A 42,610-nucleotide genomic window follows, 5' to 3' on the forward strand; every position below is an offset into this window, starting at 1 on the left:
TCAGCCATGTCCCCGGGCTGAACACTTCGCTCGCAATGACGATGTCCAGACATGCGCCGTCGTTCCCGCGGCATGAAACGCCCGAGGTCTGCATCTCGTTGTCACCCTCTTTCAAAGCGAGGGCGCAGGGAATGCCGGGCTGCTGGCCGCAACCCATGGCCCGCCTGCAGCAAAAAAAGCAGGCGGCAGTCACCACAGGTCCAGCCGTCAACCGGCATTCCCTGCGCGATGGATTGACGTCTTATNCAGCCGTCAACCGGCATTCCCTGCGCGATGGATTGACGTCTTATGCGTACTCTCCCCGGGGATCGGCTGTCTTGCCCCCGTGACCGGCGGATCATCGTCACCGCCGGCGTCGCATCAGCGTCGAGATGCCAGGACCATACGTTTTCGACGTGCGCCCCAAGCCGTTCGTCCGCACGGACAAGCCATGCTACGACCCCAGGCGCCCACCGCATCCCACCCCGCGTGTCATGACGATCGCGATACGCCCCTCGTGCCGAGGCGGGACCACGACATACAATCATGATTTTCGGAAAATCGAAAGCCGATTATTTTTGGCAGGAGGACTGGACAGGGTGAGTCGCGTTGAGATTGCAGGAGAATTTCGCCTGATCGAGCGACCATAGCCAGCCATCTCGCCGGACCAATCCCAGATGGGCACGGTTGTCCAGTTGACCGACCGTCCACCTTAGAAACCACAGAACCGTCTCATTGACGAAGCTCGGATTGGCGCAACGAGCGGACGTCGCCATCGAACGGAAGCTCAACATCCTCTTGCAGCGCACCCATGCTAACCTACTGCTTAGATTAGCTGAGTGTTGATATTGACGCCCAACTGGGCAGCCGTCATTTTTCGATTATATCCGAAGTTCGCTTTGCTTTAGGTGACAACAATGCGCAGGTTTCACAGCGCGTCGATCATTGGCTTTTTAACAATCATTGGATGTGGACCCATTGCAAGCGCGTCGTTCGCCCAGAGTTCGCGAGACCTGATGAACATGTTTGGCGCCATCATGCAGTCGGCGATGGTTCAAGCGACTCAAACTGAATGGCGTAAGCTTCCTCCGATCACATTGACCTGCGTCGACGAGACACTCCGTCAGCGCGGCATCAGCGTCCAGGTTCTGGTGAATAACGGTATTGGCCCAACAGACACGCGAGTCTCCGACGTCATCGCAAACTGCCGCGCCCAGGGCGAGCTACGACAGGCGAACACCCGATCCCAACCGGCGCCGGAGCCTGGTCGGATCAGTCCCGCAGTTCCTCAACTGTCTCAGCCCAACGGCGGTCCTTTCAAATATAGAGTGGACAAGGTCCCGCTGGGCAGCACCATTTCGTTCGAAACGGCCAACTATAAAGAGTACCAATGCCGACCAAGCGACCAGTTTTCCGGCTTCACATGGTGTCAAAAGCAGCGAACTGAGCGCACCTCACGAGGAGAGTACCTTTCTTCGTACAGCCTGTTGCACACCGACGAAGGGCGCGTTTACTACCTGAATCGCTCCCTGGACCCCGCTTTCTTCGACCCTGGAGAAGCAAACGAGGATATCGATCGTCTGTCGCGGACCTACGGCGAGCAGCCTCGCATCATTTCCAGACCCCAGCGTGCGGCCGGAATGAGCGGCGTTATCGCCTATTGGGGCGATGTCGTTCTGGAGCAGCTGGATGCAACTGCCATCGCGACGATCGCTTCGGGCCGCGCCCCTGGAGGCTTACTCGTCGATTTCGCAGGAAACTACCAAGAGTCCATACGTCAGAACCTTCCCATATACCGAGTCTCCGGCGGTCCCGGCTTCGTGTGGGCAGAAAGCCATGATACCAGTGGGGTTGGGCGACTGCGCTTCTTCGCTATCGATGCATCGACTCTGGCCACACGACCGACAGTGGGTCCACAGGCGAATGCCAATCTGTCGCCGCAGGTGCCACCTGACCCCTGGAAAGATTGCCAGTCTTCTGACACTGAAGCGAGGCTCGCCGGCTGTACTAAAGTGATCGACGCGAAAGGCGCCGACCGAGTACGCCTTGCGGATGCCTTCGATGGCCGCTGCTCCGCCTACAATCAGAAACAAGCATATCAATCCGCGCTGTCGGATTGTAAGACTGCCATCGATCTGAACCCAAAATACTCCTACGCCTACGCCAATCTCGGCGCGACGTATTTGGGCCTGAACGACGCGGCGAACGCCGTATCAGTACTGAATAAGGCCATAGCCCTAAAGACGAACTTTATCTGGTCTCGCCTCTCTCGCGCCAAAGCACTCGAAGCCTACGGCTCAAACATGGATGGCGCGCTAAAAGACTATCAATATGCTCTGCTGATCGACCCGAGCAATCAGGTAGCCAAAGATGGCGCTGTAAGACTGACAATGACATTGTCGCCATCGCCGGAAGCTGCAGCTTCGTGCTTGGGCGACACAAACAAGCAGACCGCGCATATCGCGGAAGGCACAACTGCAGCGCCTGGGGCAGCCATGGAAATCGCTGTTGCCGCCATTTCCTCCAGTGCTCAGACCTACCGTGCCAAGCTGGACGCTCAACTCGCGCAGGTCAACCAGTTGAACCGGGACATGGAGGTTGCCGAGAAGCAACAATCGGCTGTCACACAGCCAGCCGACGAGCGCCGAAAGCTCTTGATGGACGTGCAGAAACTGAGCGATGGTGTCACCGAAAGTCAGGCTCGGCTGGATGCCATCTCTGAAAAGGTCACTGAGCGCGAGCGCGAACTCAAAGCAGAATCAACCAAAGCTCGGCAGCGGGAGATAAAGCAGGAGCTAGAGCGACTGCGGCCGGCGTTGACTGCCGCCGAGCAGGACCTCAATCGACGCTCTCTGGAGCGCGACGAGGCATATTCAAGAGCTCAACAACGAGGCACGGATATCGCGAAGGCGCTGGCACGATCCGAGTCCATCCGCGCTGCCAAAGAAGGCGCTGAGAGCTGCGCAAGGCAAATCCGAGCGGGCATCGATGCACTTGAGCAAAAGGTAGACGAAATCCGGCAGCAGCAAAGGGAAGAAGCTGCAAACGCTGTGCGCGTCAACGCCGAGAACACACTGAGCGACTTGTCTGAGTTCGCGCAAAAGAACGCCAGCCTGGTGCCCCTTGAAGTGGGACCGCTTGTCGCCGCTTTAAAGGCGACGCTAAGCGCCAAAGATCCAAGCAAGACGTCAGACGCGCTCTCCGCCTTACAACGTCGTCTCGAAGAAATTCCGGAGTTCAAGCGCTTTCGAACTTCTCGGGAAGAAGCGCGCCAGGAATCCGCGAGGGCCGAGCTGGATCAACTCTCTGATACGGCGCGAACAATTTCTGACTTTTCTGAAAGTTACGCAAAGCGGAACATTACCTCCGATAACGTGCAGCCTCTCATCAAACTGAAAGCACGCCTGTCTGAAGTGCTCGTCCGTCCGGAAACAAATGCTCTCAAGCAAGCCATTTCCGAATCCGAGCGAGAATTGGCCCAATTGCACCTCGAACAGGCCTACCACGACTATCGGGCCAAACATCCGATACAAAGTCGGAATTCTCTGCCAGCGGCAACCGACCGTAACCGTCTGCTCGTGGACGGCCCCCTGGATGAAACCTTGATCCTCGTGAACGAAAGCGGCCAAGCGAGCGTGGTGAGAAATATCCGCGGTGACCTCGTATTCGACCGCGGCAGCGCAACATTGTGCTTTCTGCATGACGCCAACCTCGACGCCTTCGGCATGTCCGAGCTCAAAGCCAAAATCTCCGAGAAAGGTGTCCGTACGTTCGAGATATCAGCATCGCCATGCGCGGCAGATCGGCTGGAGCGCTACGATCTCGTTGCCGTCAACAGAGGTCTGTTTGCGACACTCCCGGCCAATCTTGCGAGCTCCATTCTGAAGGCGGTCGACCGAGGTCTTTTCACGCTGCTTGGGAGCCTGAGCGACCGCGAGTTGCAAGCCGCGAGGAATGCCGACAGCATCAAGAGTCTTCAACTCGAGAACGATCTACAAAAACGAGTCATCGACGGATTCGGTCTCGTCTCGATTGCAAACGGAACTTCCGTCGTGTGTCAAACGGTCTCCGATCACCAGAAGACCCATGAGAGCCTTGTCACTCGCGCCGCTGATCGACTGCAGATTGAGCTTGGCTCCGCGCCGAAGGTCATTTCCACTTCGATCGAGACCGCCTTTGTATCGACCAAGCGCGGTCAGTGCGGGGCGATTTATAGCTCTTCCAAGGACTTGCGCGATTTGATTACGGGCTTGCAGCGCGACAAACTCAACTATCATGTCCTGCCGATTTGGTTCACTGCCGTCGACGTTGAGGCGGAGACGAAGAATGTCGCTGAAGCCGAAGCGAGATCGTTGCGCGAAGAACAGCAATTGGATCAGAGGAGAAAGGATGATCAATTGCGCGCCGAACTCCAACGGCGGCAATCCGGTGAGGAGAAGCGCGATCGGCAAGATAAACTGCAGAAGGAGAACGGCGCGTTAGCGCGAGGGCTACAGGAGCTCATAACGGATCGCATTAAGGAATTTGCGGAGAAGAGCGATCGCGCCGACAGGACCTATGTGAGGCAGTGGTGGCCGACAATGGCGACATGGTACCTGGAGCAGATTGCCAACGACTGGGAACTTGAAAGCGTGGCCAGCGAATTGCGCGACTATGGAACGGTGAAATGGAAGAATCGGATTCTTGAAGCTGGTTTCGTCGCGCTCACATTCAAGGTGAAGAACAGAGCACTGGGTGAGCACCAGCAGAAGTGCTTCACCGTCGGGTACATCGCAGACCGCGAATTTGAGGTTGCCCGAGATCCGATCGCAGTGCCCTGCGAAGATGAAGTCGCAATCAACCGGTATAGGACCGCGCGCGACTTCTCAAGTAAGTGGCTAGCCAACTGAGTAAAAACTCATTCAAGGCGCGTTAACGAAGCACGCAAGGGAACTTGCCTTGCCGCTGCCTCATGACAGGGCAGCGGCGGGACCAACTCATCATTACTGCCCAAGTCCTATTTTGCAGGCTCGATATCCCCAGGTGCGACCGGTGGCGCATAGGAGCTGGCGGCAGCGAGCTCGTCGAAGCTTCTTATTTCTCTGTCCGCTGCGGAGAAGTCGTGCCGGATGTTGAAGCTGTGGCGGATGGCCACGCAGCGGCAGCCGGCCGCTTTCGCCGCCTTCAGCCCGGCCAGCGAGTCCTCGAACACCAGCGTCGTTGTCGCATCCACACCCAATCCCGACAGGGCGAGCCAATAGGCTTCGGGGTCCGGCTTGTGTCTGACGACGTCCTCCTGGGTGATGACGACATCGAACGCATGCTTCAAATCGAGCCTGGCCAGGACCTTTTCCACCATCCAGGAGGCTGCGGAACTCACGAGGCCGACCTTGATGCCGCGCTCGCGTGTCGAAAGCACGAACGGCACGGCCCCCGCGGTCGCGGAGACCTCGGTCTCGAGCAGATCGAGGTAGATGCCGCGAAAGCGATCGTTGAAGACATCACGCGGCGGATCGATGTTGCAGCTCGTGAAGAAATGACCGGTCACCGTCGTCCAGTCCTCTCCCATCACATCGGCATAGATCAGCGGATCGGCTTCGACGCCGTATAACGCGCAGGTCTGCGCCAGCGCGCGCGCCTTCAAGGACTCGCTGGTCGCGAGCGTGCCGTCGAGGTCGAACAGGTAGGCTTTCATGGGTGATCCATCGTAGGCGCCGGCCGGACGCGGTCTCATGGGGCCGCTCTGCCACGTGGATCCGTCGCGAGCAGCGCATACATCATGTCGTCGCGCCATTCGCCGCCGACGCGCAGATGGTCGCGCAGCTGGCCCTCGCAGCGGAAGCCGAGCTTCTCGACCAGCCGGCGCGAGGCGAGATTGTCGGGGTGGATGAAGGCTTGCAGACGGTGCAGGCCGAGCTCGTCGAAGCAGTAGTCGAGCATCGCCGCGACCGCCTCGGCCGCGATCCCCTGACGGTGTCGCGCGGGATCGACGATGTAGCCGATCGTGACGCGCCGTTGGCGCATGTGACCGTCGTGATAGTTGACCATACCGATGCAGCGGTCGGTTCCGGCCTCGGCGACCGCCCAGAACCGATAATAGGACGGGGTGCAATCGATGAAGCGGCGAACGGCGCGCTCGCTCTCGCTCGGCTTGGTATGCACCTGATGATCCCAGAACCGCATCGCGTCCCTGTCGCTGAAGCAGCGGTGCATGGCGGCGGTGTCGTCCTCACGAAACTGCCGCAGCCGCAGGCGGGGCGTCGAGACGATCGGATGCGGGATCTGCGGTTTGGCCATGCCGGGGCTCTGCGACGCGGGTCGACAGAAGCTAACAGCAAACTTGCCCGGAGCACCACCTCGGTCGGCCCGCAAGCACGCGATTTTGCCGCGCGGTGTCTCTTGTCCGCATGACGCGATGTCAAACCGTGGCTCAAAGCGCGCGCAAGACCGCGCGTCACCACTTACAGCTGCCGCATCTCCACGCCCAGCGCGCGCAGCGCATCCCAATAGCCGGGATAGGTCTTGCCGACGCAGGCCGGATCGAGAATGACGATGCCGCCGATCCGGAGGGCGGCGAGCGCGAAGCTCATCGCGATGCGGTGGTCCTCATAGGTCTCGATGCGCGCCGGCAGCGTCTGTCCAGCGAGGCCGGGATCGGCTGCGACGATCAGATCGTCGCCGTCCTCGCGGCCGAGGCCGGGGCGGATGCGCGACAGTTCCGTCGCCAGCGCACGGATGCGGTCGCATTCCTTGACCCGCAGATTGGCGATGCCCGTGAAACGGACGGGCGTGGCGTTGAACGCGGCCAGCACCGCCAGCGTCGGGACCGCGTCCTGCATCTGCGATCCGTCGATGACGGTGGGCAGATGCGGGAACATCCTGATCAGCTGAGCTGCCTTTGCATCCGGTTGCGTGAAGGCCTCGATCGGGACACCGAGGTCGATGCGGCCCTGGGTGAGCGCCTCCGCGGCCCACAGATAGGTCGAGGCGGACGCATCGGGCTCGACGACGAAATCGGTGGCGGTGTAGCCGGTCGGCGCGACGCGCCAAGTGGTGCGGTCGACGAGTTCGACCTTGGCGCCGAACGCCGTCATGGCCGCGACCGTGAGGTCGACATAGCCGCGCGCGTCGAGGTCCTTGCCGGCCAGCACGACCTCGATCGGGCCCTGGCCATCAGCGGCGGCCATCAGCAGCGCCGAGACATATTGGCTTGACAAGGACCCGTCGATCTCGACCCGGCCGGAGCCGAAATGTCCGCGCCCCTGGACGGTGACCGGCGGGCAGCCGGTCGGCGCGGCGGCCGCGATGCCGAGCGACTGCATCGCCGTCAGCAGCGGCCCGATCGGGCGCTTGCGCATCGCGTCGTCGCCGTCGAGGATCACCGTGCCGTCGCAGAGCGCCGCCGCCGCGGTGAGAAAGCGCATCGCGGTGCCGGCATTGCCGAGCATCAGCGGCTGATCCGGCCTGCTCAGCCTGCCCGGGCTGGTCACGACGAAGCTGGTGTCGTCCGGCTCGTCGACCACAACGCCCATCTGCCGCAGCGCGGCCGCCATCAAGGTCGTATCCCGCGACTTCAGCGCACCGGTGAGACGGCTGGTGCCGCGCGCGAGCGCCGCCAGCAGCAGAGCGCGATTGGTGATCGACTTGCTGCCGGGCGGCGTGACCCGGCCGACGAGCGGGTGCGCGGGCGGGATGATGGCGAGTGGAGGCGAGGACATGTCCACGCCAGTGACATAGGCCGGGCGCCGGCGCAAGCGGGCACGGACCGGATGATCCTTGCCGCCTCCCCGGCCAGCTTGATCGCGCTGTCGCGACCCTCGCATATGCGGAAGGACATCGAACCGTCACCCCGCCGTCATCTCGATTTCGTCGCGGATTGCTCTGTGCTCGCGACGCCCTGGGAGAGCCTGCCATGACCCCGACCGACACGATGACATCGAGCCGCCGTTCGATTCTCGCCGGCCTCGCCGCGACCGCGGTGCTGCCGCTGGCCAGGACGGCGACGGCCGCCGAGGGGGCGCTGTCGGGCCTGCCGACACCGCCGGCCGGATCGGCCACGGCGGTCGCGACCGACCAGGCCTATTGGTCCGCCGTGCGTGGGCTCTATGCGGTGACGCCGGACGTGGTCAATCTGGAGAACGGCTATTGGGGCGTGATGCCGGAGCCTGTCAGGCGCGAGTTCATCCGTCAGACCGACATGGTCAATCAGCAGAACTCCTATTATGCGCGGCAGCGTTTCGGCGCCGATTTCGAGGCGGTGCGGATCAAGGTGGCGGAGGCGGTCGGAGCCGCGCCGCAGGAGATCGCGCTGACGCGCGGCGCGACCGAGGCGCTGCAGCTCCTGATCAGCGGCTACAACCGGTTGAAGCCCGGCGACAGCGTGCTCTATGCCGATCTCGACTACGACTCGATGCAATATGCCATGAACGCGCTCAAGGCGCGGCGCGGCGTCGAGGTCGTCAAGTTCAACATCCCCGAGCCGGCGACGCGGCAGGCCGTGCTCGACGCCTATGCCAGTGCGCTCGACGCCAATCCGAAGACGCGGCTGCTGCTGCTCACCCATGTCAGCCACCGCACCGGGCTGGTGATGCCAGTGGCCGAGATCGTGCGCATGGCCAAAGCGCGCGGGATCGACTGCATCGTCGACGCCGCGCATTCCTGGGGCCAGCTCGACATCAAGGTCGGCGATCTCGAAGCCGACTTCGTCGGTTTCAATTTGCACAAATGGATCGGCGCGCCGCTCGGCATCGGCTTCCTCTACATCAAGAAGGATCGGCTCGACAGCATCGATCGCGACATGGGCGATGAAGACTTTCCCGAGAGCGACATCCGCTCGCGCGTGCATACCGGCACGGTCAATTTCGCCACCGTGCTGACGGTGCCGACCGCCATCGCCCTGCACCAGGAGATCGGCGCCGCAGCCAAGCAGGCGCGGCTGCGCTATTTGCGCGACAGCTGGGTCCGCCGCGCCCGCGCACTCAAAGGGCTGGAGATCCTGACGCCGGACGAGCCCGGCCTTTACGGCGCCATCACCTCGTTCCGGCTGGCCGGCAAGACCAGCAAAGCGGACAACGAGGCCATCGTCGCGCAGCTGCGCGACGAACATCAAGTGCTCACCGTCCGGCGCGCGGGCGTCGCCAATGGACAATGCATCCGCGTGACGCCGGCGCTCTACACGACCGAGGCGGATCTCGACCGCTTGGTGGAGGCGCTGGCGATCATCACCGGCAGCAAGGCCGGCTAAGGCGCCGCCGGCTGTCCGGCTCAGGCGCTGAACACGAAATTGTTGCAGTAGTCCTTGCTCTTCCAGAACCATTCGCCATCGGTGCGCTGGTGGAGCTCGGGATCGAAATTCGCCAACGGGAGCAGCTGGCCGCGGCGCACGAAACTGCCGGAATAGCCAAGGCCGCGCAGCAGCGCGAAGGTCTCTCGCATCCGCTCGAGCGTGGCGAGGCGGCGGTCGCATTCCAGCACGAGCAACGGCCGGCAGCGGCGCAAGGTGCTCACGGCGCCGCGCAGGACATCGAGCTCCGCACCCTCGACGTCGATCTTCATCGCAGAGACCATGTCGCCGCCGGACACGTAGTCATCCAGGCAAATTGTCTGCACCTCGATCGGCCGGGAGGCCTCGACCGGCTGCAGCAGCGACGCCCCCGGCTGATGCCCGTCCGGGATGAACAGCGTTCGCGCCCCCGATGACGAATACACCGCGCGCTGCTCGATGGTCACATTGCTCAACGCGAAGCTCGCGCACAGCCGCGACAGGCCATCGGCCAGGTCCGGCTGCGGCTCGAACGCAATCGCGCGTCCGGGCGCCGACCAGCGCGCCAGCCAATAGAGGAAGCTGCCTTTGTTCGCACCGATGTCGCAGACGATGTCGCCGCGTCCGATCCGCTGCCGCAGCGCGTGAAGTTCCGTCCGGTGATCGCGATACCGCGATCGGATCACCCGTACCAGCGCCCGCGCCGCCTCTCGTCCGATCATTCGCCCCCCAATACCCGCGTGGAGCGGCCAGCTTGATCAGGAGCATGGTCACTTCTTGGCGGGGCGCAGGTAGCAATCAGGCGGGCCCACGACCGTTCCTTGGCCGGCGGCCCCTATTCCTTCTTGGCGTCGTCGAGCACTTTCTTGCAGGCCTCGGAGAGCTGGGCATATTGCTTGGTGAGGCAGGCGACGATGCGCCCGCCGCCGGGCAGCGTATCCGGGCAGAACCTGATGTAATCGGCCAGGCAGGCGGCGCGCTGCTCGTCGGTCGGCAGCTGCTGGGCGGACGCGGCGCCGATGAGACCGATGAACAAAATGGCGCCTGCGAGCTTGGACATCCGGTCTCCCCTCCTGATGCAGGCATCATGAAGATTGCAACCTTCAACATCAACAATGTCAGGCGGCGCCTCCCCAATTTGCTCTCCTGGCTGCGCAGCGCCAGGCCCGACATCGTCTGCCTGCAGGAGCTGAAATGCGCCCAGGCCGAATTCCCGGCCGACGCCATCGCAAAGGCTGGCTACGGCGCGGTGTGGCAGGGTCAGAAGACCCGGAACGGGGTTGCGATCCTCGCGCGCAAAGCAGAGCCGGTACTGATCCGCACTGCCCTGCCCGGCGCGCCCGCGGACAAGGAAGCGCGTTACATCGAGGCCGCCGTGCGCGGCATCGTGATCGGCTGTCTGTATCTGCCGAACGGCAATCCGCAGCCGGGTCCGAAATTCGACTACAAGCTCGCCTGGTTCAAGCGGCTGAACAGGCACGCGGCTGATTTCATCGAGCATGACCTGCCGGTCGTGCTCGCCGGCGACTACAACGTCGCGCCGACGCCGCTGGATATCTATCCGACGCGGTCATGGAACAAGGATGCGTTGATCCAGCCGAGCAGCCGCGCGGCCCTCAAGGCGCTGCTCGACCAGGGTTGGTGCGACGCGATCCGCACGCTGCATCCGGACCAGCCGATGTTCACCTTCTGGGACTACAAGCGCAACCGCTGGCCGCGCGATGCGGGGCTCAGGCTCGATCACCTGCTGCTGAGCCCGCAGCTCGCGCCGCGCCTGACCAAGGCCGGCATCGACCGCGCCATCCGTGGCGAGGACGGCGCGAGCGATCACGCGCCGGCCTGGATCGTGCTGACATAGCCTCTCAGTCGCGCCCCGCATCCATGATCGCCTGCGCCAGCCGCGCCGGATCGGAGAAGCACAGCTCATGGCTGCCGGACACCTGCACCAGCCGGAACAGGCCGAGCTTGCTCGACAGCCGCGGATGCCAAGGCAAACCGTGCGGCAGCGCGGTGTCCTCGGTGCAGTTGATGTAGGATTTGGCGATGGTCATCTCGGCCGGATTGGTGCGCAGCTTGATCGCATCGGTGAAGGTCTTGTTCGGATGCGGATTGAGCACCTCATAGGCGCGGGTCGCGGTGGCGAGATCGGCATCGTTGATGAAAGCCTCGCGCCAGATCGGAAACGGCAGCACCACCGAGCCGTCGCCGCGCTCGGCGGCCACCGCGTCGAACAGCGCGACATATTGCGGCGGCACCATGTCGTTGAGGCACTCACCATTGTTCGGCACGAACGCATTCCAGTAGATCAGGCGGCGGATGCGCGTCGGGATGCGGTCGGCGACGCCGGTGATCACCATGCCGCCATAGGAGTGTCCCATCAAGACGGCATCGGTGATGTCCTGCTCGGTGAAATAGTCGCAGATCGATTGGATCGCCTCGTCGAGACCGGTGGTCTTGGGGTCGCCCGGGCGGTTGCCGCGGATGGTCGGCAGATGCACGATATGCCCGGCAGAGCGGATATGCGCCGCGACTGGCTCGAGCTCGGCGCCGGTATGCCAGGCGCCGTGGACCAGGACGTAGGTTGACATGATCAGGTTCCTTTGCACTGTTGATGGCGGTGCAAGCAAACATGGCCGCGCGGCAGCCGCCGCGCTTGGCTGCAACTGAACCCGAATGGTCTCGGAGTGAACCGATGCCTGGCGCGGAGCCGCAACGGCTGCGGAGCTGGAATACCGCCGCGGTACGGCCGGCCGAGCAATTCTCCTATTACCGCGAGGCGATCTGCCAGGCCTTCATGAACCTGACGCCTGAACCGGCCCGCGGCATCGGCTTTGCGGCCGAGGTCCAGAGCATCGGCATCGGCCGAGACGGGAAAAACACGACCGGCGCGATCAACCGCGTGACCTTTCCCGAGCATGTGGTGCGCCGCTCGCGCGCCGACATCGCCGCCTCCGCCCAACGCTGCTTCTACCTCAATCTCAAGCTCGCCGGTCGCTGCACCATCGTGCAGGACGATTGCGAAGTCAGCCTGTCGGCGGGCCAGGTCGGCATCTTCGACAGCGACCGCACCTTCGCGCTGCAGCATGATCGCGGACCGTCACTCGGCGTCATCTCATTCCGCGTTCCCGCCGAAGCGCTGTTCAGCCGGCTGCCAAACGCGCCCGACATCGCGCCGATGCGGCTGTCCGACGATCCCTGCGTGGGCGCGCTGATCGTCGAGACGGCGCGCTCGCTCAACGCCAACGCGCTGCGGCTCGCAGCGGACGACACGGCTGCGCTGTTCGACGTGCTGCTCGATCTCGCCGCGCTCGGCGTGTCGCGCAGCTTCCGTCGCGAGGCGCATGCCACCACCTCATTCGCCGACGCGACCACGCTGGCCTTGCGCCGTGCCATTCACGAGCGGCTGCGCGAGCCGGGCCTGACGGTCGCGACCGTCGCCCGCATGGTGGGGATCAGCGAGCGCTATGTGCACAAGCTGCTGGCCCGCGCCGGCACCAGCTTCTCCGAGCTGGTGATGGAGCGCCGGCTGGATGGCGCCGCGCGCGACCTGCGCGATCCCTGTTGCGCCGCGCGTGACATCGGCAGCATCGCCTTCGACTGGGGCTTTTCGGATCTGTCGCATTTCACGCGCCGCTTCAAGCAGCGTTTCGGCATGCGCCCGCGCGACTGGCGGGCCCAGCTCACGGCGCCGTCCCGTTGACGGCCGCCGGCATCAGCGCGGCTTCGGTTCACGTGCGACGCCCCACGGCCAGATCTCATGCGCCTTTGACTCGCACGCATTTCGTTGTCATCGCCTGAGCTCTGACGACTGATGAGTTCGCCACCCATTCGCAAGCCGCACATGGTTTGCGCAGGCAACTGAGCGGCACCGGACTTGCCGGCACCAGCGTGCATAAGCCCTTTCTGGGTCGGGACAGGACTCGCCGGCTTGCGCTGACCCCTTCTGGTCATTTGCCGAGGCGAGCCATCGCGAGCGCGCCAGCCCGCCGACGCTCGAACGATTCGTTTACTACAACGCTTCATGTGGCACGCGACAGCGCATCATCCGGCATCGAGCGTGTTTGACGCTAATTGTCACGACATCAATCACCGCTCATGCAAACTGTTTGCGAACAACGCCACGAACTACGTAATTATCCTGAATACAGACATCGCGCGGAATCGGAAAGACTGCGCCTCCCGCTGAGCGGGCAAGATGACGGCCTGTACATCAGGACGGCATCACCACTCAGACGACGCTCAGACGGATCCCCGATACAGAGGCGATGATGATTGACAGACGAACGCTCATCAAAGGCGCAGGCGCGGCGCTCACCGCCGCTGCGGCACTCGGACCTCACGGCGCCCGCGCCCAGGCCGCCGATCCGCTCTGCTACGCATCCGTCCGCGAGCTCATCGCCATGTTCCGGGCGCGCAAGGCGTCCCCGGTCGATCTCTTGAAGGCGCAGATCAAGCGGGTCGAGGCCTATAATCCGAAAGTCAACTGCATCACCTACGAGCATTTCGATCAGGCGCTCAAGGAAGCCAAGGCCTCCGAAGACCGCTATCGTCGCGGCACCGCAAGGCCACTGGACGGGATCACGGTCGCCATCAAGGATGAATTCAGCAGGCCGGGCTGGCGGACGACGCAGGGCTCGCTCATCTACAAGGACTCGCCGCCGGCCACGGAAAGCTCCGCGATCGCCGACGCGCTCGAGGCGGCCGGAGCCGTCATGCCGTTCCAGACGACGGTCCCCGAATTCTACCTCTTCCTCGGCGCATCGACCCGCGCCTGGGGCACGACACGCAATCCGTGGAATCTCGAATACTCCCCGGGCGGATCGTCCGCCGGATCGGGAGCGGCGCTGGCTGCCGGCTTCGCCACGCTCGCGATGGGCTCCGACATGGGCGGCTCGATCCGGATTCCCGCCTCGCAATGCGGCCTCTATGGTTTCAAGCCGCCATTCGGGCGCGTCGCAGGTGGCGAAATCCCCTACTCGACATCCGGCCCGATGGCGCGGCGCTTCGACGACCTGGTGCGCTTCCAGAACGCGATCGTTGGCCCGTCCGACAGGATCATGGCCGCGATGCGTCCTCGCCTCGATTATCCCATGCGCTACCCTCGGATTGCGGGATGGCGGATCGCTGTTGACTGGGGCGCCGGCATCGCCGACGTCATTCCCTCGGTGAAGGCCGCGATGCTGAAGGGCATCGACGCGCTGCGCGCCGAGAGCTGCGTCGTGGACGAGGTCGACTGCGGGCTCACCAAGGCGCACAAATTCGTCTATATCCGGGGACTGATGGCGACATCGATCGGCACCGCGATCGAGATCTCGAACGCCCATCGCGATCGGCTCTCGCCCTATATGACCGACCTGCTCGACCAGGTCGGGCCCGTCGGCCCCCGCCAGGCCGAAGAGGCCGAGGAGTTGCTGGAACGGCTGCACCGCCAGGTCCAGCAGCGCGTGTTCGACAAAGGCTACAGCGTGCTGCTGATGCCGACGATGGCCACGCCTCTCATCGGCGCCGACATGTTCAAGAGCAAGGAGAACAACGTCGATCCCTGGGTCGGCACCGGCCTCGGGTTGGCTCTGACATGGCACTGGAATCTGCTCAACCGCTATCCGGTCCTCGACGTCCCGCTCGGCGTGGTCGAGCAGCGGATGCCCTCGGGCATGCAGGTGATCGGACAGACCTACACCGATCTCGACGTGTTCCAGTTCGCGTCGAGCTGGTCTCGCCTGCGACCGTCGCTGTTCGCCGGCGAGCGCTTCCCGACCTTCACCTGACGCGGCGGGCCCGCATGGTGCAGGTCCAAGGCAAGGGCTGCAAGCGGTGCGGCTCGACAGCGAGGTCAGGCATGACGCCGAGATGTCTTCGACGCGGGGTTCTGCTGGTCCTGATCTCAGCGCTCTACCGCGAGTCCGGCGCCTTGGCCCAGCAGGCCAGGACGCCGTCGCTCGAAGATCTGGCCAAGGCGGCGCAGAATCCGATCGCGGACACGATCAGCGTCGGCCTCGAGACGATCGTGATGCCAAATACGGGTCCGTACCGGCAGACGGCCAACGTCGTCAAGATCGAGCCGGTCATCCCGTTCCAGCTCAATGCAGACTGGAATCTGGTGACACGCACCACCATTCCCGGCATCGCCCAGGTTCGCTTCTCGGCCGAGCAGGGCCGGATCGGCGGCGTCGGCGACGTCAACCAGATCCTCGCGCTCACGCCGTCGCATTCGGGTCCCCTGATCTGGGGTGTCGGCCCGACCTTCTCCTATCCGTCAGCGACCGACCCCGCCCTCGGTTCAGGAAAATGGAGCGCGGGTCCGACCCTGGTCGCGCTGACCATGCCGGGTCCGTGGGTACTCGGCGTGCTCGCCAACAACATCTGGTCGTTTGCAGGTCCGAGCGACCGTGCGCCGGTGAACCAGATGATGCTGCAGTACTTCGTCACCTATAATTTCTCCGACGGCTCCTATATCAGTGCCAGCCCCGTCATCACGGCGAACTGGCTGGCAAAGGGCCGCGATCGCTGGGTTATTCCCATCGGAGCCGGCGTCGGCAAGATGTTCATGGTCGATCAGCAGCCGATCAATGCTGAAATCGGCGTGTATTACAACCTGCTGAAGCCTGACCACGCATCGCATTGGCAGTTTCGGGCGAGCCTGGCTTTCCTGTTCCCGAAATGATGCTGCTCGGGATGAAAGCCGAGGCGATCCTGGAGGAACGCACATGACGCCGATGTCGAAACGCAGCCGCTGGCTCATCCTTCTAACCGTCTCCAGCGCGCTCGCGCTCGTCGTGATCGACATGACGGTGCTCTATACGGCGCTGCCCAGCCTGACCTATGAGCTCGGCGCAACAGCGTCGGAGAAATTGTGGATCGTCATGGCCTATGGCCTCGTCGTCGCCGGTCTCCTTCCAGGCTTCGGCTCGCTCGGCGATCGCGTCGGCCACAAGAAGACATTCGTCGCCGGGCTCATCGTGTTCGGACTGGCCTCTCTCGTCGCCGCCTATTCGCCGACCGCCATGGTCCTGATCGGCGGCCGCGTCCTGCTCGCCATCGGCGCGGCACTGATGATGCCGGCGACGCTGTCGATCATTCGCATCACCTTTTCCGATGACCACGAACGAGCGCTCGCCATCGCCATCTGGGGTGCCGTCGCATCCAGCGGCGCGGCGGTCGGGCCCCTGGTCGGCGGCGTTCTGCTGGAATATTTCTGGTGGGGCTCGGTGTTCCTGATCAACGTGCCGCTGGTCGCCCTGGCGCTGGTCGCCGGCCTGCTGCTGATTCCGGCCCCGGCCGCTCGCGGCGAGCGCGACTGGGACCTGCTGGGTTCAATCCAGGTGATGGCCGGGCTGATCGGGTTTGCCTATGTCGTCGAGGAGCTCGGCAGCCGCCAGTCTTCCGTCGTCATTCTCGCCGGCGCGGCGATCGCGACCGCCATCATGTTGACGGTGTTCGTGCGCCGCCAATTGCGGCTCAAGGATCCCTTGCTCGACTTCACCTTGTTCAGAAACCTCGAGTTCACGCTCGGCGTGATCACCGCGATCGTGGCGTCGCTTGCCATCGCGGGCACCGAGCTGGCGATCAGCCAGCGCCTGCAGCTCGTCCTTGGCTATTCGCCGCTGCAGGCGGCCTTGTACATCCTGCCGGCGCCGCTCGGGGCGTTCATCGGCGGGCCGCTCGCGAGCCTGATGCTCCGTCGCGTCGGAGCCGCCACCACGATGTCCGGCGCGCTCGCGATCTCAAGCATCGGCGCGGCCGGCTACCTGCTCTGCTACAACGCCGATATGGTGCTGCAATTGATCTGCATCGCAATCAACGGTCTCGGGCTCGGAGCGTCCATGGCGGCCGCCTCCAACGCCGTGATGACTCACGCGCCCGAAGGCCGCGCAGGCATGGCCGCCTCGATCGAGGAGGTGTCGTTCGAGCTCGGTGGCACCATCGGCATCAGCATCTTCGGAAGCATCCTGTCCGGGGTCTACACGGCCGTCATGGTGCTGCCCGACGGAGCGGGCGTTGCCAGCGCCGCGCGCGACAGCATCGATGCGGCGCTGATCGCGGCCGAGCGCCTGCCGACCGACATCGCCGCGGTCGTCACGTCACACGCGCATCGCGCCTTCGATCAGGCGTTTCTGACCGTCATCGTCGCGGCGACGCTCGTCCTGCTCGGCACTGCTTTGCTGGTGTGGCTCGGAACGAGCCGGCTTCGTCTTCGCGCGGCCCTGTAAGCGGCGCGCCGCGGAGGGCCGCGTCGGCCGTATCAGCCTCCGCGGAGTCGCCGCCAGCGACTGCGTGCCGGCGCGGTCTCCGCGCACGGCGTTCGCGTCACGCGGAAAGCCGCCTGGCGTTCGCCGCCACGTAGTCGCGATAGAGATCGACGATCGCCGCCGGGCTCGCCCCCGCCATCAGCTTCGCAGTTGCCTCCAGCGCTGCAACGATCTTTTCGTTGACCATCAGCTCCGCCTCTTCGCCCGCATCGGCTTCGCCGCGCGCGAACTTCTCCAACCGCAAGCGGATCACTTCGCCGGCTTCCATGGCCAGCATCGCGGCTGCGAACCAGGGACACTCGGCTTCGGCGGTTGCCGTCTTGGACGGCGGTGTCGGCAAGGACATTGGTTGTTTGCTCATCGTCAGCGTCCGAAATCACCAACGGACATGCGACGAATACGCTTCAACTTTTAAAGATGCAGACGCACAATCATCGGCGTTTTTGATTCCCGTCGAACCAGTTGTTAACCACGCAGCCCTCTCAGCATCGCGAGCTGAGCTCGCCATGACTTGGTGAGGCGACAACGAGCGAGACGCCGCCAACGAGCGGCTGCTCACTTCAGGATGCGATCCTCAAGCCGCCGACACTGTCGTTGCGCTGGGCGAGCGGCGGAGGCCGATGTAGCCGAGGCAGAGGAAGCCAAGGATCATCATCGCCCAGGTGGACGGTTCCGGCACTGCATCGGTGATCGGCGTCATGGTGCCGGTGAAATTTCCCGGTCCCTCGAATGTCACCGCGGTGATGAAGGCCAGCGGGTTCTCGGGATCGACACCGGGATTGATGCCGAGTACCTCGAACTGATTGACGCCGGAGCCGGCAAAACTGAACAATTGCCCGCCGGCGAGCTTGGTTTCCGAGATCCATTGGGTTCCGTTCCACAGCAGCAGGTCGAACAGACCCGAATTTCCGGTCGGCAGGGTGACGCTGGCGAAATTGGGATCGCCGGCACCGGTCCTGTAGATGTATCCGATCGCGCTTGCGGGATCGATATTGTAGGTCACCCCCGGCGCGACGGTGAGGTTGAAGCCGTAGGTAACCTGACCGTTCTGGACGGTCGTGGTCGGCAGATTGATTGGCCCAGGTGAATTCGGCAGTATCTGGAAATTGGAATAGACGCGCGACATCGCGCTGACATTGCCGTTGTTCAGCACCACCGTCGAGCCGTCCCGGGTCTGCAGCGCACTGATCTCGATCGTGTATTGCGTGTTGGTGGCGAGCGCGACCCCGTGGGTGAAATCCGCGGGCGTGACCGTGTAGGAGGTCACACCAGGACCGACATTCTTCGTGGTCACCTGGCCGGAATCGATCACCTGATGGTTGGAATTGAACGTCTCCAGATTGTTCTGATAGATGTTGATGCGATAGCCGTTGACCGTCGTCCCCGGCGGCGGTGACCAGCTGAAGGTCGGCGCCTGTGCTGTGCCGGACAGCGTGATGCTACGGACGAACGGGATCTCCGCCGTCCCCGCCAGGCTCTTTTGAACCGTCGCAGTATCCGCGCCATTGGTGTAGTGGAAGGTAAAAGGGTTGGTGAGATTGGCCGGATTGTTGTTAGCGCTCGCGCTGCACGGCGAGCAGATCCGCGTCAGCCCAGTGAAGAAATTGGGCGTGGCCGGGCTGCTCTGGCCGATCATGCCGAACGTAATCATGTTGCCCGTGGCGGCATTGACCGTGGTGGCATATCCGGTCGTCCCACCAGTCGGACCATTGGGGACGACGCTGGTAGCGCCATAGCGGATGAACTGGCCGGATTGAAAGTCGAGATTGTTGGGTCCGACATTATACCACTGCACATAAGGATCGCTGACCGTGATCGCACTGGCAACGGCCGGACCGCACCACGAACCGGCTGTCAACGCGACCAAGAAAACGTTGGATAATACGCTCGACGGCGAGACGGCAAAACCTTCCTTCATCTGTCCACCCCCTGTGATCAGATTCATATTCGGAAAGCGATCGAGCGGCGCTTGGCGCGCGGCCCTATGCGAAATTTTCTGACTTGTTAGTTGGATTATTGTTAGTTTTAAGAGCGTTAGCTTAATTGTTGTTCGCTTGACGCCTGATCGTTGGCGGCTTGACAGCAGCGCGCCTCATGATCTGGCGCTAATGAGCCAGGTCAATTGTAGTTCAGACGATTTTGACAAAATGCATAATCAAGTATGACGCCGCCTCTTAAGCGTGTCAACGTGTCGCGGCACGGCGCGCGATGACTTTGCGTGCGGCAAGCCGTCGGAGACGCTTCACCCTGTGTGAGGACAATAGTCGTCCATTTGCACGCCACCGGGTAGTATTACCAGCGTGACCAGCACCACGTCGTCGCACCGTCGGCTGCTCACTTTCTCCAAAGGCTGACGAGCAGCAGCGAGTTCGGGGCTTTATTTCCGCACATCAGATCGCAGACATCGATTTGTGGACGCCTGAAGAAGTCAACTATGTCTCCGAAGGGGAATAAGCTACGCATCCACACTGAACACTGCACTCGCAACGACGTGGGGAGAGATCCCGTCCCGATCGCGGAGGAGAACACTCTTGGGCTTCCTGTTCGTCCTCGCCGTCGGCCTCATCGCCGGCACCTTGTCGGGCATCGTCGGCACCGGCTCGTCGATCATGCTGATGCCGGTTCTCGCTTATGAATACGGACCGAAGGAGGCGGTGCCGATCATGGCGGTTGCCGCGGTGATGGCGAACCTGTCGCGCATCCTGGCGTGGTGGCGCGAGGTCGACTGGCGCGCCTGCGCGGCCTATTCAGTGACGGGCATTCCGGCGGCGGCGCTTGGCGCGCGCACGCTCCTGATCCTGCCCTCGCAAGCTGTGGACATCACGATCGGGCTGTTCCTGATGGCCATGGTGCCGGTACGGCATTGGCTGACGCGCCATGAGATCAAGGCCAATCTCTGGCATCTTGCGCTGGGCGGTGCGATCATCGGATTTCTGACCGGTATCGTGGTCTCGACCGGGCCGCTCAGCGTACCGCTGTTCCTGTTCTATGGCCTGTCGAAGGGCGCCTTCCTCGCCACGGAAGCCGCGAGCTCGCTCGGGCTCTATCTGTCGAAATCCGTCACCTTCCAGCGATTCGGCGCGCTGACGCCGGATATCCTGCTCAAGGGCCTGATCGCCGGCGGCTCGCTGATGGCCGGCGCCTTCGTCGCCAAGCGCTTCGTCCTGCACATGAAGCCGGATGTGTTCCGCCTGGTCATGGATGGCATCATGCTGGCCGCGGGCCTAAGTATGTTATGGAACGCCACCCACTCCTGACCGCATCGATTCTCCGCTCATGGCCAAGAATGCCCTCTCCTTCGTCTGCCAGAATTGCGGCGCGGCCTATTCGCGCTGGCAGGGCAAATGCGAGGCCTGCGGCGAGTGGAACACGCTGGCGGAAGAGGACACCACGGGCGCGACCTCGGCGCCGGTGTCGCTGCGTTCCAAGCGCAAGGGCCGCACCTTCCAGCTGGAATCCCTGACCGGCAAGAGCATCGACGCGCCGCGGCTGTCGTCGGGCATGACCGAACTCGACCGCGTCACCGGCGGCGGCTTCGTCCGCGGCTCGGTGCTGTTGGTCGGCGGCGATCCCGGCATCGGCAAATCGACCTTGCTGACGCAGGCCACCTCGATGCTGGCGCGCGCCGGCCATCGCGCGGTCTACATCTCCGGCGAGGAGGCGGTGGCCCAGGTGCGGTTGCGCGCCGAGCGGCTGGGGCTCGCCGACGCCCCGGTGCAACTCGCGTCCGAGACCTCGGTCGAAGACATCATCTCGACGCTGTCCGAGGGCGGCGTGCCCCGGCTGATCGTGATCGATTCGATCCAGACGATGTGGACCGACACGGTCGAATCAGCACCGGGCACGGTCACCCAGGTCCGCGCCTCGGCGCAGATGCTGATTCGCTTCGCCAAGAAATCCGGCGCCGCCATCATCCTGGTGGGCCATGTCACCAAGGACGGCCAGATCGCCGGCCCCCGCGTCGTCGAACACATGGTCGACGCGGTGCTGTCGTTCGAGGGCGAAGGCTCGCAGCAGTTCCGCATCCTGCGCGCGGTCAAGAACCGGTTTGGCCCGACCGACGAGATCGGCGTGTTCGAGATGACCGGGCTCGGCCTGCGCGAGGTCACCAATCCCTCCGAGCTGTTCTTGTCTGAGCGCGATCTCGGCAGCCCCGGCACCGCCGTGTTCGCCGGGATCGAGGGCACGCGGCCAGTGCTGGTCGAAATCCAGGCGCTGGTGGCGCCGACCTCGCTGGGCACGCCACGCCGCGCCGTGGTCGGCTGGGATCCGAGCCGGCTGTCGATGGTGCTGGCGGTGCTGGAAGCGCATTGCGGCGTCAAACTGTCGGGCTACGACGTGTATCTGAATGTTGCCGGCGGCCTGCGCATCCACGAGCCGGCGGCGGATCTGGCCGCCGCCGCGGCGCTGGTGTCGTCGCTGGTCAACGCGCCGCTGCCGCCGGATGCAGTCTATTTCGGCGAAATCTCGCTGTCCGGCGCGGTTCGACCGGTGGCGCAGACCTCGGCGCGGCTGAAGGAAGCCGCCAAGCTCGGCTTCGGCCGCGTCGTGCTGCCGGAGCGCGCGCGCGGCGAGGCCGGAGGCGATGCCGGCCTCGTCTTGAATACCGTCGGCGGATTGACCAGCCTGGTGGCCGACATTGCCGCGCGCGGAACCCCTCGCGGCCGCCAGGACGCGGCTCGCGACGATGGCGATATGCGGGATCAGGGCCGCCGCGCCCCGAGCCATGCCGAAAAAAATGCCACACCAGCGAGATTCCGCCGTCAGGACGGCTAGGCGGACCGTGACGTTCCCATGACTCGCCGCTATACAACCCCGCATCCGGGCTGGCACGGGAGCGTGCGGCATCCGGATTTGCCGGGGACCCCTGCTCTCCTCCGCCTGGAGGGCGGTCCTCGTCGTCGCGACGCGAACCTTGGACCTGTGAAGCGGACCTGATCAGCCGATGCCGATAACGATCCTCGATCTCATCCTGCTCGGCGTCATGCTGATCTCGGGGCTGCTCGCGATGGTTCGCGGCTTCATGCGCGAGGTCCTGTCGATTGCGGCCTGGGGCGCGGCGGCTCTGGTAACGCTTTATTCATTCTCCAAGCTGCTGCCGACCGCCAAGACCTATTTCAACAACGACACGGTCGCGAGCGTGGTGGTCGTCGCCGGTACTTTTGTCGGCACCTTGCTGATCGTCTCGGTGATCACGGTGAAGATCTCCGACATGATCCTCGATTCGCGCATCGGCGCGCTCGATCGGACCCTCGGCTTCCTGTTTGGACTGGGCCGTGGCCTCCTGATCGTCGTGGTCGCCTTCCTGTTCTTCAGCTGGCTGGTTCCGGATAAGCAGCGTCCCGACTGGGTCACCGCGGCGAAATCGCGGGTGGTGCTGCAGGGAACCGGGGATTGGCTGATGTCGCTCTTGCCTGATGATCCCGAGAACACCATTTTAAAGAAATTCAAGAAGAACAAGCCGGACGACGACCAGACTGACACCGAGTCGCCCGGAGTGGGCGGCGATGGGTACAGCAAGCCTGCCCGCGACAGCTTGAAGAAGCTGATCGAAAAACCCGCGGCCAAGTAAGCCAAGCCCAGAAGAGAGGCGCGATGGACCTGCACCACGATTCTTCCGGCGAAGCCCAAACGGACTCCCACGCGGATCTGGACTTCGGACCTCAAGCTGACCTCAGAGACCCTGACCTGGACGGAGACACGCTGCGCGAAGAGTGCGGCGTGTTCGGCATTTATGGGCACAGCGATGCCGCCGCGATCACCGCACTCGGCCTGCATGCGCTCCAGCATCGCGGCCAGGAGGCCGCCGGCATCGTGTCCTATGACGGCACGCGCTTTCACAGCGAGCGCCGGCTCGGCCTGGTCGGCGACACCTTCTCCCGCCGCGAGGTGATCGAACGGCTGCCCGGCAATGCCGCGATCGGCCATGTCCGCTACGCCACGACCGGCGCGACCATCCTGCGCAACGTGCAGCCGCTGTTTGCCGAGCTCGGCGCCGGCGGCTTCGCCGTCGGCCACAATGGCAACCTCACCAACGGCCTCACTCTGCGCCGCGAGCTGGTACGCGCCGGCGCAATCATGCAGTCGACCACCGACACCGAGGTGATCCTGCACCTCGTCGCGCACTCCCGGCGCACCAATTTCATCGACCGCTTCATCGAGGCGCTGCGCGCGCTCGAAGGCGCCTATTCGCTGGTCTGCATGACCAACAAGAAGCTGATCGGCGCCCGCGATCCCCTGGGCATCCGCCCGCTGGTCTATGGCGAGCTCGACGGCTGCCCGATCCTGGCGTCCGAGACCTGCGCGCTCGACATGATCGGCGCGCGCTACATCCGCGACATCGAGCCCGGCGAAGTCGTGATCTTCGATGAAACCGGCGCGCACAGCCACAAGCCGTTCCCGCCCAAGCCGGCGCGGCCTTGCGTGTTCGAATATATCTACTTCGCCCGCCCCGATTCCATCGTTGGCGGCCGCTCGGTCTACGAGGTGCGCAAGGCGTTCGGCGCGCAGCTCGCGCGCGAGAGCCATCCCGATGTCGATGTCGTCGTTCCGGTGCCGGACTCCGGCGTGCCGGCGGCGATCGGCTACAGCCAGCATTCCGGCGTGCCGTTCGAGCTCGGCATCATCCGCAATCACTATGTCGGCCGCACCTTCATCCAGCCGACGCAAGCGATCCGCGAATCCGGCGTGCGCATGAAGCACTCGGCCAACCGTGCCGCGATCGAAGGCAAGCGCATCATCCTGATCGATGACTCGCTGGTGCGCGGCACCACCTCGCGCAAGATCGTGCGCATGATGCGCGATGCCGGCGCCACCGAGGTGCATTTCCGCCTGGCGTCACCGCCGATCCTCTACCCCGACTATTACGGCATCGATCTGCCGGATCGCGGTGGTCTCCTGGCGGCAACGCATTCGCTCGAGGAGATGCGCGAGCTGATCGGCGCCGATTCGCTGGCCTTCCTGTCGATCGACGGCATGTACCGGGCGATGGGCGAGCCGGCCCGCGACCCCGCAGCGCCGAAATATGCCGACCACTGCTTCACCGGCAATTATCCGACCCATCTGACCGACCAATCGCTGGTCGAGCCGACGCAGCATCAGCTGTCGTTGCTGGCGGAAGCGAGCTGAGGCTCCCGCCCGGCGCTACCACAGAGGGATCCGGGACGATGCGAGGCATCGGACCCGGACGCTCCCGGTGTCTGATGCGGTCATCCGGAGCTTCCGGATTCGCCGCCTCGCTGTGCCGCCGCGTGACTGCAACGCGCCGTCCCTGAAGCCGGTGCCGGAAACCAAAACGAGCTGTTCCCGGTTATCCTGTGACACTAGCCACGGGCCTCCAACTCCATCATAAGGCCCGGAGGATTGGTCCTGGCGGTTCGCGCGCTCAGCGCATAATGCGACGCGCATGAGGCCAGGACGACGATGGACGCTGCATGATGACCCTACCCCTCGCCAATCGGATTGCCCTGGTCACCGGCGCCTCGCGCGGCATCGGCTACGCGACCGCGCGGGCGCTTGCCCGCGCCGGCGCGCATGTCGTGGCTGTTGCACGCACGCAAGGCGGGCTCGAGGAACTCGATGACGAGATCCGCAAAGAGACCGGCAACGGCGCCACGCTGGTGCCGCTCAGCATGGCCGATACCGACGGCATCGCGCGGCTCGGCGCCGCGCTGCACGAGCGCCATGGCCGGCTCGACATCCTCGTCGGCAACGCCGCTGTGCCCGGCCCCTCCTCGCCGCTCGGCCATATCGACCTGAAGGCGTGGAACGATGTGCTCACGGTCAATCTCACCGCCAACGTCCAGCTGATCCGCTGCATGGAGCCGCTGCTGAAGGCCTCCGACGCCGGTCGCGCCGTGTTCCTGACCTCCGGCGCCGCCCATAAGGCGCAGGCCTATCTGGGCCCCTATGCGGTGACCAAAGCGGCGGTGGAAACGCTGGCGCGGGTCTGGGCCCATGAGACCGAGCGCACGCCCCTGCGCGTGAACCTGTTCAGCCCGGGGCCGATCCGCACCCGCATGCGCGCCACCGTGTTTCCCGGCGAAGACCCGATGACCCTGGAGACGCCCGAGCAGGTCGCCGAGTTCATCGTGCCGATGTGCCTGCCGTCCTGGACGGAAACTGGAAAGCTCTACGAGTACAAGAGCCGCGCGCTGAAGAGCTTCCAGCCACCGGCCTAACGCGGCGAACTGGCGCGTTCGGCAAGCGCGATGCCGATCGTCGCGAGGCCATGCTGACGTCATGCGGCCTCGCCGTGCCGCCGCGTTCAGCGCGATAGCGGATGGTCCTCGCGTGCAGCGGCCGCGACGAGATCGATCGCGCGCTCGGGACAGGCGACAACACACAGGCCGCAGGCGAGGCACAGCTGGCTGTTCGGCGTATACGCCGTCTTCATGCCGTGAAAGCGGACGCGCATCCTGCCGAGGAAGGACAGCGTGCGGAAGTCTGCATCGCGGATCGGGGCGACGTCGAACACGTCGTAGGGACACACCTCGACACAATCGCCCTTCGCCTCGCATCTGTTGTGATCCACGACCGGAACGAAGGCGCCCGGCTCCGCCTTGCAGCCCGCGCCTGGACGCTTCGGATGTTGCGCCGCCTTGCGCGCCTTGGCGGCATTGGTTCGCTTCGATGGCGTCGGCTCGGTATGGTCGGTCACGCGTTCTACTCCCATTCGAAACCTGTCAGCCGGCGCATCTCGCGCGTGGTCGTCGACGCGCCGGCGCAAACCTGCTGCGAAACATCGAACGTCGCTTGCCGCTATTTCGCGGCAGCAGTGGTCGCGCCGGGCTTGGCGGCGGGCGCCTTGCCCGCAGCCGGGACCTGGCGATCGCGCACCGCCGCGAGCTCCTTGCGCAGCTTCTCCTGCTGCTCCGGAGACAGCACGGGGCGCTGGTCGTCCTGGGGCAGGTCGTTGACTGGGAGATAATTGTACGTGGTGCCGAACTGCGTCGCCGTGGCGGACGGGCTGGTGGCCGACGGGGTCGTGCCCGACGTGGTGCAGCCGCCGACCAGCGACACGACACACAGCGCCGTTGCGGCCAAGGCGCATCGCGCAGCCGTCCGCATCGCTCCGGGGTTGATGCGACGACGGTTCATCGCGCCGCCGCCATGGTGTGTGCGGGCAACTGGGCCGTGATGCCATGATCGTTGGACTCGAGCCCCGGCAGGCTCTTCACCCAGGGATAGCCGCGCCGGCCCATGTCGTGGCCGCGGTCGAACAGCGCCGTCATGTAGCTGCGATCGAACGGACCGTCAGCCTTGACCTGGAAGTCTCCGGGCACGCTCGCGAGATTGAAATCAATGCCGTTGAATTTCGCCACCGAATAGATCCGATAGATATCGCCGATGCCCTGGTTCTTGATCAGCGTCGAGAGCGAGCGCTGGGTGACCGACAGCACGTCGGCGCCGACGCTCTCCCATTGCGGATCGATGCGGGCATTGCGGATGACATAAAGATGCGCGCCGTTGACGGTCCTGCGTGGCCCGCGGCCGGCGACCAGACGCAGCACCGAGGGGCCGATGAAAACCTGCCTTGTGACGCCGCCATCGACGTGGAGCTCGTCATAGTCCTTGTCGCCGATCTTCACCTTGATGCGCACGGGCGCGAAGGCGCCGGGGACGGTGGCGGAGGCGAGCAGCACCTTGCGGAACAGATCGACGGCCTCCGACGTGTCGGCCGCGGCGATGCGGCCCATGTCCCACAGCACCGGCCGCTGCGCATCGAGATTGGTGGTGCCGATCAAGAGCACCCTGCCCTTGCGCCTCTCGCGGGCAATGTCGCGCAAGAAGTCGCGGTCGACATATTTCTCGATCAGCCGCGACAGCGGCGTGTTGTCAGCAAGCGCCGAGCCCTGCAGCAGGCCGGGGACATTGACCGTGAAGATGTCCTTGCGCTCATAGGCGGTGAAGACCTCCTGCAGCCGATCGTCGTGTTCGCGGCCGAGAAAGACGAATGGGGCCATCAGCGCGCCCGAGCTCACGCCGGTCACCATGTCGAACGACGGCCGGTTGCCGGCCTCGCTCCAGCCGACCAGGAGCCCGGCGCCGAACGCGCCGTTCTCCGCGCCACCGGAGATCGCCAGGAAATTCAGCGGACGCGAGCTGGCGATCTCGGCCGACGCGCGCTGCATCGCGGCCTCGGCGAAATGCGGCGCCGGTTCATCGCCCCAATAACGCACGTCGCGGAAGCCGACCGGCTCGGCCGCGACGGCGGCCACCTCGGGCAGTGCATTGCGCGGCATCACGGCGGCACATGCCGCCAGCAGCAGCGACGCTGCGAAAGCGAGCGCGACGCGCGGGGCCAAAGCGCGGAAAGAGACGGCAGACTTCATCGCGACGCTTGCTGCTCCACGCTGGCGACCGCAGGCTGCGGCGTGCCGGGCCTGGCTTCGTCGGCGCCCTTGTCGGTCCAGTCGGGCGGCAGGCCAAGGCCGGCCCCGACGAAGCCCTTCAGGCCGGGAAAGCGTCCGTACTGCTCACATGCGGCATATTTGGGAGCGCCACCCAGCTTGGCCGGCAGGGTCGAGGCCGCTGGCAGCGACGGCAGACCGCCAAAGGGGGACTCCCCGGTCGATACCAGTTTGGCGAAATCGGCGCCGAATTCGGACGCGAGGTCGTAGGCGTCGCCGTCCTTGGCCATGCGTGCCGTGGACACCGAATTGGCGCTGCGGGCCCACACCATGGCCGCCTTCTGGAACCCGGCGAAGTTGCGCGCCTCGGCCTCGACTGACAGCGTGCCGAGCCCGACCGGAAGCCGCGGCACCGGCACCGGAACCCCCGGCAGCGCCACGGTCTTGGCGATGGAGGCCGCCTGCGATGCCGCCGACGCGGTCGCATTCGTCGCCGTGGCATGCGTGACCGTGGCCCTGACGATCAGATCGGCCTCTTCACCGGGCAGGACGATCTGGAACCTCTCGCTCAATCTCAGGCACATTTCGCGGCTGATCGCGTTGGCCACCAGCTTCCGCTCATCGTCGTTCAGGGCGACATCGGGGCGCGCCGGGAACGCCGTCGGTTCGAGCCGGATCGTCTTGGCTTCCAGCAGCTCCTTCTTGTCCGCCTTGATCTGCGCCCGCGTCACCAGCCCGTTGGCGTCGGCGAGACTGTCGTAGCTGCGCAGCGAGCCGGCCCGCTCCAGCGGCGCCGTGGCACAGCCGGCCGTGGTCAGAGCCAGAGACGCAAGCGCCGTCCACTTCAGCGGGACGAGACGCGATATGCCGGGGAGACCCATTGATAGATAGCTCACTCTAATTAAGTCTCACAAGCTTCACCGCTTGTCCAATTAAACTAGATCAAATTCTCTAGAATAGAGCGGCCGGAAATATTATTTTATATTACAAAGAGTTGACGGAGCCGGACAAAGTGAGGCGAGAGTTGGGCAAGCAGGATCTGGGGCGATGAGGAAGGTCGATCCGGTCAGGCATGAGCAGAAGCGGCAGGAGATACTCCAGGCCGCCCTGTCCTGCTTCGTCAGGGACGGATTTCACGGCGCCAGCACCACGGACATCTGCGCCGCGGCCAAGATCAGCCCCGGTCACCTCTATCACTACTTCGGCAGCAAGGAAGCCATCATCGAGGCCCTCGTTCAGCACAGCCTCGCGCATGCGGCATCGCGATTCGAAGCGATCCTGGCCTCCCCCGACGTCATCGAGGCGTTCCTGACGGAGCTCGAGACGACGAGCATCCGCCGTCGCGAAGCCCAGGTTCTGAGCGCCGAGGCGCTGGCCGAGGCCTGCCGCAATCCGAGCTTCGCCCGCATCGTCCAGGACCAGGGCCGCGGCATCCGGCGGCTGCTGGTGGATTTCCTTGCGAAGGCCCAGCAGCGCGGCGACGTCGATCCCGGCCTCGATCCCGAAGCAACCGCGAACATCCTGGTTGCGATCGTCGACGGCGCGCGCGCACTGCCGATCCGCAATCCCGCGGCTGACATCAAGCAGAGCACGGACCATCTTCGTATCATGATCACGCGCTTCCTCAGGCCGCCCGCAAGGCGGGAGCCTGCTCCTGCAGACGCGCAGCGCCCAGAGGGCGGCGGCAATTGACACCGCTCCCGGCGCGCGATTGACTGCAGCAATAAGCGGTCAACCGCAGCATGACAGGGAGGATGGCATGACGCGCGCATCGCGCGGGCCGGCGATCGGCTTCGCCCGGGCTCTTTCGCTGATCATCGCCACCGTGAGCCTGCTGCTCCCGCACATGGTCAGCGCCGCTGACATCCCGACCTTCGCCGTCGAGCCGTCCTGGCCGAAGCAGCTGCCGAACAATTGGATCCTGGGCCAGGTCGGCGGCATCACCGTCGATGCCAACGGGCACATCTGGGTGATTCACCGGCCGCGCTCGCTGACCGACGACGAGAAGGGCGCAGCGCTCAATCCGCCACGCTCGAAATGCTGCATCCCGGCACCGCCGGTGCTGGAATTCGACACCGACGGCAATCTGTTGCGCGCCTGGGGTGGCCCGGGCCCCGGCTATGAATGGGTCGGCCGCGAGCATGGCATCGAGGTCGATGATCGCGGCTTCGTGTGGATCGGCGGCAATGCCGACAATGACAATGCGATCCTGAAATTCACGCTCGACGGAACATTCGTCGCGCAGATCGGATCGATCGCGCCGAGCAAGGGATCGAACGACACCACCCAGCTCGGCAAGCCGGCGGAGACGGCGATCGACAAGGATGCCAACGAGATCTATGTCGCCGACGGCTATGGCAACCGGCGCGTCATCGTGTTCGATGCGACGACGCTGGCCTACAAGCGCCACTGGGGCGCCTATGGCCATGTCCCCGACGACACCAGGCAGCCGCCTTATGATCCCAAGGCGCCCGTCGCCCAGCAATTCGGCAATCCCGTGCACTGCGTGAAAATTGCCGATGACGGCCTCGTCTATGTCTGCGACCGCATCAACGACCGCATCCAGGTATTCAAGAAGGACGGCACCTTCGTCACCGAGTGGTTCTTCGAGAAGACCACGCTCGGCAATGGCGCGGTGTGGGACATCGCGATCTGGCCCGATCCGAAGCAGACCTATCTGCTCTCGGCGGACGGCGAGAACAACGAGATCCGGATCATCAGGCGGGACGACGGCAGCGTAGTCGGCAGCTTCGGCCATAATGGCCGCAATGCCGGTCAGTTTCACTGGGTGCATGCGATGGCCGTCGACAAGTCCGGCAACGTCTATACCGCCGAGGTCGACACCGGTAAGCGCATTCAGAAGTTCAGGCTGACCTCGGACGCGCTGCGTTAACGCTCGAGCGAGACGCCCAAAGCTTGGGCGCGCCTCCCCCCTTTGGCGCATTGCCGCAACTCGGAAGACCAGCTAATCAGGACGGCAGCCGGCAAAGGGCGCCCAAGAAGCCCCCGCCGCGACACGACACCAGGGAGGACTGAATGACCACGTCTCATGCGCGGCGGATGGCCGCGTTGCTTGCCGCCACCACGCTCAGCTTTGCCGGCTCCGCCTTCGCCGACGACAAGGTCGTCAAGATCGGCGTGCTCAACGACATGTCGAGCCTCTATGCCGATATCGGCGGTCCCAACTCGGTGGCCGCGATCAACATGGCGGTCGAAGATTCCGGCATGAAGGCAAAAGGCTGGACCATCGAGGTCATCAGCGGCGATCACCAGAACAAGCCCGACATCGGCGTCAATATCGGCCGGCAGTGGATCGACACCCAGAAGGTCGACGTGATCATGGATACGCCGAACTCCGGCGTCGCGCTCGCGGTCTCCAATCTGGTCAAGGAAAAGAACTCGATCCTGATCAATTCCGGCGGTGCGAGCGCTGACCTCACCGGCAAGGCCTGCAACGCCAACACCATCTCCTACACCTATGACACCTACATGCTGGCGAACGGCACCGGCAAGGCGCTGACCAAGGCCGGCGGCGACAGCTGGTTCTTCCTGACCGCGGACTACGCGTTCGGCCATGCGCTGGAGCGCGACACTTCGGCGGTCGTCACCGCCAATGGCGGCAAGGTGCTCGGCTCGGTCAAGCATCCGCTCAACACCGCCGATTTCTCCTCGTTTCTGCTGCAGGCGCAATCGTCGAAGGCCAAGGTCATCGGCCTCGCTAATGCCGGCGGCGACACCACCAACGCGATCAAGCAGGCATCGGAATTCGGCATTGTCCAGGGCGGCCAGAAGCTCGCCGCGCTGCTGTTGTTCGTCAACGACGTGCATGCACTCGGACTCAAGGTGGCGCAGGGCCTGACCTTCACCGAGTCGTTCTACTGGGATCTGAACGACAAGACCCGCGAATGGTCCAAGCGCTTCCAGAAGCTGTCCCCCAAGGGCACGATGCCGTCGATGACGGTGGCCGGTGTCTACGCCGGCATGCTGCATTACCTGAAGACGCTGGACGCGCTGGGCGGCAATCCGCACGACGGTGCCAAGGTCGTGGCCAAGATGAAAGAGATCCCGACCGACGATCCGCTGTTCGGCAAGGGCCCGCTGCGCGCCGACGGCCGCCGCCTGATCCCGGCCTATCTGTTCGAGGTCAAGAAGCCCGAAGAGTCCAAATATCCGTGGGACTATTACAAGCTGATCGCGACCATCGCGCCGGAGGACGCCGCGAAGCCGCTGGAAGCCAGCGAGTGCCCGCTGGTCAAGAAGTAATCTCCTGATCCAATCGATCATGACTCCGAGGCGGCGCCAGCGCCGTCTCGGGTCTCGCGCAACGTCTCAGGATGAGGATGCGGCTGTCGCGGCGCGGATCGTCCGCAGCGCGATCGCGAGCGCGACGACCAACAGCATCGACGCCAGCAGGAACGGCGCGCCGGGCAGATGCACCGGCGCGGTGGCTCCGATGAAATAGGCGAAGGTCAGCGTGAACAGGAACGGCCCGGCGAGCTGGGCCATGCTCTGCACGCTCGACGTCGCGCCCTGCAGCTGGCCCTGCCGGTCCGCCGGCACCAGCCGTGTCATCAGCGCCTGGATCGCCGCGCCGGAGACGCCCCAGAGCGCCATCGCAGGAATGCCGAGCCAGCTCAGCATCCCGGTCGGCGCGAGGCCAAAGATCAGAAAGCCCAGCGTGCCGCTGCACAGGCCGAGCAGCAAGGCGCCACGCTCGCCGAGCGAACGCACGATCCAGCCGACCGCCCCGCCCTGCACCACCATGGCGCACACGCCGACGACCGCCAGCGTCAGGCCGACCGTGCGCGTATCCCAGCCATAGCGGTAGGTGGCGTAGAGCACGAAGGTCGACGGCAGCACGACATGGGCGAGCTGGGTGATGAAGTTGACCATGGACAGCCCGGCCAGCATGCGGTCGGAGCGCAGCAATTGCAGTGCGCCGAGCGGGTTCGCGGTCCGCCAGCGGAACGGACTGCGCCGCTCGTGCCCCAGCGATTCCGGCAGCACCAACAATCCATAGACCGCATTGACGAAGCTGAGTCCGGCGGCCGCCCAGAACGGCAGCCGCGGATCGATATCGCCCAGCAATCCGCCGGTCGCCGGGCCGAGCACGAAGCCGGCGCCGAACGCCGCTCCCATGCGGCCGAAGATCGCGGCGCGCCGCTCTGGCGGCGTGAGGTCGGCGATGTAGGCAAAGGCCGTGGAAATGCTGGCCGAGGTGATGCCGGAGATCAGCCTGCCAATGAACAGCCACGCCAGCGACGGCGCCATCGCCATCAGCACATAGTCCGCGGCGAGGCCGAAGTTCGAGAGCAGGATGACCGGCCGCCGGCCGAACCGGTCGGAGAGGCTGCCGAGCACCGGCGAGAACACGAACTGCATCAGTGCCCAGGCCGTGCCGAACAGGCCGAAGATCCGTGCTGCCTGCGCGGTGTCATTGGCGACAAAGCCCTCGATCAGCTTGGGCAGGATCGGCATGATCAGCCCGAGCGCGAGCATATCGAGCAGGATGGTGACGAAGATGAAAGCGACGGCGCCGCGGCGCGGGGCCTGCGGCGACGGTACGCCGTCGGAACTCGCCAGCTCGGTGTCGACCATGGCCTGCCATCGGGTGATCGCCCGCAGCCGCGCGGGACGAACGCCGACTTATACACGCGTGGTCGAGGCCGGCAATGCGGCGGGCTCAGGAGGCAAGCGGTGACATGAAGCCGGCGACCAGTCTGACCAGATCGGCCTGCCGCACGGCCCCGGTCTTGAGGAAGACGCGGCGCAGATGCGTCTTGATCGTGGTCTCGGCGACCCCGAGCAGGCACGCGACTTCGGGAACACCGCCGATCTCGACAATGCCGAGCAACACCCGCAATTCGGTCGGCGTGAGCCGATAGGCTGTTGCGATCAGCTCGGGAGATTGTGGCGGCTCGATCATTGTACGGCGCATGAAGATCGCAGCGCTCGCCGCATAGGCGCGCCCCACGGCCTGGCGGTCGCGCGATGTCAGCGGCAGCACGTGCGCAACATGGTGCTGGCCGTTCTGCGAGGTCATCAGCATGGCGGTGCCGCCGGTGCCGAGCGCGGCATCGCCGCCGCCGCTGCGAACGATGAAATCCTGCAGCATGTGATCCGTCCGGCCATCGCGCGCCGCGAGGCGACCGTCACGGACGAACAGCGGATCGCCGGCATCGAGCAATTGCTGCCCAGCTGCGTTGGCGTGCACCAGCCGCCCGAGCCTGTCGACGAGGCCGATGCCACACGTCATCCGTTCCAGCGCCTCGGCGAACGCCGACGCCTGTGCCGATTTCAGATCGATCAGCCGGCCGATCATCACGGCGCGGCGGATATGCGGTGCGATCTGCTGCATGCGCATGCGTGCCGCGTTGTCAGCCAGGCCATCGGACTCGTAGCGGAACACGCCGAACAGCGCTGCCGTGGTCGCAGATTTGTCGATCACGGCCGAGATGAAATCGACCATGCCCTGCGGCGCCGCCCATTCGCGATAGAAGCGGGTCTGGCGCAGCTCGTCCTGCGGCATCAGGTCGGAGACCGCGATCGGCTGACCTATCTCAGCGAAATACTGCCCGGTCGTGGCCGGATCGAGCTTCACATATTTGTCGAAATACAGCTGGCAGTAATGCGGATCGATACCGGACTGACACAGCACATCGCCACCGCCCGCGATCGGACTCTTGGAGAAGATCGACGCCACTTGGCCGCCGACGAATTGTCCGGCGCGGCCGACCACCTCGGGCCAACGCAACGGGTCCAGCGCCGCATCGTAGATGTCTCCCACCAGATCGAGCACGTCATCGGCATCCGCCATCGCATCTCTCCAACCTGCAATGTCGCGCGCCGAACGCCCACCGCCACTCCGATCCCCCTTCATAGGATGGCTCGGACCTGTGAACTTGGACGGATGCGACGAAAGGCAGGGCTCCACCGACTTCCAGACCACGTCTCGCCTCATGGCGAGACCGGCGCGGATTAGCGCGGTGACGATGGAGAGGGATGTGCGCGCGGTCACGCAGCCCTGCAGACGCGGCGAGCAAGGCGCAGAGGCGTACGCGGCCGTCGGTCCGGTCTAGGACGGCCGCTTGCGCTTGTGAGCGAACGGGTTGGCCTTCTCGCGCAGAGTGATGCGCACCGGGGTGCCCGGCAGCTCGAAGGTCTCGCGCATCGAGTTGATGAGATAACGCAGATAGGATTGCGGGATCGCATCGGCGCGCGAGCAGAACAGCACGAAGCTCGGCGGTCGCGCCTTGGTCTGGGTAATGTAGTTCAGCTTCAGGCGGCGGCCCGACACCGCAGGCGGCGGATTGTTAGCGATCGCCTCCTCGAACCAGCGATTCAGCGCCGCCGTCGGCACGCGCCGGTTCCAGACGGCATAGGACTCGACGATGGCCTGCATCAGCCGGTCGATGCCCTCGCCCATCAGGCCCGACACCGCGACGATCGGCACGCCCGACACCTGCGGCAGCCAATGATCGACATCATGGCGGAGCGCGGAGATCTGGCCGGGCTTGCTCTCCATCAGGTCCCATTTGTTGACGGCGATGACCAGCGCGCGGCCCTCGCGCTCGATCAGATCGGCGATACGCAGGTCCTGCTCCTCGAAGCGGTTCTGCGCGTCCATCATCAGCACGACCACTTCGGCGAAGCGCACCGCGCGCAGCGCGTCGGCCACCGACAGCTTCTCGAGCTTCTCCTCGATGCGCGAGCGCCGGCGCAGACCTGCGGTATCGAAGATGCGAAAGCCGCGGCCCTTGTATTCGATCTCCACCGCGATCGAATCGCGGGTCGTCCCGGCCTCGGGGCTGGTCAGCAGCCGCTCCTCGCCGAGCAGGTGGTTGATCAGCGTCGATTTGCCGGCATTGGGACGGCCGACGATGGCGACGCGGATCGGGCGGGCGGCCCGCTCCTCGTCGGTCTCCTCGTGCTCGTCCACCTCGTCCTCGGTCTCCGGCACGAGTCCCCTGAGGGCATCGTAGAGCTCGCCCATGCCCTCGCCATGCTCGGCCGAGATCTGGATGGGGTCGCCGAGGCCAAGCGCATAGGACTCCATGGCGCCGAGCTCGCCATGCTTGCCCTCGCTCTTGTTGGCGAGCAGCAGCACCGGCTTGTCGGCGCGGCGGGCGAAATCGGCAAAGGCACGGTCCGCCGGGGTCAGGCCCGCACGCGCATCGATGACGAAGAACAGCGCATCGGCCAGCGCGATCGCGGTCTCCGTCTGCTCCTGCATCCGCGCGGTCAGCGATCCCTTCGGCCCCTCGTCGAGGCCAGCGGTATCGATGATCGTGAACTGGAGATCGCCAAGCTTGGCCTCACCTTCGCGACGGTCGCGGGTGACGCCGGGCATGTCGTCGACGAGCGCCAGCTTCTGTCCAACCAGACGGTTGAACAGGGTCGATTTGCCGACATTGGGTCGGCCGATGATGGCGATGGTGAAGGACATGATGATCCGTGCGCGTGAGCGCGCAGCTTTAGCGCATTCGGCCGCAAAACCGAAACGGGCGATGGGGCGATCGGCAGACGGGCTTAACGGTTGAACGAGCCGCTCGGCACCGGCGCCGGGAAGGCGCTGCCGGACTGGCGCGCCGGCTGCTGCGCGGGGGCGGTATCGTCGGGCGGCGGCGCGGTGGTGCGGCGGCGCGCGATCTTCTTGGGCTTCGGCGCTGGAGGAACGGCACCGGCCCCCTCCTCAACCGCCGCGGCTTCACCATCCTGCGGCTCAGACGCGGGCGCCGCGCTGGGCGCCGCAGCCTGCTGCCGGCCCTTGGCGCCCTTCTTGCCCTTGGGCTCTTCCGGCGGGGCCGCCGGAGCCGCCGCCTGTGCGCCCGGATCGGCCATCTGCTGCTGCTGGGCGCCCTTGTAGAGGTCTTTCGGCACGCCCTGCTCAAGACCGGGTACGCCCTCCGGGAACACCGGCTTGCGTTCTCCCGGCAGCTTCTTCTTCGTATCCAGGAAGTCGAGCAGGTCGGAGGGATCGAAACTGCCCCCGCTCGCGCAGCCGCCGAGCACGCCCGAGAGCGCGACGAGGACAGTCAAGGCAATGAGACGTTGGGGGCGGCGCATGGTCGTGATTCCGATCAATGTCAGTTTCGCCGTCAGCTCTTCAGATCAGCGCGTGTCAGCTCTTGTCAGCTCTTGGCCACGGCGGGCAGCAGCGCCTGCAGCGCTTCGGCGCGCGAGCGCAGGCCCGGCGGGGTCTCGCCATCCAGTGCGATCATGTCGAGCCATTGGCGAGCCGCAGCGGCATCGTTAGCCTTCCAGGCCGACAGGGCCAGCAGCTCGCGTGCAGCGTGGCGGAACGGCGCGCCGGACGCTGCCTCGCCTTCGAGCCGCTGCTTCAGGTCCGGATACGGAGCCGTATCGACCAGCAGGCCGGCCGCGCGCAGGCGCGCCATCGACTGCTGTTCGGCGCCGATGCTGCGATCGGCCGCCAGCTCGTCATAAAGCTTCACCGCCGCCGCCTTGTCGCGCCCCGCCGCCTCGGCGGCCTGGTGGAATCGCGCCAGCATGCGGTAACCCGCTGGGGCGGTCGCTGCGACCTCGGCAAAGGCCTTCTCGGCCTCCTCGCGCTTGTTCTGCTCGGACAGCTCGATGGCCTTGTTGAAGGCCGATCCCGCCTCGGCGGCCTTCTTGCCCTCGGCATACTGGTAACCACGCCAGCCGCCGACGCCGGCGATGATCAGCACCGCGATCGCAATGATAAAGATCGAATAGCGGTCCCACAGCCTCTTGAGCTGCTCCCGGCGGACCTCTTCGTCTACTTCATCATAAAATTCAGACACTTAGCCATTTCCCATGAGGTCCGCTGCGATCGCGCGGCGGATGGTATTGAAGTGCCGCACGAGCTCCACATCGCTCGCACGCGGCCGCCGATACCGCATCGGTATGGCGGTGGCAAGGCGAGTCCAGCCGAATCAAGGCTTTACTCCCCGGTTCTGCCACGACGTCGGAACGCGGCTATCACGCCGTCAAGGCCTCGCGCAACTGCCGTTTCATCACCTTGCCGTTCGCGTTGCGCGGCAAAGGGTCCGGGGTCACGATGAGGGTCTCGGGCACCTTATAGTCCGACAGCCGCTCGGCGCACCAGCTGCGCAGGGTCTCGCTGCTGGTGGGCTCGCGGGTAACCACGACGGCATGGACCCGTTCACCGAGCACCGGACATGGCCGGGCGATGATCGCGCTTTCGACCACCGCCGGGTGGCTCGCCAGCACCGATTCGACCTCCGCCGAATAGATCTTGAGCCCCCCGCGGTTGATCATGTCCTTCTGCCGGTCGAACACCCGGACGAAATTGTCAGCATCGATCGAGCCGAGGTCGCCGGAATGCCAGTAGCCGGCGGTGAAGCTTTCCGCAGTGGCGTCGGGCCGGTTCCAATAGCCCTTGATGACCTGGCCGCCGCCGATCCAGATCTCGCCGATCTCGCCGCGCGGCAACTCCCGCCCGTCGGCGTCCATCACCAGGATGCTGGCGCCCGGACAAGGCAGGCCGACGCTGTCGAGGTGGCGGGCCGTGAGAACCGGCGGCATCAAGGTCGAAGGCGAGGTGGTCTCGGTGGAGCCGTAGGCGTTCACCAGCCGGAGCCCGGGAATCTTGGCGGCGAGGCGCTCGATGGTGGCGACCGGCATCGGCGCGCCGCCGAAGCCACCGATGCGCCAGGACGACAGATCATGGCTGTCGAAGTCGAGCTGCAGCAGGCACAGATTATACATTGCGGGGACCATCACCGTGTAGGTCACCCGCTCGCGCGCCGCGAGCTTGAGATAGTCGCCGGCCTTGAACTCCGGCATGATGATCAAGGTGCCGGCGCAACGCACCATGCTGGTGATGTTGGCCACCACGCCGGTGACATGGCCGAGCGGAACGGCTGCGATCGAACGGTCGGCGGCCGTGAGCCCCAGGCAGGCCTCGTAGATCATCGAGGAATGCACGATGTTGCAATGGGCGAGCATCGCGCCCTTGGGCCGCCCCGTGGTGCCGGAGGTGTAGAGGATCATCGCAGTGTCCTCTTCGGCGATCTCGACCCGCTCGCTATGGACCGGCTGATCGGTCAGCGCGGCGAAGCCGGAGCGCGCCGGGTCGTCATCGACCGCGATCCGCCCGGCGAGCTCGGGCGTCACGTCGCCGGCCGGCAGCCGGCCTGCGAGCGCAGCCTCGTGCAGCAGCAGCCGGGCGCCGCAATCGTTCAGCACATAGGCAATCTCCGGCGTCTGCTGCCGCGTCGACAGCAACACCGTCACGAGACCGAGCTTGGCCGCGGCCAGCAGCGTGAGCACGAATTCGATGCGGTTGCCGAGCAGCAGCGCCAGCCGATCGCCGCGGCACAGGCCCTTGGCGTGCAAACCCGACGCGATCCGCGCCGCAGCGTCGGCCACCTGCCGCCATGACAGCCGCACGGCGCCGCAGACCAGCGCCTCGCCATCGCCGTTGCGCGCGACCGCCGCTTCGACCATGGCCCAGATGGTCGGCGGACGGTCCGTAAACAGCGGCACCACGCGGTCGCCGAAGCGCTGCTCACACCGCATCGGCTTGATCTCGGCATGCTGCGACCACTGCATCGGATCGCCTCCCCTTCAATTGTTCTTCTTGCTTGCCAACCCGTTCGGATCGGCGCCGCTCCCGGAGCGACGCCGGAATGTGTGGCAGAATCCCCGCGTCGACCAGCGCCGATTGCCGATACCGGGAATGCCGAGCACGAGGAGGGAACGCGCCTGCGGCGTCACTGCGTCGCGGACCGCGCTATCCCTCACGCTCCATCCCGTAGACATGCTCGGCCGCCGGAAAGCCCCGCGAGCGCACATCCGCCGCGAAGGCCGTCACGGCATCCTCGATCGCCTGTCCAAGATTGCCGTAGCGACGGACAAATTTTGGGACCTTCGGTGACAGTCCGAGCATGTCTTCGAGCACCAGCACCTGGCCGTCGCAGGCCGCGCTTGCGCCGATCCCGATCGTCGGAATGGCCACCTCCTGCGTGATCTTGCGCGCCAGAGGCTCGGCCACCGCCTCGATCACAACTGCAAAGGCTCCCGCCTCCGCGATTGCGCGCGCGTCGTTCTCGATCGGGGCCCAGCTGTCGGCCTGACGGCCCTGGGCGCGGAAACTGCCGAGCGTGTTGATCGATTGCGGCGTCAGACCGATATGACCCATCACCGGAATTCCGCGCTCGCAGAGAAACCGCACGGTCTCGGCCATGCGCACGCCGCCCTCGAGCTTGACCGCGCCGCACCCGGTCTCTTTCAGGAGTCGCGCCGCGGCGTGAAACGCCTCCTCCTTGCTCGCCTCATAGCAGCCGAACGGCATGTCCACCACGACGAGCGCCTGGCGCGAGCCACGCATCACGGCGCGCCCGTGCAGGATCATCATGTCCAGCGTCACCGGCACGGTCGTCTCGAACCCATGCATGACATTGCCGAGAGAGTCGCCGACGAGGATCGCGTCACAATGCCGGTCGATCATCGCGGCCGTGTGGGCGTGATAGGAGGTGAGCATGACGATCGGCTCACCCCCCTTGCGGGCCCGGAGGCCCGGCGCGGTCTGGCGACGGGTCGGCGCTTGGACGGACATCGTCAGCCTCCCATCACCGGAATGCCGAGCACGACCGGATGGAATGCGAAGGTCAGCGCCAGATAGACGACGATGCCGATAACGACCGCGATGACGTCGTTGCCGACGCCGCCGACCGGGATCGGCGGCCCGCCAGCATCGGCACGGCGCTTCAGCGAGATGCGGTCGAAGACGGCCCAGGCCAGGATGGAGCCGAACAGGATGATGCCGCCGAGATCGCCATTGGCGAGCAGATGCCCGAACGCCCAGAGCTTCACACCGGCCAGCATCGGATGTTTCAGCGTCGTATAGATCCGCCCCCGGATATAGGCGGCGACGATCATGATCACGGCTGGCAGCATCAAAGCGAGATTGATGTGCTTGAGCGCCTTCGGCGGCGTCCACAACTGGATCCAACCGCCGCCATTGCGGTACTCGGCAAAGCCCCAGACGATCAGCGCAAGACCGGCGAGCGCAACGACCGTGTAGGCCAGCTTGTAGGTGCCCTCGCCCAGCCGGGCGATGACCTGCGCCCGCGCCTCGCGCCGCGTCGTGAACACATGGGCGCCGAGAAACAGCACCAGCCCCACCACCATCACCAGAAGTCCCACGACATCCCCCTTTGTGCACGCACCCGGTGGGGACCTGGGTATCATTTCCGGGGGCCGCCTCGCAATGTGGCGCCGGCCGCGGCGACGAACGGCACTATTGCTGCTCGGATGTCTTGCTCAGGTCGCGGTTGTCGACATAGCGGATCGCAATCGGCCGGCCAGCCAGCGCGCCGCCGAGCCCCGAGGTGAACTTCAGCGGCAGGCAGGCGTCGAGCGAGGCATTGATCGCCTTCAGATAGGTCGCGCGGATGTCGGCCGAGGCGCCCGATGTCGCGAAAGTGACGCGCGGCGGCGCCACCATCTCGCCGGTCCGCTTGAAGCTGAACCGCACCGTCATCTGCATGCCCGCACGGGCACTGTCCTCCGACGGCGGCGTCCAGCAGGATCGGAGCGCGGCGAACAGATCACTGATCGTGTCGAGATCGTGATCGGGCTTCTGATATTTGGCGGCCTGGTCCTTGGCGGGCCGGCTCTCGATCGTCAGCTGCAGGTTCTGGCCGTAGGGATAGTTCATCTCGGGAATGCAGGGCCATGGCCCGTAGATGCTGCAGAAGGACGGCGTGCACGGCTGCTCGTCGAGCACGCTGCACGGCGTGTGTGCGAACGGCACCGGGTTGATCTGGCGCCGCCGCGCGTCGGCGGTGGCCGGAGTAGCCAGCATCAGCAGGATGAGCAGGACGGCGCGAAGCATGGCGGCACTTCAGGGAGCGATGAGAGCGGGGCTGGTCGTTGAACGTGGTGAATGCAAGCCCAATGCTGGTCACGTCTGCAGGTTCCGCGCGTCGCGGACGGCCCTCGACCATAGCAGCGGAACTCGGCTACAACACGGCGAACGACGTCAGATGGATGCACCGATGAGCCGCGACAGCGAAACCGTGATCAACGTCATCAACCCGAACATGACGGTCACGATGACCGAGCTGATCGCGAAGGCCGCCCAGGCCAGCGCCAGCCCGCACACACGGATCGTCGGCCGCACCGCGCGGTTCGGCGCGGCCTCGATCGAGGGCCATTACGACGAGGCGATTGCCGCGGTCGGGATGCTGAAGGAGGTCGAGGCCGGCGACGCAGAAGGCTGCCACGCCCATGTGATCGCCTGCTTCGGTGACCCCGGCCTGCTCGCCGCGCGCGAATTGTCGGCCGTGCCGGTGCTCGGAATCGCGGAAGCGGCGATGCACGCGGCGAGCTTCGTCGCCACGCATTTCAGCATCGTCACGACCTTGTCGCGCACCAAGGTCATCGCCGAGCATCTGGCGCGCAACTATGGCATGGAGCAGCACTGCAGGAAGGTGCGCGCGGTCGATGTCGCGGTGCTCGACCTCGACAAGCCAGAGGCCAATGTGCGCGGCACGCTGCTGGGCGAATGCGAGGCCGCGCTGCGCGAGGACGGCATCGGCGCCATCGTGCTCGGCTGCGCCGGCATGGCCGATCTCGCGCAGGATCTCTCCACCGAGCTCGGCATTCCCGTGATCGACGGCGTCGCCGCCGCGGTGCGCTTTGCCGAGGCGCTGGTTGGGCTCGGGCTGAAGACCTCCAAGCACGGCGATCTCGCCTTCCCGCTGCCGAAGGCGCGGACGACGCTCTGAGCCGGCATGTAGATGGGGTAACGGGCCGACCACCCGAGCGGCACGCTC

At 65.0% G+C, this 42,610-nt stretch carries 37 protein-coding genes; 16 read left to right on the top strand and 21 right to left on the bottom strand.

Features of this window, described 5'->3' with window-relative positions; translation table 11 throughout:
- The first annotated feature begins 995 nt into the window (after positions 1–995).
- Positions 996–4,868 (top strand): hypothetical protein, encoded by a 3,873-nt coding sequence (locus HL671_RS35195; protein WP_246579787.1) that lies wholly within the window; start codon positions 996–998, stop codon positions 4,866–4,868.
- A gap of 107 nt (positions 4,869–4,975) precedes the next feature.
- Here HL671_RS35195 and HL671_RS35200 read toward each other — a convergent pair whose 3' ends face one another.
- The 3 genes from HL671_RS35200 to HL671_RS35210 all read right to left on the bottom strand — a co-directional run bounded on the left by HL671_RS35200 (position 4,976) and on the right by HL671_RS35210 (position 7,676).
- Positions 4,976–5,653 carry an HAD family hydrolase gene (locus tag HL671_RS35200; protein WP_049795379.1) on the bottom strand — a complete coding sequence of 226 codons (678 nt, stop codon included), beginning with the start codon at positions 5,651–5,653 and terminating at the stop codon, positions 4,976–4,978.
- Between the two features lie 35 nt (positions 5,654–5,688).
- A complete protein-coding gene (locus HL671_RS35205) occupies positions 5,689–6,255 on the bottom strand; it encodes a GNAT family N-acetyltransferase (protein ID WP_012043888.1) in 567 nt (188 codons plus the stop codon).
- Positions 6,256–6,419: 164 nt separating this feature from the next.
- The gene (locus HL671_RS35210; protein ID WP_172243164.1) at positions 6,420–7,676 is read right to left on the bottom strand and encodes a 3-phosphoshikimate 1-carboxyvinyltransferase; all 1,257 of its coding nucleotides are present in this window, start codon (positions 7,674–7,676) and stop codon (positions 6,420–6,422) included.
- Between the two features lie 194 nt (positions 7,677–7,870).
- On the opposite strand from HL671_RS35210, the gene HL671_RS35215 reads away from it, so the two are divergent.
- Positions 7,871–9,202, top strand: a complete 1,332-nt coding sequence (locus tag HL671_RS35215) for an aminotransferase class V-fold PLP-dependent enzyme (RefSeq protein ID WP_246579786.1) — start codon at positions 7,871–7,873, stop codon at positions 9,200–9,202.
- Between the two features lie 20 nt (positions 9,203–9,222).
- Here HL671_RS35215 and HL671_RS35220 read toward each other — a convergent pair whose 3' ends face one another.
- The gene (locus HL671_RS35220) at positions 9,223–9,942 is read right to left on the bottom strand and encodes an FkbM family methyltransferase (RefSeq protein ID WP_172243168.1); all 720 of its coding nucleotides are present in this window, start codon (positions 9,940–9,942) and stop codon (positions 9,223–9,225) included.
- Positions 9,943–10,055: 113 nt separating this feature from the next.
- Positions 10,056–10,280, bottom strand: coding sequence for a hypothetical protein (locus HL671_RS35225; RefSeq protein WP_012043884.1), 225 nt, complete (start codon positions 10,278–10,280; stop codon positions 10,056–10,058).
- Between the two features lie 27 nt (positions 10,281–10,307).
- Here HL671_RS35225 and xth point away from each other — a divergent pair, with 27 nt between their 5' ends.
- Positions 10,308–11,078, top strand: coding sequence for an exodeoxyribonuclease III (xth, locus tag HL671_RS35230; RefSeq protein WP_172243171.1), 771 nt, complete (start codon positions 10,308–10,310; stop codon positions 11,076–11,078).
- 4 nt (positions 11,079–11,082) lie between these two features.
- Here the strand turns inward: xth and HL671_RS35235 are convergent, their stop codons facing one another.
- Positions 11,083–11,808: an alpha/beta hydrolase gene (locus HL671_RS35235; protein ID WP_172243174.1), complete on the bottom strand. Its 726-nt coding sequence runs from the start codon at positions 11,806–11,808 to the stop codon at positions 11,083–11,085.
- Between the two features lie 104 nt (positions 11,809–11,912).
- Between HL671_RS35235 and HL671_RS35240 the strand changes: the two genes are divergently transcribed.
- From HL671_RS35240 to HL671_RS35255, 4 genes are all read left to right on the top strand, one after another.
- The gene (locus HL671_RS35240; RefSeq protein WP_012043881.1) at positions 11,913–12,920 is read left to right on the top strand and encodes a helix-turn-helix domain-containing protein; all 1,008 of its coding nucleotides are present in this window, start codon (positions 11,913–11,915) and stop codon (positions 12,918–12,920) included.
- A 568-nt stretch (positions 12,921–13,488) separates the two neighbouring features.
- Entirely contained in the window at positions 13,489–14,988 is a 1,500-nt protein-coding gene (locus HL671_RS35245; protein ID WP_172243177.1) for an amidase, read from the top strand.
- Between the two features lie 71 nt (positions 14,989–15,059).
- Positions 15,060–15,884: a hypothetical protein gene (locus HL671_RS35250; RefSeq protein ID WP_012043879.1), complete on the top strand. Its 825-nt coding sequence runs from the start codon at positions 15,060–15,062 to the stop codon at positions 15,882–15,884.
- A 52-nt stretch (positions 15,885–15,936) separates the two neighbouring features.
- Complete coding sequence (locus HL671_RS35255; protein ID WP_172243213.1) at positions 15,937–17,430, top strand: MFS transporter; 1,494 nt, start codon at positions 15,937–15,939, stop codon at positions 17,428–17,430.
- 97 nt (positions 17,431–17,527) lie between these two features.
- Here HL671_RS35255 and HL671_RS35260 read toward each other — a convergent pair whose 3' ends face one another.
- The gene (locus tag HL671_RS35260; protein ID WP_172243215.1) at positions 17,528–17,815 is read right to left on the bottom strand and encodes a hypothetical protein; all 288 of its coding nucleotides are present in this window, start codon (positions 17,813–17,815) and stop codon (positions 17,528–17,530) included.
- Positions 17,816–18,043: 228 nt separating this feature from the next.
- Positions 18,044–19,387 (bottom strand): PEP-CTERM sorting domain-containing protein, encoded by a 1,344-nt coding sequence (locus HL671_RS35265; RefSeq protein WP_049795378.1) that lies wholly within the window; start codon positions 19,385–19,387, stop codon positions 18,044–18,046.
- A 613-nt stretch (positions 19,388–20,000) separates the two neighbouring features.
- Here HL671_RS35265 and HL671_RS35270 point away from each other — a divergent pair.
- From HL671_RS35270 to HL671_RS35290, 5 genes are all read left to right on the top strand, one after another.
- Positions 20,001–20,726, top strand: a complete 726-nt coding sequence (locus tag HL671_RS35270) for a sulfite exporter TauE/SafE family protein (RefSeq protein ID WP_172243180.1) — start codon at positions 20,001–20,003, stop codon at positions 20,724–20,726.
- A 19-nt stretch (positions 20,727–20,745) separates the two neighbouring features.
- On the top strand, positions 20,746–22,245 hold the full coding sequence (gene radA, locus HL671_RS35275; RefSeq protein WP_172243183.1) for a DNA repair protein RadA: 1,500 nt from the start codon (positions 20,746–20,748) through the stop codon (positions 22,243–22,245).
- A gap of 169 nt (positions 22,246–22,414) precedes the next feature.
- Positions 22,415–23,041, top strand: coding sequence for a CvpA family protein (locus tag HL671_RS35280; protein WP_012043872.1), 627 nt, complete (start codon positions 22,415–22,417; stop codon positions 23,039–23,041).
- A 23-nt stretch (positions 23,042–23,064) separates the two neighbouring features.
- A complete protein-coding gene (gene purF / locus HL671_RS35285) occupies positions 23,065–24,597 on the top strand; it encodes an amidophosphoribosyltransferase (RefSeq protein WP_012043871.1) in 1,533 nt (510 codons plus the stop codon).
- A gap of 308 nt (positions 24,598–24,905) precedes the next feature.
- Positions 24,906–25,649 (top strand): SDR family NAD(P)-dependent oxidoreductase, encoded by a 744-nt coding sequence (locus HL671_RS35290; RefSeq protein ID WP_172243217.1) that lies wholly within the window; start codon positions 24,906–24,908, stop codon positions 25,647–25,649.
- An 86-nt stretch (positions 25,650–25,735) separates the two neighbouring features.
- Here HL671_RS35290 and HL671_RS39040 read toward each other — a convergent pair whose 3' ends face one another.
- From HL671_RS39040 to HL671_RS35310, 4 genes are all read right to left on the bottom strand, one after another.
- Complete coding sequence (locus HL671_RS39040; RefSeq protein WP_172243186.1) at positions 25,736–26,128, bottom strand: 4Fe-4S binding protein; 393 nt, start codon at positions 26,126–26,128, stop codon at positions 25,736–25,738.
- A 101-nt stretch (positions 26,129–26,229) separates the two neighbouring features.
- Positions 26,230–26,568 (bottom strand): hypothetical protein, encoded by a 339-nt coding sequence (locus tag HL671_RS35300; protein ID WP_041750733.1) that lies wholly within the window; start codon positions 26,566–26,568, stop codon positions 26,230–26,232.
- On the bottom strand, positions 26,565–27,803 hold the full coding sequence (locus tag HL671_RS35305; RefSeq protein ID WP_172243189.1) for a patatin-like phospholipase family protein: 1,239 nt from the start codon (positions 27,801–27,803) through the stop codon (positions 26,565–26,567). The genes HL671_RS35300 and HL671_RS35305 overlap by 4 nt, the downstream gene beginning before the upstream one ends.
- Positions 27,800–28,702 (bottom strand): DUF3313 family protein, encoded by a 903-nt coding sequence (locus HL671_RS35310; RefSeq protein WP_172243221.1) that lies wholly within the window; start codon positions 28,700–28,702, stop codon positions 27,800–27,802. Before HL671_RS35310 ends, HL671_RS35305 begins: the two co-directional genes overlap by 4 nt.
- Positions 28,703–28,868: 166 nt before the next feature.
- Here HL671_RS35310 and HL671_RS35315 point away from each other — a divergent pair, with 166 nt between their 5' ends.
- The 3 genes from HL671_RS35315 (at position 28,869) to HL671_RS35325 (ending at position 32,084) form a co-directional block, all read left to right on the top strand.
- Entirely contained in the window at positions 28,869–29,513 is a 645-nt protein-coding gene (locus HL671_RS35315) for a TetR/AcrR family transcriptional regulator (RefSeq protein WP_172243192.1), read from the top strand.
- 67 nt (positions 29,514–29,580) lie between these two features.
- Positions 29,581–30,714 (top strand): NHL repeat-containing protein, encoded by a 1,134-nt coding sequence (locus HL671_RS35320; RefSeq protein WP_172243195.1) that lies wholly within the window; start codon positions 29,581–29,583, stop codon positions 30,712–30,714.
- Positions 30,715–30,857: 143 nt separating this feature from the next.
- Positions 30,858–32,084, top strand: a complete 1,227-nt coding sequence (locus tag HL671_RS35325) for an ABC transporter substrate-binding protein (RefSeq protein ID WP_172243198.1) — start codon at positions 30,858–30,860, stop codon at positions 32,082–32,084.
- Between the two features lie 66 nt (positions 32,085–32,150).
- Here the strand turns inward: HL671_RS35325 and HL671_RS35330 are convergent, their stop codons facing one another.
- The 9 genes from HL671_RS35330 to HL671_RS35370 form a co-directional block, all read right to left on the bottom strand.
- Complete coding sequence (locus tag HL671_RS35330; RefSeq protein ID WP_172243201.1) at positions 32,151–33,419, bottom strand: TCR/Tet family MFS transporter; 1,269 nt, start codon at positions 33,417–33,419, stop codon at positions 32,151–32,153.
- Between the two features lie 85 nt (positions 33,420–33,504).
- A complete protein-coding gene (locus HL671_RS35335; RefSeq protein ID WP_172243203.1) occupies positions 33,505–34,638 on the bottom strand; it encodes a helix-turn-helix transcriptional regulator in 1,134 nt (377 codons plus the stop codon).
- Positions 34,639–34,896: 258 nt separating this feature from the next.
- Positions 34,897–36,267, bottom strand: a complete 1,371-nt coding sequence (der, locus tag HL671_RS35340) for a ribosome biogenesis GTPase Der (RefSeq protein WP_172243205.1) — start codon at positions 36,265–36,267, stop codon at positions 34,897–34,899.
- 83 nt (positions 36,268–36,350) lie between these two features.
- Positions 36,351–36,887, bottom strand: a complete 537-nt coding sequence (locus tag HL671_RS35345; protein WP_012043859.1) for a hypothetical protein — start codon at positions 36,885–36,887, stop codon at positions 36,351–36,353.
- A gap of 65 nt (positions 36,888–36,952) precedes the next feature.
- Positions 36,953–37,606, bottom strand: coding sequence for a tetratricopeptide repeat protein (locus HL671_RS35350; protein ID WP_172243207.1), 654 nt, complete (start codon positions 37,604–37,606; stop codon positions 36,953–36,955).
- A gap of 178 nt (positions 37,607–37,784) precedes the next feature.
- Positions 37,785–39,380 carry a class I adenylate-forming enzyme family protein gene (locus HL671_RS35355; RefSeq protein ID WP_172243209.1) on the bottom strand — a complete coding sequence of 532 codons (1,596 nt, stop codon included), beginning with the start codon at positions 39,378–39,380 and terminating at the stop codon, positions 37,785–37,787.
- Positions 39,381–39,561: 181 nt separating this feature from the next.
- Positions 39,562–40,386, bottom strand: coding sequence for a 3-methyl-2-oxobutanoate hydroxymethyltransferase (panB, locus tag HL671_RS35360; RefSeq protein ID WP_012043856.1), 825 nt, complete (start codon positions 40,384–40,386; stop codon positions 39,562–39,564).
- Positions 40,387–40,388: 2 nt separating this feature from the next.
- Positions 40,389–40,976, bottom strand: a complete 588-nt coding sequence (locus HL671_RS35365; RefSeq protein ID WP_307769080.1) for an NnrU family protein — start codon at positions 40,974–40,976, stop codon at positions 40,389–40,391.
- Positions 40,977–41,070: 94 nt separating this feature from the next.
- Complete coding sequence (locus tag HL671_RS35370) at positions 41,071–41,667, bottom strand: hypothetical protein (protein ID WP_012043854.1); 597 nt, start codon at positions 41,665–41,667, stop codon at positions 41,071–41,073.
- A 163-nt stretch (positions 41,668–41,830) separates the two neighbouring features.
- On the opposite strand from HL671_RS35370, the gene HL671_RS35375 reads away from it, so the two are divergent.
- Positions 41,831–42,562: an aspartate/glutamate racemase family protein gene (locus HL671_RS35375; RefSeq protein ID WP_041751491.1), complete on the top strand. Its 732-nt coding sequence runs from the start codon at positions 41,831–41,833 to the stop codon at positions 42,560–42,562.
- The last annotated feature ends 48 nt before the right edge of the window (positions 42,563–42,610 follow it).

The organism is Bradyrhizobium denitrificans, from assembly GCF_013179005.1.
In the GTDB taxonomy this organism is placed as follows: Bacteria; Pseudomonadota; Alphaproteobacteria; order Rhizobiales; family Xanthobacteraceae; genus Bradyrhizobium; species Bradyrhizobium denitrificans.

What these genes read in the sequence shown, in the direction of transcription:
- HL671_RS35195 (WP_246579787.1), top strand. Translation starts at nt 996, where the DNA reads ATGAACATGTTTGGCGCCATCATGCAGTCGGCGATGGTTCAAGCGACT.
- HL671_RS35200 (WP_049795379.1), bottom strand. Translation starts at nt 5,653, where the DNA reads ATGAAAGCCTACCTGTTCGACCTCGACGGCACGCTCGCGACCAGCGAG.
- HL671_RS35205 (WP_012043888.1), bottom strand. Translation starts at nt 6,255, where the DNA reads ATGGCCAAACCGCAGATCCCGCATCCGATCGTCTCGACGCCCCGCCTG.
- HL671_RS35210 (WP_172243164.1), bottom strand. Translation starts at nt 7,676, where the DNA reads ATGTCCTCGCCTCCACTCGCCATCATCCCGCCCGCGCACCCGCTCGTC.
- HL671_RS35215 (WP_246579786.1), top strand. Translation starts at nt 7,871, where the DNA reads ATGACCCCGACCGACACGATGACATCGAGCCGCCGTTCGATTCTCGCC.
- HL671_RS35220 (WP_172243168.1), bottom strand. Translation starts at nt 9,942, where the DNA reads ATGATCGGACGAGAGGCGGCGCGGGCGCTGGTACGGGTGATCCGATCG.
- HL671_RS35225 (WP_012043884.1), bottom strand. Translation starts at nt 10,280, where the DNA reads ATGTCCAAGCTCGCAGGCGCCATTTTGTTCATCGGTCTCATCGGCGCC.
- xth (WP_172243171.1), top strand. Translation starts at nt 10,308, where the DNA reads ATGAAGATTGCAACCTTCAACATCAACAATGTCAGGCGGCGCCTCCCC.
- HL671_RS35235 (WP_172243174.1), bottom strand. Translation starts at nt 11,808, where the DNA reads ATGTCAACCTACGTCCTGGTCCACGGCGCCTGGCATACCGGCGCCGAG.
- HL671_RS35240 (WP_012043881.1), top strand. Translation starts at nt 11,913, where the DNA reads ATGCCTGGCGCGGAGCCGCAACGGCTGCGGAGCTGGAATACCGCCGCG.
- HL671_RS35245 (WP_172243177.1), top strand. Translation starts at nt 13,489, where the DNA reads ATGATTGACAGACGAACGCTCATCAAAGGCGCAGGCGCGGCGCTCACC.
- HL671_RS35250 (WP_012043879.1), top strand. Translation starts at nt 15,060, where the DNA reads ATGACGCCGAGATGTCTTCGACGCGGGGTTCTGCTGGTCCTGATCTCA.
- HL671_RS35255 (WP_172243213.1), top strand. Translation starts at nt 15,937, where the DNA reads ATGTCGAAACGCAGCCGCTGGCTCATCCTTCTAACCGTCTCCAGCGCG.
- HL671_RS35260 (WP_172243215.1), bottom strand. Translation starts at nt 17,815, where the DNA reads ATGTCCTTGCCGACACCGCCGTCCAAGACGGCAACCGCCGAAGCCGAG.
- HL671_RS35265 (WP_049795378.1), bottom strand. Translation starts at nt 19,387, where the DNA reads ATGAAGGAAGGTTTTGCCGTCTCGCCGTCGAGCGTATTATCCAACGTT.
- radA (WP_172243183.1), top strand. Translation starts at nt 20,746, where the DNA reads ATGGCCAAGAATGCCCTCTCCTTCGTCTGCCAGAATTGCGGCGCGGCC.
- HL671_RS35280 (WP_012043872.1), top strand. Translation starts at nt 22,415, where the DNA reads ATGCCGATAACGATCCTCGATCTCATCCTGCTCGGCGTCATGCTGATC.
- purF (WP_012043871.1), top strand. Translation starts at nt 23,065, where the DNA reads ATGGACCTGCACCACGATTCTTCCGGCGAAGCCCAAACGGACTCCCAC.
- HL671_RS35290 (WP_172243217.1), top strand. Translation starts at nt 24,906, where the DNA reads ATGACCCTACCCCTCGCCAATCGGATTGCCCTGGTCACCGGCGCCTCG.
- HL671_RS35300 (WP_041750733.1), bottom strand. Translation starts at nt 26,568, where the DNA reads ATGAACCGTCGTCGCATCAACCCCGGAGCGATGCGGACGGCTGCGCGA.
- HL671_RS35305 (WP_172243189.1), bottom strand. Translation starts at nt 27,803, where the DNA reads ATGAAGTCTGCCGTCTCTTTCCGCGCTTTGGCCCCGCGCGTCGCGCTC.
- HL671_RS35310 (WP_172243221.1), bottom strand. Translation starts at nt 28,702, where the DNA reads ATGGGTCTCCCCGGCATATCGCGTCTCGTCCCGCTGAAGTGGACGGCG.
- HL671_RS35315 (WP_172243192.1), top strand. Translation starts at nt 28,869, where the DNA reads ATGAGGAAGGTCGATCCGGTCAGGCATGAGCAGAAGCGGCAGGAGATA.
- HL671_RS35320 (WP_172243195.1), top strand. Translation starts at nt 29,581, where the DNA reads ATGACGCGCGCATCGCGCGGGCCGGCGATCGGCTTCGCCCGGGCTCTT.
- HL671_RS35325 (WP_172243198.1), top strand. Translation starts at nt 30,858, where the DNA reads ATGACCACGTCTCATGCGCGGCGGATGGCCGCGTTGCTTGCCGCCACC.
- HL671_RS35330 (WP_172243201.1), bottom strand. Translation starts at nt 33,419, where the DNA reads ATGGTCGACACCGAGCTGGCGAGTTCCGACGGCGTACCGTCGCCGCAG.
- HL671_RS35335 (WP_172243203.1), bottom strand. Translation starts at nt 34,638, where the DNA reads ATGGCGGATGCCGATGACGTGCTCGATCTGGTGGGAGACATCTACGAT.
- der (WP_172243205.1), bottom strand. Translation starts at nt 36,267, where the DNA reads ATGTCCTTCACCATCGCCATCATCGGCCGACCCAATGTCGGCAAATCG.
- HL671_RS35345 (WP_012043859.1), bottom strand. Translation starts at nt 36,887, where the DNA reads ATGCGCCGCCCCCAACGTCTCATTGCCTTGACTGTCCTCGTCGCGCTC.
- HL671_RS35355 (WP_172243209.1), bottom strand. Translation starts at nt 39,380, where the DNA reads ATGCAGTGGTCGCAGCATGCCGAGATCAAGCCGATGCGGTGTGAGCAG.
- panB (WP_012043856.1), bottom strand. Translation starts at nt 40,386, where the DNA reads ATGTCCGTCCAAGCGCCGACCCGTCGCCAGACCGCGCCGGGCCTCCGG.
- HL671_RS35370 (WP_012043854.1), bottom strand. Translation starts at nt 41,667, where the DNA reads ATGCTTCGCGCCGTCCTGCTCATCCTGCTGATGCTGGCTACTCCGGCC.
- HL671_RS35375 (WP_041751491.1), top strand. Translation starts at nt 41,831, where the DNA reads ATGAGCCGCGACAGCGAAACCGTGATCAACGTCATCAACCCGAACATG.